55 protein-coding genes and 1 pseudogene (1 of these 56 only partly in view) are annotated in these 56,927 nt (G+C 67.4%); 30 read left to right on the top strand and 26 right to left on the bottom strand.

Annotated elements, in window-relative coordinates; translation table 11 throughout:
- Positions 1-90 precede the first annotated feature (90 nt).
- The 4 genes and pseudogenes from M1L58_RS04555 to M1L58_RS04570 form a co-directional block, all read left to right on the top strand.
- A complete protein-coding gene (locus M1L58_RS04555; protein ID WP_006867286.1) occupies positions 91-609 on the top strand; it encodes a DUF6764 family protein in 519 nt (172 codons plus the stop codon).
- Between the two features lie 103 nt (positions 610-712).
- Positions 713-1,663 (top strand): polyphosphate kinase 2, encoded by a 951-nt coding sequence (gene ppk2 / locus M1L58_RS04560; RefSeq protein ID WP_248657985.1) that lies wholly within the window; start codon positions 713-715, stop codon positions 1,661-1,663.
- 65 nt (positions 1,664-1,728) lie between these two features.
- Positions 1,729-2,523: a hypothetical protein gene (locus M1L58_RS04565; protein WP_248657986.1), complete on the top strand. Its 795-nt coding sequence runs from the start codon at positions 1,729-1,731 to the stop codon at positions 2,521-2,523.
- A 22-nt stretch (positions 2,524-2,545) separates the two neighbouring features.
- Positions 2,546-3,037: pseudogene (locus tag M1L58_RS04570) on the top strand (LLM class flavin-dependent oxidoreductase); the annotation flags it as partial.
- Between the two features lie 11 nt (positions 3,038-3,048).
- Here M1L58_RS04570 and M1L58_RS04575 read toward each other — a convergent pair.
- The 4 genes from M1L58_RS04575 to M1L58_RS04590 form a co-directional block, all read right to left on the bottom strand.
- A complete protein-coding gene (locus tag M1L58_RS04575) occupies positions 3,049-4,725 on the bottom strand; it encodes a thiamine pyrophosphate-binding protein (RefSeq protein WP_248657987.1) in 1,677 nt (558 codons plus the stop codon).
- Positions 4,726-4,730: 5 nt separating this feature from the next.
- The gene (locus M1L58_RS04580) at positions 4,731-5,510 is read right to left on the bottom strand and encodes a cyclase family protein (protein WP_248657988.1); all 780 of its coding nucleotides are present in this window, start codon (positions 5,508-5,510) and stop codon (positions 4,731-4,733) included.
- Positions 5,511-5,574: 64 nt separating this feature from the next.
- Positions 5,575-6,258 (bottom strand): TerD family protein, encoded by a 684-nt coding sequence (locus M1L58_RS04585; RefSeq protein ID WP_248657989.1) that lies wholly within the window; start codon positions 6,256-6,258, stop codon positions 5,575-5,577.
- A 79-nt stretch (positions 6,259-6,337) separates the two neighbouring features.
- Positions 6,338-8,395, bottom strand: a complete 2,058-nt coding sequence (locus tag M1L58_RS04590) for a prolyl oligopeptidase family serine peptidase (protein ID WP_248657990.1) — start codon at positions 8,393-8,395, stop codon at positions 6,338-6,340.
- 163 nt (positions 8,396-8,558) lie between these two features.
- On the opposite strand from M1L58_RS04590, the gene M1L58_RS04595 reads away from it, so the two are divergent.
- Positions 8,559-10,241 carry a serine hydrolase gene (locus tag M1L58_RS04595; protein ID WP_282578322.1) on the top strand — a complete coding sequence of 561 codons (1,683 nt, stop codon included), beginning with the start codon at positions 8,559-8,561 and terminating at the stop codon, positions 10,239-10,241.
- Positions 10,242-10,299: 58 nt separating this feature from the next.
- Here the strand turns inward: M1L58_RS04595 and M1L58_RS04600 are convergent, their stop codons facing one another.
- Together M1L58_RS04600 and M1L58_RS04605 are read right to left on the bottom strand one after the other, a co-directional pair.
- The gene (locus tag M1L58_RS04600) at positions 10,300-11,580 is read right to left on the bottom strand and encodes an NADH:flavin oxidoreductase (protein WP_308221790.1); all 1,281 of its coding nucleotides are present in this window, start codon (positions 11,578-11,580) and stop codon (positions 10,300-10,302) included.
- Positions 11,581-11,591: 11 nt separating this feature from the next.
- Positions 11,592-12,212, bottom strand: coding sequence for a TetR/AcrR family transcriptional regulator (locus M1L58_RS04605; protein WP_248657992.1), 621 nt, complete (start codon positions 12,210-12,212; stop codon positions 11,592-11,594).
- A 120-nt stretch (positions 12,213-12,332) separates the two neighbouring features.
- On the opposite strand from M1L58_RS04605, the gene lpdA reads away from it, so the two are divergent.
- The 3 genes from lpdA (at position 12,333) to M1L58_RS04620 (ending at position 16,226) form a co-directional block, all read left to right on the top strand.
- Positions 12,333-13,718, top strand: coding sequence for a dihydrolipoyl dehydrogenase (lpdA, locus tag M1L58_RS04610; RefSeq protein WP_248657993.1), 1,386 nt, complete (start codon positions 12,333-12,335; stop codon positions 13,716-13,718).
- 189 nt (positions 13,719-13,907) lie between these two features.
- Positions 13,908-15,146: a metal-dependent hydrolase family protein gene (locus tag M1L58_RS04615; RefSeq protein WP_154884568.1), complete on the top strand. Its 1,239-nt coding sequence runs from the start codon at positions 13,908-13,910 to the stop codon at positions 15,144-15,146.
- A gap of 195 nt (positions 15,147-15,341) precedes the next feature.
- Positions 15,342-16,226, top strand: coding sequence for a DNA-3-methyladenine glycosylase family protein (locus M1L58_RS04620; RefSeq protein WP_248657994.1), 885 nt, complete (start codon positions 15,342-15,344; stop codon positions 16,224-16,226).
- Here M1L58_RS04620 and M1L58_RS04625 read toward each other — a convergent pair.
- The 8 genes from M1L58_RS04625 to M1L58_RS04660 form a co-directional block, all read right to left on the bottom strand.
- Positions 16,147-17,022 (bottom strand): ABC transporter permease, encoded by an 876-nt coding sequence (locus tag M1L58_RS04625; protein ID WP_248657995.1) that lies wholly within the window; start codon positions 17,020-17,022, stop codon positions 16,147-16,149. The two genes, M1L58_RS04620 and M1L58_RS04625, sit on opposite strands and share 80 nt — an antisense overlap.
- Positions 17,019-17,738, bottom strand: a complete 720-nt coding sequence (locus M1L58_RS04630; RefSeq protein ID WP_005200322.1) for an ABC transporter ATP-binding protein — start codon at positions 17,736-17,738, stop codon at positions 17,019-17,021. Before M1L58_RS04630 ends, M1L58_RS04625 begins: the two co-directional genes overlap by 4 nt.
- 5 nt (positions 17,739-17,743) lie before the next feature.
- Complete coding sequence (locus tag M1L58_RS04635) at positions 17,744-18,223, bottom strand: hypothetical protein (RefSeq protein ID WP_248657996.1); 480 nt, start codon at positions 18,221-18,223, stop codon at positions 17,744-17,746.
- A gap of 83 nt (positions 18,224-18,306) precedes the next feature.
- Positions 18,307-18,972, bottom strand: coding sequence for a helix-turn-helix transcriptional regulator (locus tag M1L58_RS04640; RefSeq protein ID WP_248657997.1), 666 nt, complete (start codon positions 18,970-18,972; stop codon positions 18,307-18,309).
- A gap of 36 nt (positions 18,973-19,008) precedes the next feature.
- Positions 19,009-19,353 carry a cupin domain-containing protein gene (locus tag M1L58_RS04645; protein ID WP_005200315.1) on the bottom strand — a complete coding sequence of 115 codons (345 nt, stop codon included), beginning with the start codon at positions 19,351-19,353 and terminating at the stop codon, positions 19,009-19,011.
- Positions 19,350-20,168, bottom strand: a complete 819-nt coding sequence (locus M1L58_RS04650; RefSeq protein WP_248657998.1) for a class I SAM-dependent methyltransferase — start codon at positions 20,166-20,168, stop codon at positions 19,350-19,352. The genes M1L58_RS04645 and M1L58_RS04650 overlap by 4 nt, the downstream gene beginning before the upstream one ends.
- Before the next feature lie 28 nt (positions 20,169-20,196).
- Entirely contained in the window at positions 20,197-20,865 is a 669-nt protein-coding gene (locus tag M1L58_RS04655; RefSeq protein ID WP_248657999.1) for a class I SAM-dependent methyltransferase, read from the bottom strand.
- A gap of 13 nt (positions 20,866-20,878) precedes the next feature.
- On the bottom strand, positions 20,879-21,415 hold the full coding sequence (locus M1L58_RS04660) for a carboxymuconolactone decarboxylase family protein (protein WP_005200308.1): 537 nt from the start codon (positions 21,413-21,415) through the stop codon (positions 20,879-20,881).
- A 25-nt stretch (positions 21,416-21,440) separates the two neighbouring features.
- Between M1L58_RS04660 and M1L58_RS04665 the strand changes: the two genes are divergently transcribed.
- On the top strand, positions 21,441-21,905 hold the full coding sequence (locus M1L58_RS04665) for a MaoC family dehydratase (protein ID WP_005200306.1): 465 nt from the start codon (positions 21,441-21,443) through the stop codon (positions 21,903-21,905).
- 31 nt (positions 21,906-21,936) lie between these two features.
- Here the strand turns inward: M1L58_RS04665 and M1L58_RS04670 are convergent, their stop codons facing one another.
- On the bottom strand, positions 21,937-23,226 hold the full coding sequence (locus M1L58_RS04670; protein ID WP_374112659.1) for a lipase family protein: 1,290 nt from the start codon (positions 23,224-23,226) through the stop codon (positions 21,937-21,939).
- A 410-nt stretch (positions 23,227-23,636) separates the two neighbouring features.
- On the opposite strand from M1L58_RS04670, the gene M1L58_RS04675 reads away from it, so the two are divergent.
- Positions 23,637-25,049, top strand: a complete 1,413-nt coding sequence (locus M1L58_RS04675) for a lipase family protein (protein ID WP_248658055.1) — start codon at positions 23,637-23,639, stop codon at positions 25,047-25,049.
- Between the two features lie 3 nt (positions 25,050-25,052).
- Here M1L58_RS04675 and ramB read toward each other — a convergent pair whose 3' ends face one another.
- Positions 25,053-26,483: an acetate metabolism transcriptional regulator RamB gene (gene ramB, locus M1L58_RS04680; RefSeq protein ID WP_248658001.1), complete on the bottom strand. Its 1,431-nt coding sequence runs from the start codon at positions 26,481-26,483 to the stop codon at positions 25,053-25,055.
- A gap of 93 nt (positions 26,484-26,576) precedes the next feature.
- Between ramB and M1L58_RS04685 the strand changes: the two genes are divergently transcribed.
- From M1L58_RS04685 to M1L58_RS04700, 4 genes are all read left to right on the top strand, one after another.
- On the top strand, positions 26,577-27,320 hold the full coding sequence (locus M1L58_RS04685) for a hypothetical protein (RefSeq protein WP_248658056.1): 744 nt from the start codon (positions 26,577-26,579) through the stop codon (positions 27,318-27,320).
- 472 nt (positions 27,321-27,792) lie between these two features.
- The gene (aceA, locus tag M1L58_RS04690) at positions 27,793-29,088 is read left to right on the top strand and encodes an isocitrate lyase (protein WP_006867263.1); all 1,296 of its coding nucleotides are present in this window, start codon (positions 27,793-27,795) and stop codon (positions 29,086-29,088) included.
- A gap of 140 nt (positions 29,089-29,228) precedes the next feature.
- Positions 29,229-30,146 carry a 3-hydroxybutyryl-CoA dehydrogenase gene (locus M1L58_RS04695; protein ID WP_248658002.1) on the top strand — a complete coding sequence of 306 codons (918 nt, stop codon included), beginning with the start codon at positions 29,229-29,231 and terminating at the stop codon, positions 30,144-30,146.
- A gap of 245 nt (positions 30,147-30,391) precedes the next feature.
- Positions 30,392-31,153 (top strand): hypothetical protein, encoded by a 762-nt coding sequence (locus tag M1L58_RS04700; RefSeq protein ID WP_006867261.1) that lies wholly within the window; start codon positions 30,392-30,394, stop codon positions 31,151-31,153.
- 149 nt (positions 31,154-31,302) lie between these two features.
- Here M1L58_RS04700 and M1L58_RS04705 read toward each other — a convergent pair whose 3' ends face one another.
- Entirely contained in the window at positions 31,303-32,256 is a 954-nt protein-coding gene (locus M1L58_RS04705) for a hypothetical protein (RefSeq protein ID WP_248658003.1), read from the bottom strand.
- 149 nt (positions 32,257-32,405) lie between these two features.
- On the bottom strand, positions 32,406-32,936 hold the full coding sequence (locus M1L58_RS04710) for a helix-turn-helix domain-containing protein (protein WP_248658057.1): 531 nt from the start codon (positions 32,934-32,936) through the stop codon (positions 32,406-32,408).
- Positions 32,937-33,000: 64 nt separating this feature from the next.
- Between M1L58_RS04710 and M1L58_RS04715 the strand changes: the two genes are divergently transcribed.
- Positions 33,001-34,200, top strand: coding sequence for a benzoate/H(+) symporter BenE family transporter (locus M1L58_RS04715; RefSeq protein ID WP_248658004.1), 1,200 nt, complete (start codon positions 33,001-33,003; stop codon positions 34,198-34,200).
- Positions 34,201-34,363: 163 nt separating this feature from the next.
- Here the strand turns inward: M1L58_RS04715 and M1L58_RS04720 are convergent, their stop codons facing one another.
- The 3 genes from M1L58_RS04720 to M1L58_RS04730 are packed head-to-tail and all read right to left on the bottom strand — an operon-like array spanning position 34,364 to position 36,836.
- A complete protein-coding gene (locus tag M1L58_RS04720) occupies positions 34,364-35,215 on the bottom strand; it encodes a polyphosphate kinase 2 family protein (RefSeq protein ID WP_248658005.1) in 852 nt (283 codons plus the stop codon).
- Positions 35,212-36,039: an SDR family NAD(P)-dependent oxidoreductase gene (locus M1L58_RS04725; protein ID WP_248658006.1), complete on the bottom strand. Its 828-nt coding sequence runs from the start codon at positions 36,037-36,039 to the stop codon at positions 35,212-35,214. Before M1L58_RS04725 ends, M1L58_RS04720 begins: the two co-directional genes overlap by 4 nt.
- The gene (locus M1L58_RS04730; protein WP_248658058.1) at positions 36,036-36,836 is read right to left on the bottom strand and encodes a TetR/AcrR family transcriptional regulator; all 801 of its coding nucleotides are present in this window, start codon (positions 36,834-36,836) and stop codon (positions 36,036-36,038) included. Before M1L58_RS04730 ends, M1L58_RS04725 begins: the two co-directional genes overlap by 4 nt.
- A 41-nt stretch (positions 36,837-36,877) precedes the next feature.
- Between M1L58_RS04730 and M1L58_RS04735 the strand changes: the two genes are divergently transcribed.
- From M1L58_RS04735 to M1L58_RS04760, 6 genes are all read left to right on the top strand, one after another.
- Positions 36,878-38,218: a DUF445 domain-containing protein gene (locus M1L58_RS04735; protein WP_040536399.1), complete on the top strand. Its 1,341-nt coding sequence runs from the start codon at positions 36,878-36,880 to the stop codon at positions 38,216-38,218.
- Between the two features lie 115 nt (positions 38,219-38,333).
- The gene (locus M1L58_RS04740; protein ID WP_282578323.1) at positions 38,334-38,867 is read left to right on the top strand and encodes a helix-turn-helix domain-containing protein; all 534 of its coding nucleotides are present in this window, start codon (positions 38,334-38,336) and stop codon (positions 38,865-38,867) included.
- A gap of 14 nt (positions 38,868-38,881) precedes the next feature.
- A complete protein-coding gene (locus tag M1L58_RS04745) occupies positions 38,882-40,027 on the top strand; it encodes a heparin-binding hemagglutinin (RefSeq protein ID WP_248658007.1) in 1,146 nt (381 codons plus the stop codon).
- 71 nt (positions 40,028-40,098) lie between these two features.
- Positions 40,099-40,422, top strand: coding sequence for a DUF2516 family protein (locus M1L58_RS04750; RefSeq protein WP_005200278.1), 324 nt, complete (start codon positions 40,099-40,101; stop codon positions 40,420-40,422).
- 6 nt (positions 40,423-40,428) lie between these two features.
- The gene (locus M1L58_RS04755) at positions 40,429-41,256 is read left to right on the top strand and encodes a MerR family transcriptional regulator (protein ID WP_248658008.1); all 828 of its coding nucleotides are present in this window, start codon (positions 40,429-40,431) and stop codon (positions 41,254-41,256) included.
- Positions 41,257-41,314: 58 nt separating this feature from the next.
- On the top strand, positions 41,315-42,406 hold the full coding sequence (locus M1L58_RS04760; protein WP_248658009.1) for an alpha/beta fold hydrolase: 1,092 nt from the start codon (positions 41,315-41,317) through the stop codon (positions 42,404-42,406).
- 21 nt (positions 42,407-42,427) lie between these two features.
- Here the strand turns inward: M1L58_RS04760 and M1L58_RS04765 are convergent, their stop codons facing one another.
- On the bottom strand, positions 42,428-43,540 hold the full coding sequence (locus M1L58_RS04765; RefSeq protein WP_248658010.1) for a UDP-N-acetylmuramate dehydrogenase: 1,113 nt from the start codon (positions 43,538-43,540) through the stop codon (positions 42,428-42,430).
- 38 nt (positions 43,541-43,578) lie between these two features.
- Here M1L58_RS04765 and M1L58_RS04770 point away from each other — a divergent pair, with 38 nt between their 5' ends.
- From M1L58_RS04770 to M1L58_RS04790, 5 genes are all read left to right on the top strand, one after another.
- Positions 43,579-44,085, top strand: a complete 507-nt coding sequence (locus tag M1L58_RS04770; protein WP_006867248.1) for a DUF2505 domain-containing protein — start codon at positions 43,579-43,581, stop codon at positions 44,083-44,085.
- A 10-nt stretch (positions 44,086-44,095) separates the two neighbouring features.
- Positions 44,096-44,605 carry a DUF2505 domain-containing protein gene (locus M1L58_RS04775; RefSeq protein ID WP_006867247.1) on the top strand — a complete coding sequence of 170 codons (510 nt, stop codon included), beginning with the start codon at positions 44,096-44,098 and terminating at the stop codon, positions 44,603-44,605.
- Positions 44,606-44,712: 107 nt separating this feature from the next.
- Positions 44,713-45,411 (top strand): class I SAM-dependent methyltransferase, encoded by a 699-nt coding sequence (locus tag M1L58_RS04780; RefSeq protein ID WP_248658011.1) that lies wholly within the window; start codon positions 44,713-44,715, stop codon positions 45,409-45,411.
- A 51-nt stretch (positions 45,412-45,462) separates the two neighbouring features.
- A complete protein-coding gene (locus M1L58_RS04785; protein WP_248658012.1) occupies positions 45,463-46,338 on the top strand; it encodes a carbon-nitrogen hydrolase family protein in 876 nt (291 codons plus the stop codon).
- Positions 46,335-47,525 carry a hypothetical protein gene (locus M1L58_RS04790; protein ID WP_248658013.1) on the top strand — a complete coding sequence of 397 codons (1,191 nt, stop codon included), beginning with the start codon at positions 46,335-46,337 and terminating at the stop codon, positions 47,523-47,525. Before M1L58_RS04785 ends, M1L58_RS04790 begins: the two co-directional genes overlap by 4 nt.
- Before the next feature lie 15 nt (positions 47,526-47,540).
- On the opposite strand, the gene M1L58_RS04795 is transcribed toward M1L58_RS04790, so the two are convergent.
- The gene (locus M1L58_RS04795) at positions 47,541-48,173 is read right to left on the bottom strand and encodes a hypothetical protein (protein ID WP_248658014.1); all 633 of its coding nucleotides are present in this window, start codon (positions 48,171-48,173) and stop codon (positions 47,541-47,543) included.
- 195 nt (positions 48,174-48,368) lie between these two features.
- Here M1L58_RS04795 and M1L58_RS04800 point away from each other — a divergent pair, with 195 nt between their 5' ends.
- The 3 genes from M1L58_RS04800 to M1L58_RS04810 all read left to right on the top strand — a co-directional run bounded on the left by M1L58_RS04800 (position 48,369) and on the right by M1L58_RS04810 (position 53,658).
- Positions 48,369-50,132, top strand: coding sequence for an ABC transporter ATP-binding protein (locus M1L58_RS04800; protein ID WP_248658015.1), 1,764 nt, complete (start codon positions 48,369-48,371; stop codon positions 50,130-50,132).
- On the top strand, positions 50,125-51,897 hold the full coding sequence (locus tag M1L58_RS04805) for an ABC transporter ATP-binding protein (protein ID WP_248658016.1): 1,773 nt from the start codon (positions 50,125-50,127) through the stop codon (positions 51,895-51,897). The genes M1L58_RS04800 and M1L58_RS04805 overlap by 8 nt, the downstream gene beginning before the upstream one ends.
- 768 nt (positions 51,898-52,665) lie before the next feature.
- The gene (locus tag M1L58_RS04810; protein WP_006867240.1) at positions 52,666-53,658 is read left to right on the top strand and encodes an alpha/beta hydrolase; all 993 of its coding nucleotides are present in this window, start codon (positions 52,666-52,668) and stop codon (positions 53,656-53,658) included.
- Here M1L58_RS04810 and purU read toward each other — a convergent pair.
- The gene (gene purU / locus M1L58_RS04815; protein ID WP_248658017.1) at positions 53,655-54,548 is read right to left on the bottom strand and encodes a formyltetrahydrofolate deformylase; all 894 of its coding nucleotides are present in this window, start codon (positions 54,546-54,548) and stop codon (positions 53,655-53,657) included. The genes M1L58_RS04810 and purU overlap by 4 nt on opposite strands.
- Positions 54,549-54,575: 27 nt before the next feature.
- On the opposite strand from purU, the gene deoC reads away from it, so the two are divergent.
- Entirely contained in the window at positions 54,576-55,253 is a 678-nt protein-coding gene (gene deoC / locus M1L58_RS04820) for a deoxyribose-phosphate aldolase (RefSeq protein ID WP_248658018.1), read from the top strand.
- 1 nt (position 55,254) lies between these two features.
- Here deoC and M1L58_RS04825 read toward each other — a convergent pair whose 3' ends face one another.
- Both M1L58_RS04825 and M1L58_RS04830 read right to left on the bottom strand, forming a co-directional pair.
- Positions 55,255-56,238, bottom strand: coding sequence for an NAD(P)/FAD-dependent oxidoreductase (locus tag M1L58_RS04825; protein WP_248658019.1), 984 nt, complete (start codon positions 56,236-56,238; stop codon positions 55,255-55,257).
- Positions 56,235-56,927: the 3' portion of a class I SAM-dependent methyltransferase gene (locus M1L58_RS04830; protein ID WP_248658020.1), read on the bottom strand. The gene runs 192 nt beyond the window's last position; 693 of the gene's 885 nt are visible here — the last part of the coding sequence; the start codon falls outside the window, past its right edge; its stop codon occupies positions 56,235-56,237. The genes M1L58_RS04825 and M1L58_RS04830 overlap by 4 nt, the downstream gene beginning before the upstream one ends.

The raw sequence follows: 56,927 nt of genomic DNA on the forward strand, positions 1-56,927 counted from the left end.
GACCCGCCGATCCCGCGGGTGGCCCGCGCAGGCCGCGGGTACCCTGGGATCGTCATCAGCCGAGCCGTTGCATCATGGAGGCCAAATCCCTTGAAAATGAACAAATTTGCCGTCCGGGCGTTGGTCTTCCTGGCGGGCGGCGCCGGTTGTGTCGCATTCGCCGGGTTGTCCGGTGAAGGGGTTGCGTCGGCTGTTCAGTGCACGGTGTCGAACGGGCACCAGATCGAACGGGTCGTGGGTGCGAGCGGTTGTGGCGCCAAGGCCGGACCGGGTAGCCGGGCGACCGCTGAGGACCGCAGTGGCAACGGCACCGCGATCTCCGTGTCGGACAATGGCGGCAACGCCTCGTCGTACAACCTCCAGCCGGGATCGTCGGCCCTGGCGGGAGCCAACTCGCGCGGCGTGGCGTACTCGGTGACCACCGGTCCCAAGGCGCTGTCGATCGCGCAGGCACGGCGTGGCGGTACCACCGTCGCGATCGGCGGCTGGGGAGGTCAGGCCTACGCCGGACCCGACGGCGCGGTGTGCAGCGGCGGCTTCGCGGCGGCCGTCGATTCGACCACCGGAAAAGCCTGCCTGCACTCGGGTTCCATCGATCTGCGCAACTGACCGGTCGGTTCGTCCGCCGATCTGAGACCGATCCCGCCCGACGCGGCGCGTCGTTCACCGGCGCGTCGGGCGTGGTCCACCCGGCTGTCCTATCGTGGGGATCGTGACCGACCTCCACGACGCAGACTCCCACGTCGGCCCGGACTTCAGTGTCCTGAACGGACGAGAGGCGCTCCAGCAACTCGTCGACCTGCACGACGTCACGCAGTTCACCGTGAACGACGACGATGACGACGACCCGGTCCTGCTGACGCTGCCGCATCGCAACGTGGTCGACACGTGGCGTCAGGACTATCCGTACGAAGAGCGCATGAGCCGGCGCGAGTACGAGGTCACCAAACGTCGCCTTCAGATCGAGTTGCTCAAGCTCCAGAAGTGGTCCAAGCAGACCGGGCAACGGCATCTGCTGGTCTTCGAGGGTCGCGACGCCGCCGGCAAGGGCGGCACGATCAAACGCTTCAACGAACACCTCAACCCGCGCGGAGCACGCGTGGTCGCCCTGGAGAAGCCGAGCGAGCGCGAGGCGACCGAGTGGTACTTTCAGCGCTACGTCCAGCACCTCCCGGCCGGCGGCGAGATGGTCTTCTTCGACCGCTCCTGGTACAACCGGGCCGGCGTCGAACGCGTCATGGGTTTCTGCAATCCGCAGCAGTACACGCAGTTCATGTCGCAGGTCCCGGCCTTCGAGAAGATGCTCGTCGACGACGGCATCAACCTGGTCAAGTTCTGGTTCTCGGTGACCCCGCTCGAACAGCGCACCCGGTTCGCCATCCGCCAGATCGATCCCGTCCGGCAGTGGAAGCTCTCGCCGATGGACCTCGCCTCGCTCGACAAGTGGGACTCCTACACCGAGGCCAAGGAGGCGATGTTCGCCGCCACCGACACCGACCACGCGCCGTGGACGGTGGTGAAGTCCAACGACAAGAAGCGCGCCCGCATCAACGCGATGCGACACGTGCTCAGCCTCTTCGAGTACGACGGCAAGAACCACGACTTCGTCGGCCGGCCGGACCCGCTGCTCGTCGGACGTGCCGCCGACGTCGTCGGGGAGTAGCGGGCAGGAAGCAGCGGTCGGGGGCTCGGTAGCCTCGTGGGGTGCGAAGCTTTCTCAGTGCTCTGATGACGCTCGTTGCGATGGCGGCGACCGTGCTCGCGGTCCCGGCCCTGTGGCTGGACCTGCGCATCGTCGACCAGGACGGATTCGTCTCGACCGTCGCGCCGATGGCCGAGAACCAGAAGGTGAAGGACTACCTCGCCGACGAGATCGCCGCCCAGGCCACCGCTCGCACCGATCTCCCGATCGCGGGTGCGCTGGTGCGTCCGCTGGCCGCGCAGTACACCGACAGCGAGCAGTTCCGCCTCGACTTCGCCGACGTCGTCGGACAGCAGCACGCCTGGCTGTTCACCGAACCCGCACCGGGCGAGGACACGTCGGTCATGCAACTCGACATCACCGCGATGATCAACCGGGCCCTCAACCTGACCGACACCCCGAACGCGATCTCGGGCCCGGTCGTCGTCGAATTGACCAACGGCGCTTCGGGTCTGGAGGCCGGTAGATACGCCGAGGTCGGCAACCAGATCACCGTGCTCGCCCGGGGTTCGGCAGCGGTCGCGGTCATCGCGGGACTCCTCGCCCTCCTGCTCGCCCACCGCCGTGGCACGGTCTTCGCCTGGCTCGGGTTGGGTGCCGTCGCGGCCGCGGTGGCGAGCTGGGCCATCGGCCTGTTCTTCGCCGACCGCGCCAAGCAGGAGGTCGCCGGCGCCGAATCCTCCGGTCGGCAGGTGGCCGAACTGATCATCGACGGGGCCTACTCCGATCTCACCCAGGTCGCGCTGATCGTCGGCGGGGTGGGCGTCGCGATGATCGTCGTGGGGTTCATCGGCCGGATGATCTTCGCGGGTCGGCGATAGACGCCGATCGCGCGCAACTCCTCGAACAACGGCCCGCAACGCGGACCTGGTCTTCACCATCGTCGGTAGTCCGGAAGAGGGCGCCGACGTCGTCAAGGCGATCCGCGCGGACTCCGCGGCACTCGGCCGCACCGCCGGCGTCGTCTCACCCACCCATGTGGTGTGCCGCCCGACTCGCGCGGAGGCGCAGGAATTCTTGCACTACTACGCCGAGGAGAACGCCGACTGGGAGGCCGCCGACAACCTGATGACCTTGCAGGGCATGCACGCCCAGTCGTTCACCAAGCAGATGCTCGCGACCTTCCGCAGTCGCTTCGCCCCGGGCCACGGCACCTGCCCCATGATCGGCACACCCGACGACGTCGCCGACGAGATCGCCAAGTTCGCCGCCGCCGGCTTCGACGGCATCACCATGTCTTTCGTCGACTACGCAGGTGAACTGGAGTACTTCGCCGCCGAGGTGATGCCGCGACTCGAGAGCCGCGGCATCCGGGTGAACACACCCGCTCCCTGAGCCCCGAGGGGTCAGTGCCCCGCGAACGCCTCGGCGAGCCACCAGGATCCGCCGTCGTTGGTGATCTTGGCGTCGATGACGAGCGGGCGGGACGGTTCGGGGGAGTCCAGTGAGGCGACCCAGCGTCGGACCTCGTCGAGGTCGTCGAACCCGGCGACGGTCACCCCGGTCGCGCCGTGGCCACGGGCGATGGCGGCGATGTCGACCTCCGGGAAGGTCACGGTCGTCATGTCGGCATCGCCGAAGTGGTGCACCTCGGCGCCGTACGCGGAGTCGTTGTAGACGATGACGACGAGCGGGAGTGCCAGGCGGACAGCGGTTTCCAGTTCGGAGATCGCCATGAGGAAACCGCCGTCGCCGGTACCGAGGACGGGTAACCGGGTGGGTTGGGCGATCGCCGCGCCGATTGCCGTGCCCAGTCCGAGGCCGACCGACTGGAAGGCCTGCGTGAAGCAGAAGCCGAACTCGTCGGGCACCGACAGATGCGTCGACGGATAACCCATGAAGTTGCCCGAATCGATCGACAGAACGCGGTCAGCGGGCAGGATCTCGTCGAGGGCGATGCTCAACGCTCGCGGGTCGATCCGGCCGTCGACGGGGTCGTCGGTGACCGGGACGTCCTGCCACCGCGCCGACCGGGCGATCCGGTCGGCCACCTCGGCGGTGCGGTATCCGTTGTGCGGCAGTGGGTTTGACGAGAGGGCAGTGAGGGCATCGGCGGCGGTGGCCGCACAGTCACCGACCACGCCGACGTCGGCCGGGCGATGCGCGCCGATCGCCTCGACCTCGACATCGACCTGGGCCACCACGGTCTGATCGCCGATGAGCCGGCCGTGCCGCATGGTCCACATGTTGAGTGCGCAACCCCAGCCGACGATGAGATCCGCATCGCCGATGAGCTCGGCGACCGTCGGCGACGAGAAACCGCCGGAGATGCCCAGCGAGAAGGGCTTTCCTTCGAACAGTCCGTTGGCCACGGCCGACGTGGCGAGGAGTGCACCGCTCGCTTCGGCCAGCTCCGCGATCTGCCGACCCGCATCGCGGCCACCTCGCCCCGCGACGAACACCGGTCGGCGGGCCGCGCGGATGGCGTCGACGAGCGCCGCCACCGACGCGGCGTCCGGCCGGACACGCGGCGCCGCAGTCGAAGCGACGATCGGACCGATGATCTCGGCGGGCGCTGCGGCCACGTCGATCGCGACGTTGAGGACGACGGTCCGGCGCCGGGTCACCGCGGTCCGGTAGGCCCGGGTCACATCCGCGACGACGGTGGTCGGACCGTAGACGCGGTCGCTGACCGCGCCGACGCTGGTCGCCAGCGCTTCCTGGTTGATCCGGAAGTTCGACTGCAGTGCGGAAGCCGGGGCGTCGGCGCTCAGCACGATCATCGGAGTACGACTCTTCGCCGCCTCGCCGATACCGGTGACCGCGTTGGTCAGCCCGCAGCCCTGATGCACGGTGAGGACGCCGACCCGTCCCGACATGCGGGAGTAGGCGTCCGCCATGGATGCCGCGCCACCCTCGTGACGTGCTGCGGTGAACCCGACCCCGCCGGCACGCAGCGCGTTGGTCATCACGAAGTTGCCGCTTCCGACAACCCCGAAGGCATGGCCGACCCCCAGGTCGGCGAGAACACGGCCCACGACGTCGGCGACCGTGGGGCCGTACGTGGTCGCTGTGTTCGTCACGCCGGTCAGCTCTCGACGATGGCGAGGACCCGCGACGGGCTGCCGGTGCCGCCGACGATCGGGAGCGGGCTGACGACGACCACGGCGCCGGTGGCGGGCAGCGAACCGAGGTTTCGCAGCGAGGTCAGGCCGTACTTGTCGTTGCCGAGGAAGTGGTAGTGGACGGGGAAGGCAGGGTCGAAACCGCCTGCGAGACCGGCGTCGACGCCGACGGTCTCGACACCGAGTCCGGTGATCTGCCGCTGCGTGGCCAGCCACTCGGCGCATTCGACCGAGACGCCGGGGGTGTGGGAGCCGGTCTCGTCGGTGTTGAGGAACTCGGCCTCGGAACCGCCGCGTGACTCCCAACCGGTGCGCAGCAGGAGCCAGGCTCCCGGCAGCAGATCATCGTGCTCGGCCTCCCACGCTTCGACGTCTGCGACCTCGAGCAGGTAGTCGGGATTGTCGGCGACCTTCGCGGTCAGGTCGAGGACGGCTGCCGGACCGATCAGCCGCTGCACCGGGATCTGCGAGACGTCGTCACCGTCGCGACCGCTGATCCAGTGGATCGGTGCGTCGAGGTGGGTACCGATGTGCTCACCGGTGTGGATGTTGTTGTGCCGCCAGTACGGTCCGGGTTCGTTGTAGGCGCTGACCTCTTCGAGGCTGAAGTCGATCAGATTCGCGAACGGGGCCGGCAACCGCAGGGCCGGGGTCGAGCTGGACAGCGGGGTGGTCAGGTCGATCACCCGGAGGGATCCGTCGGCGAGGCCGGTGAGGAAACCGGACAGAGCGGTGGCGGTCATGGCGGGGGTCCTTTCGCGATTGTCCTTGTCACGGACTGCGACTGATGCTACGACCGCCGTGGCGCTACTTGCGGGCACCCCGCCAGTTCATGCCCCAGCCGTAGGCCTCGTCGACCTTGTCCTGCGCACCGCGGATGTAGCGCACCTCGCGGTTGATGACGAGTTCGCCGCCGCGGTTCTCCAGCAGCGCGATGGCGCACGAGATGGCGGACTGGTCGGCCTCGTCGAGGCGGACCTCGATCTGCGGGCCGCTGACCGGCGACAATGTGACGACCCCATTGGCGCCGGCCCAGTTCGGCGTGCCCTCGTAGATGAAGGCGAAGATCAGGATTCGGCGGATCCGGTTGGTGGCGGAGAGGTCGATGTACATGTTCTCGCCGCCGGAGCCGCTACGGTCATCGCCGTCGAGGTAGATGATCGGCTGTCCGTCGCGGGGAGCCTGGAACGAATTGCCCAGCGCCTGGACGATTCCCTTGCTGCCGTCGGTGAACTCCCACAGGCAGGCGAGGTCGAGGTCGATGCCCTTGGGCTTGCGGAAGAAGCCGCCGCCGGAGGAGTTCGCGGTCCAGCTGAGGTTCACGCGCACCTGGCCGGTCGCCGCGCCCTGCTTGCTCAGCGAGATGCTCGGCGCCGACTTTGTCAGTGTGATCTTGGAGAGCGACACCGGCTGGGCCGGCGGGGTGGATGCAGGCGGGGTCGGAGGTTGCGGCGGTTGGGCTTTCGGGCGCTTGGTGTAGTCGATCCCCATCGGGTTTCCTCATCTCGTCGTGCGCGGCATCGTCGTCGGTCGCGTGATCTGCTGTCCAGGGTAGTGGAGAGCAGCGTCCTCAATCCGTCTCGGGAGCGAGCGTCCGCCACAGGAACTCGAAGGCGAGCGCGGACTTGAACGCGGCCTGCTTGTTGTCCGCGGCACCGCCGTGACCACCCTCGATGTTCTCGTAATAGAGGACGTCGTGGCCCGTTTCCTCAAGCCGCGCAACGAGTTTGCGGGCGTGGCCGGGATGGACGCGGTCGTCGCGGGTGGAGGTGGTGACCAGGATCGGCGGGTACGCGGCGTCGGGTTCGATGTTCTGGTACGGCGAGAACGGTTTCATGAACTCCCACTGTTCGGGGTCGTCGGGGTCGCCGTACTCGGCCACCCACGATGCGCCGGCGAGGAGCAGGTGATAGCGCTTCATGTCGATCAGCGGGACCTGACACACCAGCGCGCCGAACAGCTCTGGGTAGCGGGTGAGCATGACACCCATGAGGAGGCCGCCGTTCGAACCACCTTGTGCACCCAGCTGTTCCGGGGTGGTGAGGCCGGCGTCGACGAGCGCACGGGCCACGGCGGCGAAGTCCTCGTACACCTTGTGGCGTCCGGCCTTCTGCGCCTGGGTGTGCCACGACGGACCGTATTCCCCGCCGCCGCGGATGTTGGCGATGACGTAGATGCCGCCGCGTTCGATCCAGTTCTTGCCCGACAACGACAGGTAACCGGGGGTCAGTGAGTTCTCGAACCCGCCGTAGCCGTAGAGCAGGGTGGGGCCGCTGGTCACGTCCCGACGGCGGATCACGAAATAGGGAATCTGTGTCCCGTCGTCCGAGGTCGTGAAATGCTGCTCGGCGACGACCGATTCGGAGTCGAAGTACGTCGGGCTCCGCTTGATGACCTGCGGCGTGGAGCCGTTGCTGTGCAGCAGGCTCGGCGGGTCGGTGAACGAGGTGGCCATCCAGAACACCTCGTCGCTCTCGTCCGGGTCGGTGTCCAGCACCGACACGGTGGCGAGGTCGGGGAGGCCGGGAAAGTCGATGACATTCCAGCTGCCGAGGTCGCGCACCTCGACCCTGGTGTGGACGTCGTGCAGCGTCACGATGATCAGTTGCGAACGCGTGTAGGCATAGTCGACGAGGCTCGTGTGGGCGTCCGGGGTGAACAGCACGGTCGCGTCACGGCGGCCGGCACGGTAGTCGTCGTAGTCGAAGGCCAGTAGGGTGCCCGGCGCATGGGTCGTGCCGCCCACCGTCCACTCCGACCTCGTCATGACCAGCAGCCAGTTCATCCGCACACCCGCATGGGCATCGGTCGGGACGTCGACGAGTTCCGGTTCGCCGTCGCGCAATTCGTACATCAGCGAGTTGAAGAAATCCGTCGAGCGCGAGATGAAGTGCCGCTCGAACCCGGGGGTGTCGTCGTAGATCGCGTGCACCGAGACATCGCTCTTCTCACCGGCGAAGACGGTGGTCGCGGCCTCCAGCGGGGTGCCCCTCGACCAGCGTTTCACCACGCGGGGGTAACCGGAGTCGGTCAACGATCCGACACCGTCCGGTTGTTCGCCGAAATCGGTTCCGACATAGACGGTGTCGCGGTCGATCCAGCGCACGCTCGACTTGTTCTCCGGCAGCGTGAAACCGTCGGTGATCCACTGCCGTGTCGGGATGTCGAACTCGCGGATCACACTCGCGTCGGCGCCGCCCCGGGACAGCGAGACCAGCGCTCGTTCGTACTCGGGACGGAGCACCGTGGCCCCCGACCACACCCAGTTCTCGTCCTCGGTGCGCGCGAGTTCGTCGACGTCGAGGATGATCTCCCAATCGGGTGTATCGGTCACGTAGGACTCCAGCGTCGTCCGCCGCCAGAGCCCGCGGGGATTGGCCGCATCGCGCCAGAAGTTGTAGAGGAACCCGCCGCGGCGTCGGACGAACGGGATCCGGTCGTCGGTGTCGAGGATCGCCAGAGCTGATGCCTCCATGTCGCGGAAGCGGTCCGACGACAGCTTCTCGACGGTCGGTTCGTTGTGGGAGCGTACCCAGGCCAGCGCATCGTCGCCGGTGACGTCCTCGAGCCAGAGGAACGGATCGTCGGTGTCGGTGCTGGTGGAGATGCCGTCGGCCTGCTCGGTCATGGCGTCCAACTTACGCGGGACGGCTGACGGTCACCGAGGATGCAGGCCCCGCTCACGTCACGTCTGTGCCCGTCCTGGCCGAAATCGTGCCGGTGAACCACGGAACGTGCATGTCAGGGCGTCCTTCGCGGTATCTTTCTCCCGCGAGGATGAGGAGATCCGCATGCCCACTTTCGATTCGGTCCCTGTCCGACGCTCCGCCGGCTCCACCGCAGGACGACGCCCACGACACCACGGTCCGAGATGGGGGCGCGTGTCATTCGCGGCCTGCGCGGCCCTCTCGGTCGTCGCCCTCGTCGCGGCCTGCGACACCGCCTCGTCGGGTACCGGCAACCCGCCGACCGAACCGTCCGGGGCGTCGGCGCTGGTGAACCCCAATGCCGTGGATGCGGTGCCGTTGCCCGAGGGTTCGGTGGACAAGGCCGTCGGACAACTCGACGGACTCGTCGGGTCGTTGATGTCGTCGACGGGGCTGCCCGGTATGGCGGTGGCCGTGGTGTCGGGCGGAGAGACCAAGTACGCGAAGGGGTTCGGGGTCAAGGACCTGACCACCGGTCAGAAGGTCGACCCCAACACGGTGTTCCAGCTGGCGTCCGTGTCGAAGTCGGTCGGGTCCACGGTGGTCGGGGCGGCCGTGACCGACAAGACCGTCGCCTGGGACATGCCGATCGTCGAGGGGCTGCCGTGGTTCGCCCTGTCCGACCCGTACGTCACCCGCACGGTGACCGTCGCGGACATGTACTCGCACCGATCCGGTTTGCCCGATCACGCCGGCGACAAACTCGAGGACATGGGTTACTCGCGAACCGAGATCCTCCAGCGGCTCCGCTTCATGCCCCTCGATCCGTTCCGGATCAGTTACGCCTACACCAACTTCGGTGTGACCACCGGCGGTGAGGCCGTCGCCGCGAAGGCGGGCAAGGACTGGCCGACGCTGTCGCAGGACCTCATCTACGGGCCGCTGGGCATGACCAGCACCAGTTCCCGCTACGCCGACTTCGAGAAGCGCGCCGACCGGGCCGTCGGGCACATCAAGATCGACGGGAAGTGGGCCAAGACCGACATCCCCCGTGATCCCGACGCGCAGACGCCGGCCGGCGGTGTCAGTTCGACGGTCAACGACATGGCCACCTGGCTGAAGATGGTTCTGGCGCAGGGCAAGCACGAAGGCGCGGAGATCGTCGCCCCGGATGTGCTGCTGCCTGCGACCTCGCCGCAGATCGTGTCGAACCCGCCGGCGAGCCCGAACGCTCGCGCCGGTTTCTACGGTTACGGGTTCAACGTCGGCGTGACCACCGACGCGCGTACCCAGTTCAGTCACGCCGGCGCTTTCGCGTCGGGAGCCGGCACCGCCTTCTCGATCCTGCCGTCGGCGGACACCGCGATCATCGTGCTCACCAACGCCGCCCCGATCGGTGCGGCCGACGCGCTGGCGGCGGAGTTCATGGATCTGGTGCAGTACGGCGAGATCCGCAGTGACTGGCGTGAGCTCTACGGGAAGGCCTACGCCGAGATGAGCCAGCCCGACGGCGAACTCGTCGGCAAGCAAGCGCCGGCGAATGCGGCACCGCCACAGCCGCTACCGACCTTCGTGGGAACCTACGCCAATACCGTCTACGGGCCGGCCGAGATCGTCGAGCGCGACGGCAAACTCGTCCTCGAGATGGGGCCCGGCGGCGTCCGCAAACACGAACTCACGCACTGGGATGCCAACGCCTTCACGTTCCCGCTGCACAACGAGAACGCCCAGATCGGCACCGTTTCGAAGGTCACCTTCGACGGTCCGAAGATGACGATCGAGTACTACGACGACGAAGAGAGCGACGGGGTCTTCCTGCGCAGCTGAAGAAGCTGTCGCGTATCGGGGCGGTGAGCGCCACGACACGCGACAGCTACCGCGGGCGTCAGCTCGCCGAACCGCTCACCGTCGGTGAGATCGCCAGCGGATCGGGCACCTCGCCGGTGCGGATCGGGCAGCGCGTGTGCGAGTAGATCGTCGGCATGCAGAGGTTGCAGTGCACGCACTTCGACGTCGTCGTCGGGTCCGCGGCAATCCGCCGCGGCAGATCCGGCTCCCGCAGGATCGCGCGACCCATCGCCATGAACTCGAAGCCCTCGGCCATAGCGGTGTCCATGGAGGCCCGGTCGGTGATGCCGCCGAGCAGGATCATCGGCAGGTCGACGGCCTTCCGCAGTTCGCGCGCGAGCGGTAGCAGATAGCCGTCGTGGTACTGGTAGCGCTTGAGGAAGATCGGTGCGAAAGCCTTGAGTCCGTACTTCATCGGACCCGAGAAGGCGGCGGCGAACTCCTTGCGGGGGGCCTCGCCGTGGAACAGGTACATCGGGTTGAGCAGCGAGCTGCCCGCAGTGGGTTCGATGGCGTCGAGATGGCCGTCGGACTCCAGCAGCTGCGCCACCTGGCATGCCTCGTCGACGTTGAAGCTGCTCAGCTTGGCGCGGCCTTTCGCACGTGCCTCCGGCGACCGTTCGATGTCGGGCTTGCCGACGCCGTCGTAGGTGTTGAGCTTCACCCAGATCGCGGCCTCGTCGCCGACTTCCTCTCGCACGCTCTCGACGACCTCGCGTGCCATGCGGGCGCGGTTGACGAGGCTGCCGCCGTAAGCGTCGCGGCGGTGGTTGAGCAGGGGAGACAGGAAGCTGGAGATGAGATAGTTGTGGCCGCAGTGGATCTCGAGTCCGTCGAAGCCGGAGTCGACGGCGATGCGGGCGGCCTGCCGGAACTTCACCCGCAGTTCGGCGATGTCGGAGACACTCGCCTTGTGCGTCAGCGACATCCCCATCGGTGCGGGGATACGGCCCGGCCCCCAGGCCTTCGCCCGGTTCGACACCGAGTTCGCGACCGCGCCGGCGTGGCCGAGCTGCGCGGCGGCGAGTGCGCCCTCGGAGTGGATGGCGTCGGTCAGCTTGCGCAGACCGGGCATCGCCTCGGGGCGCATCCAGATCTGGTGGCGGTCGGTGCGACCCTCCGGTGAGACGGCGCAGTAGGCGACTGTGCTCATCGCGACCCCACCGGCCGCGACCTCGCGGTGGAACTCGACGAGTTCGTCGGTGACGAGTGCGTCGGGCGTCATTCCCTCGAAGGTGGCGCACTTGATCAGTCGGTTCCGCAGGGTGAGTGGGCCGAGCTTGGCCGGGCTGAACGGTCCGGCGTCGGGGCTGTCCACGTCGGTTCCTCTCATTCGTTTTCTTTCTCGGACGGGCTGGGATCTGGTGGTGCAGACAATCCCGCGGTGACGAACCCCGCGAGGGCGTCGACGGCCTGTGCGTCGAGCGGCTCGGTGCTGCCGAAGCGCAGGAGGATCAGCTGGAAGGCGAGTGCCCAGCGGCGGCGTGCCGCGCGGGCGGGGAGTCCGGGGATGGCGTCGAGCAGGATGTCGGCGAACGGGTCGAGCCCGAACCAGCGGGCGGTCCAGTTGACGTTGGGATGGCTGAGCACGAACCGCGACAGCAGGCGCAGGTGCAGGTGGCCGGTCGGATCGGTCTGGAGTTCGACGAAGGGCGCGAGCAGCACGTCCACGATGTGCCGCACGGAGTCGGTCCCGGGATCGATCGACGACATGGCGTCGGACCAGCACGGGGCCAGCCGTGACTCCAGCAGAGCGATGGTCAGATCGTCCTTGGTCCCGAAGTGATAGTGGACGGCGGCGGGGTTGGCGTCGGCGGCGGCGCAGATCGCGCGGACGGACACCTTGTCGTAGCCGTCGGCCAGGAAGAGGCGCTCGGCGACGGCGAGCAGGGCCTCTCGGGTGCCGGTCGACCCGGCCCCGGACGGCGTCGAGTCGGTGGTCTGGGTCACAGGCGGGATGAAACCACAGATCAAACAGCGTTTCAAACAGTGATTGAATCCGCCGAGAAGTTACCGGAGAGTAGTGGGACGGACTGCGGCGATCAACAGAGGAGACGTAGGGTGGCTGTCGTGGCTGAACACTTTCAAACAGTTGTATTGGGTGCAGGTCCAGGTGGGTACGTAGCCGCGATCCGGTCGGCTCAACTGGGCATGAAAACCGCCGTCATCGAGGAGAAGTACTGGGGCGGTGTGTGTCTCAACGTCGGATGTATCCCGTCCAAGGCGTTGCTGCGGAACGCGGAACTCGCGCACATCTTCAACCACCAGGCCGAGACCTTCGGCATGAGTGGTGATGTGTCCTTCGACTTCGGCGCGGCGTTCGACCGCAGCCGCAAGGTGTCGGACGGCATCGTCAAGGGCGTCCACTACCTCATGAAGAAGAACAAGATCACCGAGATCGACGGCTATGGGGTGTTCACCGACGCCAAGACCATCAAGGTCGGCGATCGCGAGATCACCTTCGACAACGTCATCATCGACACCGGCTCGACCGTGAAGCTGCTCCCGGGCGTCGAACTGTCGGAGAACGTGGTCACCTACGAGACCCAGATCCTCACCCGTGAGCTGCCCGAGTCCATCGTGATCGTCGGCGCGGGCGCCATCGGCATGGAGTTCGGCTACGTGCTCGCCAACTACGGAGTCGACGTCACCATCGTCGAGTTCCTCGACCGCGTCCTGCCCAACGAGGACGCCGACTCGTCGAAGGCCGTCGCCAAGGAATACAAGAAGCTCGGCGTCAAGCTGTTGACCTCCACCAAGGTCCAGTCGGTCACCGACAACGGCGACAGCGTCACCGTTACCTACAAGGACGCCAAGGACAAAGAAGGCGAGCTGACCGTCGACAAGGTCCTCATGTCCGTGGGCTTCGCCCCGCGCGTCGAGGGCTTCGGTCTCGAGAAGACCGGTGTCGAGCTCACCGACCGCGGCGCCATCGCGATCGACGATTACATGCGGACCAACGTCGAGGGCATCTACGCCATCGGTGACGTGACCGCCAAGCTGCAGCTCGCGCACGTCGCCGAGGCTCAGGGTGTCGTCGCCGCGGAGACCATTGCGGGTGAAGAGACCATGACGCTCGGCGATTACCGCTTCATGCCGCGCGCCACGTTCTGCCAGCCGCAGGTCGCCTCATTCGGCCTCACCGAGGCGCAGGCCAAGGACGAGGGCTACAACGTGAAGGCCACCACGTTCCCGTTCAGCGCCAACGGCAAGGCGCAGGGCCTCGGCGAGACCGCCGGCTTCGCCAAGCTGGTCACCAACGCCGACACCGACGAACTGCTCGGCGGACACCTGGTGGGTGACAACGTCTCCGAGATGCTCCCGGAGATGACCCTCGCCCACAAGTGGGACCTCACCGCCAAGGAGCTGGCCCGCAACGTGCACACCCACCCGACGATGTCGGAGGCACTGCAAGAAACGTTCCACGGCGCGATCGGGCACATGATCAACCTGTAGGCCATGTTCTCGAAGTGAGGGATTCGTACCGTATTCCGGTACGAATCCCTCATTTTCTTTGGGCCTATCCGGCGGGTGACAATTTCGTGCCAATTCCGCGGCGCAAATCTGCGCACGACCCCGCGACCTGCTATGACGTTCGCTGTCTAATGTCAGGAAAACAATAAATACACGGTATAAACAAAGACTATGACGACAACCATCCTTCACAATGCTCGCCTGATCGACGGGACGGGTGCCGATCCGATCGCCGACGCTGTCGTCGTGATCGACGACGGCAAGATCACCTACGCCGGAGCAGCCGACGGCGCCCCGCAGATCGACGAGTCGACAAAGCCCGTGAAGGTGGATGTCGGTGGCAACACCGTGACCCCCGGATTCTTCGACTGCCACGTGCACCTCTCCCTGCCCGGAACCAAGGGCTCGCCGATCATGGCCGCGATGGTGCCGCCCTCATACCGCTTCTTCGAGCTCATCGACCGGCTCAAGACCACCATCGAAGCCGGTGTCACCACCGTCCGTGACCTCATGGGCATCGACGTGGGCGTTCGCGATGCCGTCGCCCACGGTCTGGTCGCCGGCCCGCGCCTGCTGGTCGCCGACAAGATGCTGAGCCAGACCGGTGGCCACGCCGATTTCCACATCCCGTCGGGCCTCAGCGGAACCGGCCTGATCGGCGGCGAGCTGGTCGACACCGTCGACGAGGCGCGCAAGGCCGTCCGCGAGTTGCTCCGCAGCGGCGTCGACGTCATCAAGGTCGCCTCCAGCGGCGGTGTGTCCTCGCCGAGTGACGATCCGGACTGGCTGGGCGCCCGCACCGAGATAGTTGCCGCGCTGGTCGAGGAGGCCGAGAACTACGGCGGACGCAAGGTCGCCGCGCATGCGATCGGTTTCCTCGGTATCCAGGCCGCCGTCCAGGGCGGCGCGCACTCCATCGAGCATGGTTACGCGCTCACCGATGAACTTCGTACGGAGATGGTCGAACGCGGCCAGTTCCTGGTCCCCACCTTGATCGAGACCCTGAAGCCGGACACCGCGACGCCGCAGGCGGTGGCGAAGTCCGAGAAGTGGCACAAGCTGGCCCACGAGTCCATCGCGGCGTCGATCGAGGCCGGTATCAAGGTCGCCGTCGGCACCGACGCCGGTCTGGTCCCCGATCACGGCGCCACCCTCGGCGAGCTCGGCTGTCTGGTCAAGTTCGGCGGCATGACCCCGATGCAGGCGATCGTCGCCGGCACCAAGACCTCGGCCGAGCTCTGCGATGTCGCCGACAAGCTGGGCACCCTCGAGGCCGGCAAGCTCGCCGACGTCGTCGTCGTCAAGGGCGATCCGCTCGCCGACATCGATTCGCTGGCCGACCACGACAACATCCTGCTCGTCCTCAAGGAGGGCAAGACCGCCTCCAACCGTGGCGGATACGCAGTCTGATCAACCCTCGCCGGACACCTCGGCAAGAGCCGGTGACCTGTTGGTCACCGGCTCTTGCCGTATCCGATGGGGGCTCGTTCCGATTTGTTCGCCGACGATCGGAATGCTCCGGGGAATGGTTCGACGCTTTGTTCCGGTCATTCTCGGCGAATTCGACGAGAAACGAACACTGCCGGGCGGGCTACGCTCGGAACGGTGAGTGCCGTCGAGCGGGTCCGGGAATGGGAGTCGCCGTGGCAACTCGACGTCCGGGGCACGGTCGGCCATCTCCGGCGCGGCGCCGGTGACCCCACGTTCGTCTACGGCAACGACGGGTCGATCTGGCGCGCCGTGCAGACCCCCGACGGTCCCGGCACCGTGACTCTGCGCATCGACGGTTCGCGGGTGCTGGGACGCGCGTGGGGACCCGGCGGCGACTGGCTGCTCGAGCAGTTGCCGGACTTCCTCGGCGCGTCCGACGAGCCGGAGGCGATGGCGGTGCACGACGATGTGGTCGCCGGACTCGTCCGCCGGTCGGCGGGCCTGCGGATCGGCCGCACCGACCGGGTGTGGGAGGCGCTGGTACCGGCGATCCTCGAGCAGAAGGTGGTCGGGGCGGAGGCCTTCCGTGCGTGGCGGTACCTGGTGCGGCGCTTCGGCGAGCCTGCACCGGGCCCGGTACCCGGCACGATGCGTGTTCCGCCGCCGCGTGCCGCGTGGGCAGACATCCCCTCGTGGGAATGGCATCGCAGCGGCATCGAACCGGTGCGGATGCGCACGATCCGCGGGGCGACCGCTATGGACGTCGAACGTCACCACGATCGTCTCCGGCTCCTTCGGGGAGTGGGGCGGTGGACCGAGGCGGAGACGCGGGCCCGGGCCGTCGGTGACACCGATGCGGTGTCGGTCGGCGACTATCACATCCCGACGCTGGTGGGCCTGACCCTCATCGGTGAACCGGTCGACGACGCGGGCATGCTCGAACTACTGGAACCCTATGCCGGGCAACGGCGTCGGATCATCAGGATGGTCGAGCTGCACGGCGTCCGGCGAGAACGGCGCGGACCGCGGATGACGGTGCGCGACTACCGGTCCTTCTGAACCGGAACGACAGTGCGAGACCACCGAGCACGAAGATGACCAGCGCGACCGCGCCGCAGTAGAGCAGCCCGCCGGTGGGCCCCCACGGGGGCATGAAGGCGAGTTCCTGTCCGGTGCCGAAGGTTCCGTTGAGGAAGGGCATGTACTGCTGCAGCGTGTAACCGTCGGGCACCAGGCTGATCGCGTTCTCGATGACATACGTCCAACCGAGCAGTGCCACAACGGTTCCCGCCGGATGCCCGATGATCGCCGCGAGTCCGACGCCGATCCCGACCGCGAACACCGCGAAGACCGGCACCGTGACCAGGAAGCGGACACCCTCGGGCGAACCGATGTCGACGCCGCTGTACACCTTCGGGAAGAAGGTGGGCAGGCTCGCCATCACCAGCGCGACCAGGGCGGCGCTGCACAACGCGGCACCGACGCCGTAGGCGATCCACCGGGACACCAGGCCGGTCCAGCGGCGCGGGTATAGGTGGCGGGTGAGTTCCCCCAGCGCGCCGCGCTCGGCGGTCGCCTGGGCGTAGGCCGCGACGATGGCCCAGATCATCACGGTGAAGGTGATGACCCAGTAGGCCGAGTTGGTCGTGGTGACCGAGGTGACCTGGATGCTCCCCGAGATCGACGCGAACCGTTCGGCGACGGTGGCGACGCCGAGGGTGATGACGAGGGGAAGCAGGACCGCCCCCGGGATCAACCCGTAGAGCAGGATGCTGCGTGCACCGCCGACGCGGGTGAGTTCGGCGCGTGCGCCGCGTCCGATCTGTCCCGCGACGGCCGTGAGGGTGGCGGTCATGCGGTGACTCCTGCGGGGGTCTGACCACCGACTGTGGCGAGGTAGGCCTCCTCGAGATCGGCGGAATCACCGACGAATTCGGCCAGCGGCGCGTCGGCGGCGATACGGCCGGAGTTCAGCACGACGACGCGGTCGGCGGTGCGGGCCACCTCGTCGAGGTGGTGTGAGGCGATGAGCAGACGCCGGCCGTCGTCGGCAAGATCTCGGAGAAGCCCGCGTAGCCAACGGATGCCGTCGATGTCTAGGCCGTTGACCGGCTCGTCGAGGACGAGGGTGCGCGCATCGCCCAGGAGGGCGGAGGCGATTCCGAGCCGCTGACGCATGCCGAGGGAGTAGTCGACGACCCGGCGGCCGGCCACGTCGGTGAGCCCGACGAGGTCGAGGACCTCGGCGACCCGACCGGTCGGGATTCCGCCGGCACGGGCCAGCCAGGTCAGGTGGCGCCGTGCGCTGTGGCCGGGGTGGGCGGCGTCGGTGCCCAGATGCATGCCGATCACCGTGGGTGGCGCATCGAGTTCGCTGAATCGCTTGCCGTCGATCAGGATTCGGCCCGCCGCAGGAGGTATGACGCCGCAGATGGTCCGGAGCAGCGTCGTCTTGCCGGTGCCGTTGCGTCCGAGCAGATAGACCAGCTCACCGTCGTCGACGCGGGTGGTGATGTCGTCGAGAACGGCCTGCCCGCCCATTCGGACGGACAGGCCGCTGATGTCGAGCACGGCTACTAGGAGTTGCAGTAGATGTTCAGGCCGACGGTCTTGACGCCCTGGCACAGCGAGCTCGCCGCGAGCTTCCAGTTGCCGTCGAGCTTCTTGAACTCGATGGTCATGCGGATCGTGGGGCGTCCGGCCGAGCCGCTGTTGAGCGTGGCGGTGACGCTGTTGCCCTTCTGGACCAGCGGACCGGTCACCTCGTTCCAGCCGCGGGGCGCGCGGAAGAGACCGAGCGAGTACACCGTCTTGGGGACGATCACCGCGTTCATCCCACCCTCCACGTTGGCGGCCTTGGCCTGGTCCGACGCCGGGGTCTCGACCAGGAACTCGACGATGTCGTTGAGATCGGCGAGCGTCGGGCGGTCGGTGGTGACCTTGAAGTTCGGCGGGAAGGTCTTGGCGGCCGAGGCACCGCCGGTGGCCGCGACGAGCCCCACGACGGCCACGAGCGTCGCGAGCAGCGTGATGGTCATCCTGTGTATGAGATGCATGACGAGAGTCCCTCCTGTTCGGCGATGGTCGTTCGCCAACGCCTTTGGAGGAACTTAATCCTTCAAATTAATTAAGGCAAGCCTCACCTGAGTGGGGTCTCGAAGTGGTTTGCGGTGCGCCGCAACGGCGCCAGCCGCAGCACGATCTCGCAGTCGCCGCCTGCCGGGTCCGGGGCGACGGTGACGGCATATTGCGAACTGAGGGCGGGGGAGCTGGCGGCGAGTGCCTGCTCGATGACGCCGCGGGCGACTCCTCGGGCGACCTCGGGGTGCGTCCGGGCGATGTCCTGCAGCGGGCACGAGCAGAGTCGTAGTTCGTGAGAGCCGAACGCGCTCATGACGTTCGAGACCTGGAATCCCAGCGCGCCGAGAGTGTCCGAGGCGACGGTCACCGGGTCGGGCAGATCGGCGGTCGGCGCCGGGCGCGCATGCTCCTCGGCCCACAGGCGGCCGGCCTCGGCGCCGGCATGTTCACGAGCGGCCTGCGTGCTGCCCAACTGGCCCAGGAGATGGCCCAGCAGTGCGCCGGTGGGCGCCCGGCGGACGAGCTGATAGCCGACGCGGGGACGGCCGACGCCCGGCGTCGGAACGGTCGTGGTCTCGACCCGCCCCTCCTCGACCAGCTTGGCGAGGTGGAAACGGGCCGTGGTCACGTGCAGGTCGAGGCGCGTCGAGATCTCGCCGGCGACCATCGGTTCGGCCGATTCGGACAGCAGGGCCATGATCTTGTCGCGCTGCTTGGTCGCCATGGCTGGTCCTCTCGATCTCGACGCGCCCCGCGTGCTTCAGCTCCCGGAGGGTTGCTCCCCCGTGGGATTCTCCAACACCACCAGTGTGACGACCGCATCGGTCCGTGCCACGAGCGCGTGGGGGATGTTGGCGTTCACGTGGATCGCCACGCCCGTCTCGAGGCGGGTGGTGGATTCCCCGACGGTGAAGTCGATCTCGCCGGTCTGGCCGATGACCAGGATCGGGCGGCCGGCGCAATGGTCGGGCATCGTCTGACCCGCCAGGAACGACAGGCGGATGACGTTGCCGCCGTCGTTGCGGGAGAGAACGGAGATGTCGGGACGATCGCCTGTCTTGCCGGTGTTGTCGGCGAGGCCGGTGATCACGGTCGAGTCGCTCATTTCGCGGTCTCCGGCTTGGTGGCGATGACCTCGATGGCGGCCATGTGCGACTTGTACTTGGTGAACGTCGCCCGCATGGCGAGGACGCGCTTGCGTGCATCGCCGTCGCGGATCACGTTGCCGACGAACTTCAATGCCCCGACGAGTCCCTCGTCGGCGATCACGCGACGCGGCTCGAGCAGTGCCATCCTGGCGAACTTGACCGTGGTGACCTCGAAGCCGGCGTCGGTCAGCAGCTTGCGCCACTCGGCTTCGGTCAGCGGACGGGCGTTGACCTTGATCGATCGCGCCAGCGACTTGCGGATCTCGGTCTTCTCCTCGTCCGGAAGGGTGTCGGGATTGATCGCGAGCTCATGGATCGCGTACCGGCCGCCGGGGCGCAGCACACGGAATGCCTCCTCGACGATCTTGGCCTTGTTGCGGTCGGACTGCATCGTCAGCATCGCCTCGCCGACGGCGACGTCGGTACTCGAGTCATCGAGTCCGGTGGCCGACGCGTCACCTGCGACGACCCGGCCGCGCTCACCGATGACGCCCTTGGTGAGGACGACGGCGTCCGGATCGTCGTCGACGCCGACGTAGCTCTTCGGCGATCGCTCGAGGATCGCGGTGGCCGTCTTGCCCAGGCCCGGTGCGATCTCGAGGACATCGGAGCCGCTGATGCGGGCGTCGTCGAGCAGGCTCTGGGTGAGCTCGAGTCCGCCCGGACGCAGGACGCGTTTGCCGAGTCGGGCGAGGAGCCAGTGGCCCGGCATGTCCTCGGTCTTGCGCTGGCCGAACGGCAGCTGATCCCCGGACGTGGTTTCGTTAGTCATACCTAACCTCCCTATTTCGAGGAGGACTTTACTGCAAATCCCCGGCAGTGCTCACCGGCCCCGGTTTCACACCCAGGACGTACTGTCCGTGACCGGTGATCGTCTGCTCGACGTTGGCCGCGCCCGCGGCGCGCAGGCGGTCGGTGATGGCGTGCTCGTCGAAGATACGAAAGCCGGTCAGTCCGACGACCCGCTGGACGCCGGGCAGTGATGTCACCTCGGTCGTGACGGAGGTGAAGATGACGATCTCGCCGCCCGGCCTGGTGACCCGCACCAGCTCGTCGACGACGGGGAGTGGATCGGGGATGAGGTACAGAGCTGCCAGGCAGGTCACGACGTCGAAGGTGTTGTCGTCGAACGGGATCGCGTGGGCGTCGGCGCGGAGAAAGGCGGCGCGCTCGACGACGTTGGTGCGGGCCGCACGGGCCAGCATCGGGGCGGAGAAGTCGATCCCGATGCAGCGTCCGTCGCCGGTCAGTCCGTCGGCGATGAGACGCGTGTAATTGCCTGGGCCACAGGCAACGTCGAGGACGAGTCGGTCACCGGGGCGGGACAGGTAGGCGCGGAGTGCGCGGTCGTAGTCCTCGGTGGCACGCCCACCGAGACTGAACAACCTCGTGAACGTCGGCCGCCAGAGGTTCTCGTAGATCTCGGCGAACGCGGCGTTGCGCATCAGGCGCTGGCTGATCGACTCCATCACTCATCCGTCGTCAGGTGTGGTGGTCGCGCTGGATGCGCAGCGTGTGGATCGTCGTGGCCAGGCTGTCGTATTGGCCGACGAGCAAGGTGAACTCGATCAGCCGGCGATCGTCGAGGTGCCGTGACAGTGCGGCCCAGGCGATGTCGGAGACGTCCTTGCTCTCGACCAGTTCGTCGACCGCGCGGAGGATGGCCCGCTCACGGTCGCCCCATCCGGCGTCGGGACCTTCGAGGATGCGCTCGAACTCGGCGTCACCGATGCCCGCCCGGCGCCCCAGTCGTCGGTGATGATCGAGCTCGTACTCGCAACCGCGGAGATGTGCTACCCGGATGATGATCATCTCGGAGTCCTTGCGCGGCAACGTCCCGAAGGGCATCAGCCGGCCGCTGTAGTGCAGCCAGCCGCGGAACAGTCCCTTCGTCCGGCCGAGCGTGGAGAAGATGTGTGCGTCGTCGACGCCGATGACGCGCGCGGCTCCACGCGCGAAGGCGAAATTGAAGGGTCCGAGATCTCGGAGACCACCCGGTGAGACTCGCGGTGCGCTCATGGGGCCACGGTAGACTACGGCCACTATGACTAACAGCACACGGACGTTCACAAGTGTCGAGGAGCTCAAGGCGGCGATCGGCGAAGACCTCGGATCGGGCGAGTGGCTGGAGATCACGCAGGAGCGGATCGATGCATTCGCCGACGCCACCGGTGACCACCAGTGGATCCACACCGATCCCGAACGCGCGAAGTCGGGTCCGTTCGGTACCACGATCGCGCATGGCTACCTCACCGTGTCGCTGCTACCGATGCTCGCCGGCCAGATCTTCACCATCGAGGGCCCCAAGCTCTTCCTCAATTACGGCATGAACAAGCTGCGCTTCCCGAACCCGGTGAAGGTGGGTGCGCGTATCCGCTCCAACGCGGTGATCACCTCGATCGAGGAGACCCCCAAGGGCGTCAACATGGTCGTGACCAACACGGTCGAGATCGAGGGCGAGTCCAAGCCCGCATGCGTCGCCGAGAACCTGCGCGTCCTCGTCTACTGATCCACCCCTGACCGTCTCGCGGCGCTCGGCCTCAACCGGCCGGGCGCCGCGTGCAATCGTTCGGGGCCGGGCGGCCGGCCAGTCGGTTGTTCAGCCAGTCGAGCGCGACCGGGAAACCGAGGAGGGCGCCGGTCAGGTGTTCACCGAAGATCTCCCGGTAGGCGGCGGTGGCGCCGTAGCCGCACTGCTGGCGGTAGAGCGCGCGTGCGCCCGCCGCGGGAATCCACCACTCGTGGGTGCCGTGGTAGATCAGCAAGGGCACCACCGACTTCCGGTCCGCCATCGCGGTGAGCCGATAGATGCGTTCGGCGACGGGCGAGTGGAACGGGTCCGGGTCGCTCGACATCAGCTGCATTGGCATGAAGGTCCCGCCGCCCAGTGCCTCGGGGATGACGCAGACGTTCTTCAGCGGTGAGGTGGCCAGCCATCGCGCGGGGCGGTTGGCCAGCGCGAGGATCTCGGTGCGTTCGCGGGCGATGCCGAAGGTCGCCGCGTGGAACAGCCCGGTGGCCAGGTTCGCGTTCATGCTCCCGACGAGCATGCGGAAGTCCGCGGGAACCCCGCCGAGTGCGGCGCCGACGATCCGGTCGGACAGTTCGGGGGCGTAGTCGCCGACCAGCTTCGACGCCCCGTGCGTCGCGATTGCACCTCCCGAGTAGCCCGCCAGGGCGATGCGACTGTGCCGCAACGTTTCCGGGCGTACGGTCAGGCCGGCGCGGATGGCGTCGAGGATGACATGCCCGGCCAGCACGGGTTCGGCGTACGCCATCCGCGGCCCCTGATGGTCGGGGACGAGGACTGCATGGCCGTCGTTCAGGGCGATCTGGGTGGCGGGCGGGATCAGGTCGGTGGGGTTCGTCGCGATCGAGAAGCCATGCGCCAGCGTGTATCCGGGGGTGCAGGCGGCGCCGAGCGAGTCGATGGGGAGATTGTTGACCAGCAGGGGTCGGGGTCCGCGGGCGGGACGGTTCGGGATCAGCAGTGTCGCGGTGCCGAAGATCGGGGCGCCGGTCGCATCGGTGGTGGCGAACTTGATCAGGGTGGCCGACCGGAGGGGGACGGTGACGACCGGACCCGCGGTGGCCCTGACGTCGCGGACCGCGATGACCCGACCCGGTCGCATCGTCGACAGGTCCGCAGGCCAACGGTCGAACAACGGATCACCGGTGGGCGAGGGCAGCAGCGCCTCCCGCAACTCCAGTGTGCGGTGGTCGAATCCGGCGGCCCGTGCCCGCGGCGGGATGTCTCGCAGGCGCGGGACCGGCGGCGGTGGCACGGCCGCGTCGACGGCCTCGGCGACCGGCGGCGGGACGGGCATCATGTTCGGCGGTTCACCGGGAGCGGACCCCGGCGCCACCGCGCACCAGACAACCACGAGTCCGGTGGCGATCCCCGAGATCAGCGTCCGGCGACCGGTCCGGTGTCGTCGACCGTTCGCGGTTGTCGCCATCGGGTGCCTCCGCAGCGTGTGAGTGCCTCGTCGCCTCACTGCGGTCGACACTAGGACAAGCGACCAGGTGTCGATGTCCGGCGCCCCGATGGTCGTTTCTTCGAGATCGAACCGTGATCCGAATTGAGCCGGACGATGGATTCTCCGGCGATGATCGGGGTGTGTCCTGCCGATGCCCGTGAGGCCGTTTAGCATGACGGAATCCGGACCGGAGGAGCGAGTCGGGCTGACCACTGGGGGTGAGCTCACCCGGAATCGCCCGCATGACAGGAGTGTTGGCGATGCATTCGATGGGCAGGTGGCGACCCCTGACGCTGCGCGCGACGGTGGTCGTCGGCTTCGTCGCGGCCGTGCTGGTCTCCGGTCTCGGGGGGATCGGGTCGAACCCCGTGGCAAGTGCCGAGCCCCCGAACCTGACCGCCATCCCGCCGAACATCCCGGGCGAGATCGACGCGGTCGTGCCGCCGCCCCCGGTCAAGAAGCTCGAGCGCATCCCGCAGAGGTCGAGGATCGAGGGTGGTTCTCGCGAGCTCCAGGAACTGCGTGAGGCCGTCATGCCGTCGCCGGTGGGTGACCGGTTCTTCGATCACTGGCCCGCCGACCTCGCCGGACGCAAGCCCGGCGACCTAATCGCGACCCGGGACGTGACGCCGGTGGCCGGCTTCCTCGTCACGGTGCCCCTGCGTTCGGCTCGGCAGGTCAAGTTCCGCACCACCGATGCCACCGGCGGACCGCTGTTCGGCACCGCGACCCTGTTCGTCCCGCGCAAGCAGTGGACGGGTCCGGGACCGCGGCCGGTCGTCATCAACAACACACCGATCGTCGCACTGGGAACCACCTGCACGCCGGGCTACACGTTCTCCCACGGCTACAACGACGACACCAACAGCACCGACCTGTTCCCGCCGTTGACACAGCTGGCGCTCGACCGCGGATACGCGGTGATCGTGCCCGACCACACCGGCGCCCGAATGGCCTACGCCGAACCGTATGTGGGCGCCCATGTCGTCCTCGATTCCGTCCGGGCGGCCGCGAAACTGGACCCGAAGGAGTTCGGCCGGGGACCGATCGTCATGAACGGATACTCCGGTGGCGCCATCGCGACCAACGCGGCGTCGAGACTCGCCTCGTCGTATGCACCCGATCAGGCCGGGCGGTTCGTCGGCGCGGCCATCGGTGGAGTGCCGGCGGACTACCGGGCCCTGGCCGGCGCGATGAACGCCAACCTGGCCTCCGGGGTCTACCACTCCGCGATGCTGGGTGTGGCCCGGGAGCGTCCCGAGATCCTGGAGATGTCCAACCATGCCGCCCGTTGGCTGGCGACGTCGCCCCTGCGCGATCTGTGCACGGGTGACATGGGCATACTCGGCGTCTCCCACGTGCCCACGCAATTGCTCTCTGCTGACCCGGACCCGTTCCATTCGCCGGTCGCCGAACACATCTTCGACGTCACCTCGATGTCGGGGATGAAGGCGACGATGCCGCTGCTGATCTACCACGGGACCTACGAATGGTGGATTCCCGCGTCCCAGGCGCGGGCACTGTTCGCCGAACAGTGCAAACTCGGTGCGACCGCGATCTACCGGGAGTACCCGGCCGAGCACATCACCGCGGTGTTCACCTCGTTCGGTGACGTGGCGACCTGGCTCGACCGTCGACTCCAGGGAATCCCTGCCCCGAACGAGTGTCGCTGAGCATCAACGATTCTCGGTGATCGCCATGTACGGCGACACCGTGGAGGAGTGCTCGTTGACGCGCAGGGTGGCGCCCAGTGCCGGAAACGCACGCTGTGCGCAGTTGGTGCGTTCGCAGACCCGGCAACCCGCACCGATCGGGGTCACGTGCGCCTGCGGGCCGATCTCGAGGCCGTCGGAGTAGATCACCCGGCCGGCATGGCGGAGTTCGCATCCCATGCCGATGGCGAAGGTCTTGCCGGGTTGCCCGTAGCGCGCCGCACGTCGTTCGACGGTCCGCGCGACCCAGAAGTAGTTGCGGCCGTCGGGCATCTCGGCGATCTGGGTGAGGATCTTGCCCGGCGAGGCGAACGTCTCGTAGACGTTCCACAGCGGGCAGGTGCCGCCGCTGGAGGAGAAGTGGAAACCGGTGGCGGACTGGCGTTTCGACATGTTCCCGGCGCGGTCGACGCGAACGAACGACCAGGGGATGCCCCGCAGGTTGGGGCGCTGCAGTGTCGAGAGCCGGTGGCAGATCGTCTCGTAGGACACCGCGTAGAACGCAGACAGTCGCTCGATGTCGTAGCGGAAATCCTCAGCGGCGCCGTGGAACTGGCTGTACGGGAGGACGACCGCCGCCGCAAAGTAGTTCGCCAGTCCGAGCAGCGCCAGCGACCGGGCGTCTTCGCTGGTGAAGTTGCCCTGGTCGACGAGCTCGTCGAGCAGGTCGTGGTACTCGAGGTAGCAGAGCTCGCTGGCGAGCTTGAAGGTCCGCTGTCCGGCGGAGAGCGCGGCGGAGAACTCGAGCCTGCGCTCCTCGGCATTCAGGCGGTGCAGGGTGTAGTCGCCGAGGTCGACGCGACGCACGATGCTGATGCCGTGCACGTTCTCGATGCGGTTCATGATCTCGCGGCGGATGTCCGCCGAGTGCATACGCATCCGGTTCGTCATCTCCTCGGCGGCGATGTCGAGCTCATGGATGTAGTTGCGGCGCTGGTAGAAGTAGTCGCGCACTTCTTCGTGCGGCGCGCTGATCGTGCCGCGCATGCTGCGGTCGCCGCGTTCGTCGGTGGCCGCGGCGAGCTGATCGGTCGCGATCCGGTAGCGCCGGTGCAGGTTGACCATCGCCTGCGCGATCTCCGGATGTGCCGCGACCATCGTGCTGATCTGCGAGGCGTCGTGCGCGCCCGGCGCGGCCTCGATGTCGTCGTCGAGCAATACCTCACGCAGTTCGGCGACGAGTCGGAGATCGTCCTGGGAATCGAAGAACCCGGCGTCGACGCCGAACGCCTCGGTGATCTTGCGCAACACCGAGGGTGTCAGCGGTCGGGCGTCGTGCTCGATCTGGTTGAGGTACGACGCGGAGATCGACAGCGTCTGTGCAAGGGTCACCTGCGACAGTCCGCGCTCGGAGCGCAACTGGCGCAGCCGGGACCCGACGTAGGTCCTGCTCACTTGCCACCTCCAGAACAGGTGATGCCAGATCGATGATCCTCTACAGGGTACGGTGACCGCGTGCGCTCACCCGACGGCCGACTCCGCACCCCGATGCGGGTGACGGTCGGGGCGTTCGCGCTGGTGACCGGGATGATCGCGGTCACCGGGTGCTCGACCGGGTCCGCCGAGGCGCCTGCCCCGCGCACCCCGGCCGACCTGTTGCTCCCGGCAACCGAGCTGCCTCCGGGATTCACCGCCGAGACGCTCTCCATCGACGACCTGGTCGCGGGGAACCGCGCCGGCATCGACGCCGCGCGCACCACCCGCGTCGCCCCCGGGTACTGCGCCCCCACGGCCGACGCGGACCTCAACGGGGAGCTGACCGCGGACAACTCGGCGGTGCTCGCCGCTCGAGGTGGCAGCGGGGTGCTCGTCGAACTGGTCACCAAGGCGCGACGCGACATCGACGCCGACCGACTCGCCACCAGTGGGCGCTGTGCGCGCACCACCACCGAGATCACCACCGGCAACCTCGCCGGCAGTCGTGTGGTCACCGAGTACACCGAGATCCCTCCACCGGAGGTCGACGGCGGCCCCGGGGCCGGCGAGCAGATGCTGCTGACGCGGTCCGAGGTCACCACGACGCTGCCCGACGGTGGTGTGCGACGCCAGATCGGCTTCGCCGGATACGCCGCCCTGGACCGTCCGTCGTCCGGTCCGGTCACCGTCCAGTTGACGGTGTCGGGAGCTGCGACCCCGGCCGCTGATCCACCTCCCGAACCGACCGAACCGGTCGACTCCGCGGCCTTCGCGGAACTCTTCGACGCGGCCGTCGGTCGGGTCACCGCTCCCTGATCCGGTACTCGAGCGGACCCGACCGACCGTCTACGCGGTGTGAGTGTCGTCACTATGTGCTCCGTCGCCGCCAGGCGAGGTACCCCGGAAATTCGCGCGCCGCTGCGCAGAAGTGTGCTGTACTCGGCAGTAGGAAATCCCAGTACGCGCGTACTTTTTACGATGAACGACCCCAGTCTTCACACGTGAAGATTTGCAAACTTTGCAAAGCGTCGTCAAAAAATAGCCCGGATTTACAGTCGTCGAGGGTTGGACCTGCAGGTTTGTCCTGTGGCACTCTTGCTTCAGGCACCACAGACGAAAGCCCAAGGGTTCGCAAAGTTCGGCCGACACCGATGCCGGACACGCGAGTACGACGCTCTCGGGAACGAGTCGGATGTCTGTCAGCACTCCAGGCCTCGGCGGCGCGCCGGGCCGGTCGTCCCGATCCGACCCGGTCGAGACGAGCAGGACAACGAAAGCGAAGCAGCCAATGAGCAACGTCGGAAAGCCCCGCACCGCCGCGGAAATCCAGCAGGACTGGGACACCAACCCCCGCTGGAAGGGCATCAAGCGCGACTACACCGCCGAGCAGGTCGCTCAGCTCCAGGGTTCGGTCGTCGAGGAGCACACTCTCGCCCGCCGTGGCGCCGAGATCCTGTGGGAGGGCGTGACCAAGGGTGACGGCTCCTACATCAACGCTCTGGGCGCCCTCACCGGTAACCAGGCCGTGCAGCAGGTCCGCGCCGGCCTGAAGGCCGTGTACCTGTCGGGTTGGCAGGTCGCCGGTGACGCCAACCTGTCCGGCCACACCTACCCCGACCAGTCGCTGTACCCGGCGAACTCGGTTCCGAACGTCGTTCGTCGTATCAACAACGCGCTGCTCCGCGCCGACGAGATCGCCCGCGTCGAGGGTGACGACTCGGTCGACAACTGGCTCGTCCCGATCGTCGCCGACGGTGAGGCCGGCTTCGGTGGCGCCCTCAACGTCTACGAGCTGCAGAAGGCCATGATCGCCGCTGGTGCCGCCGGTACCCACTGGGAGGATCAGCTCGCCTCGGAGAAGAAGTGTGGCCACCTCGGTGGCAAGGTGCTGATCCCGACCCAGCAGCACATCCGCACCCTGAACTCGGCTCGCCTGGCCGCCGACGTCGCCGGTGTCCCCACCGTCGTCATCGCGCGTACCGACGCCGAGGCCGCGACCCTCATCACCTCCGATGTGGACGACCGCGACAAGCAGTTCATCACCGGTGAGCGCACCGCAGAGGGCTACTACCACGTGAAGAACGGCATCGAGCCGTGCATCGAGCGTGCGAAGTCCTACGCTCCCTACGCCGACATGATCTGGATGGAGACCGGTACCCCGGATCTCGAGCTGGCTCGCAAGTTCGCCGAGTCGGTCAAGGCCGAGTTCCCGGACCAGCTGCTGTCCTACAACTGCAGCCCGTCGTTCAACTGGAGCAAGCACCTCGACGACAGCACCATCGCCAAGTTCCAGAACGAGCTGGGCGCCATGGGCTTCACCTTCCAGTTCATCACCCTGGCCGGCTTCCACTCGCTCAACTACGGCATGTTCGACCTTGCCTACGGTTACGCCCGCGAGCAGATGACCGCCTTCGTCGACCTGCAGAACCGCGAGTTCAAGGCAGCCGACGAGCGTGGCTTCACCGCCGTCAAGCACCAGCGTGAGGTCGGCGCCGGCTACTTCGACAGCATCGCCACCACCGTCGACCCGAACACCTCGACCGCAGCTCTCAAGGGCTCGACCGAAGAGGGCCAGTTCCACTAGGAACCGACATCGGTCGCACCACGGTGTGACTTCGATCGGTGGCTGACAGATGACCCGGGGTGAGCAGGTCTCCCGACCCGCTCACCCCGGGCTCGTCATACCCACACCTTTCCGGTGCCGCGCGTTTTCAGGAGCCGACCATGCCAACGAGCCGAACCCCGGAGGTCCATCGGACCGCCGAGAAGACCTGCCGAGTCGGCGTCGTGGGAGCCGGACAGATGGGTGCCGGGATCGCCGAGGTGTGCGCCCGGGCCCAGGCCGACGTCCTGGTCTACGAATCCACCAGGGATCTTCTGTCGGCGGGACGCGCCCGCATCCTCAGTTCACTCGACCGCGGGGTGTCGAGCGGCAAACTCACCGAGCGCGAACGCGATCAGGCGGCCGACCGCCTCTCGTTCACCTCGGATCTCAACGATTTCGCCGACCGGCAGCTCGTCTGTGAGGCCGTCGTCGAGGACGAGGCCGTCAAGACCGCGATCTTCGCCGACCTCGACAAAATCGTCGACGATCCGCACGCCGTCCTCGCGTCGAACACCTCCTCCATCGCGATCATGAAGCTGGCCGTGGCGACTCAGAACGCCGGCCGTGTGATCGGCCTCCACTTCTTCAATCCCGTACCCGTGCTCCCTCTGGTCGAGCTCGTCACCACCCCGGTGACCGCTCCCGAGGTGACCGCTCGGGCAGAGACGTTCGCGCATGACGTTCTGGGCAAACAGGTGATCCGTTCCGCCGACCGCTCGGGTTTCGTCGTCAACGCCCTGCTCGTCCCCTATCTGCTCTCCGCGATCCGCATGGTGGAGAGCGGTTTCTCGACGGTCGAGGACATCGACAAGGCCATGATGCTCGGTTGCGCCCATCCGATGGGGCCGCTGAAGCTCGCCGACCTGGTGGGACTGGACACCGTCAAGGCCATCGCCGACAAGATGGTCGAGGAGTTCGACGAGCCGCTCTATGCGCCGCCCCCGTTGCTGGTGCAGATGGTCACGTCGGGTCGCCTCGGCAAGAAGGCCGGGCACGGCTTCTACGAGTACGAGCGAGTTCTCGCCGGCAAGAGGTGAGCTGGGCCACAGGTGTTAGCAGAATGCTTGCATTTGCTAGCACGGCGTGGATACTGGACTACGGAAACACCAATACCGATGGCGCCGCGGTTCCCTAATCTCGCGCGGTGACGAGCCGGAAGATCATGGCGGCTTGCGACATCGCGTCGAACCGACGACAAACCGACATGCGCCCGGCGATGATGCCGAGATCAGCGAGACCGCATGTGCTGCAGCGCGATTGGTGCCAACAGAAGGAGTCACCAGTGACCACCACCCGTAACTACGCCCCGCTCTACGCCGCAGTCGGCGCCGGCGACTACGCCTTCGCGCAGGTCACCGAGAAGCTCACCGAGCTCCGTGAGCGCACCGAGGCCGCCGCCGAGACCGCTCAGACGCGTCTCGAGGCTCGCTACACCGAGACCAAGGCTCTCATCACCGAGCTGCCCGAGACGGCCAAGACCCGCATCGAGACGCTCTCCGAGGAAGTTCCGTCCGAGATCGACGAACTCCGCGGCAAGCTCACCGCCGACGAGCTCAAGAAGCTCGCCGACCCGTACGTCGAGAAGGCCACCGATTTCTACAACACGCTCGCCGAGCGTGGCGAGGCCACCCTCGAGCGCCTGCGCAAGAAGCCGGTCGTCCAGGAGAACCTGACCCGGGTGGAGAAGGTCTACAACGACGCTGTCGACCTGACCGAAGACGCACTCGGTGTCGTGTCCTCGCAGACCCGCCTCGTCGGTGAGCGCGCCGCCAAGCTGGCCGGTCGCGTGAGCGAAGAGGTCGAGGACGTCGCCGTTGCCATCGAGGAGATCGGCGGCGACATCAAGGAGCAGGCCGACGACGCGGCCAAGGAGATCGACGGCGCCGCAGGCACTGTCGAGGCCAAGACCCGCACCGCCGAGGCATCGCCGGCCAAGAAGGTCGCCGAGGCCAAGGACGAGCCGGTTCCCGCCGTGAAGAAGGCTCCGGCCAAGAAGTCGCCCGCCAAGAAGGCTCCGGCCAAGAAGGCGACCACCGCGAAGTAAGCACTCGCGCAAGTCGATACGACGCCCCCGCTACCCGGCGGGGGCGTCGTCGTGTTCGCGCTCAGGTGTTTCCTTCGCGCTTATCCGATTCCCTCCCGCGGGTGCCAGCCGATAAGCGCGAGGGAATCGGTCCCGCCGCAGGGAAACAGTCACGCGGGAATGGGCCTCGACGGCACCAGATCCAGCTTCTCGAGCCAGGGTCGCAACAGCCCCACGACGGCGCCCTTCTCGAGATCCGTCCACGTCCATCTGACGACGATGGCGCCGAGAGCGCGCAGGTCATCCTCACGACGCTTCTCCTGCATAACACTGTCTTCGATGGTGGTCCCCGGTTTGCGCAGACGCCCGTACTTGACCATTCCGTCGAACTCGCCGATGAGCCGCTCGTCCCAGTCGAAGTCGGAATAGTAGGTGCCGCGGCGTCCGCGGAACTCGTGCTGGAGTCGCGGTATCGGCAGACCCGCTTCGATCATCTGAGCGCGACTCCAGGATTCGGCCACGGTCTCGGACAGGGGATCGGCGAGTTTCAATGCCCGTCGCGCAACGCGCACACCGCGGCGTCGACGACCCGCCCCAATCTGTGCGATCTTCTCGGGGCTCGCATCGGATCGTAGTGCCTGATCGAACGCGGCCAGTGCCTGTGCGAAGGTACCGCTCGTCGCGACGTCGACCGCAGTGCGTTCGAGGGTCGTCACCAGAATGCCGTCGACCTCGACGATGTCGTCCTCGCCGGCCGGAGCGGCGTGGACGTGGCGATGCCCTTGTATCGAGCCACCCGACTTCTTCCCGCTCACCACATGCACGTACTCGATGTCCGGTTTGAGGAGCGGCAGACCGTGGACGGCGGCAGCCGACGCATGACTCAGCGGCATCGCCTGCGTATCGGCATCGCCGACGGTCGCGACCGCGATCGCTTTGAGCCGGTGCAGCCGTTGGGCACCCTCATGCCCGTCGAACTGCGCCGACGCCGGTACGAACACGCCCGGGACGAGACGTACGAGCTCGCGGCGGCGGACAGCGGCCGCGAGCTCGTTGTCGGAGATCGCCGCGTCGAGCGCGGCGGCTCTTCTGAGGAGACCGTACTGATCGAGTGGATAGACCATCACCCTTCTTTGACGCACTGGAGCGCCTTTGGGCTCCCGTCGATTTCATCGCCTTCCCGCGTGAGCCTTTCCGTCCCGCGGGACGCCTTCTCTCCCGCTTATCGGCTAGCGCCCGCGGGAGCGAATTCATCAGGCGGGAGGGAAAGAGCTCAGCGGGAGGGGGAGCGGATCGTCAGGACCGCGAGGGCGCCGTCGTCGGAGCGGTAGGTGTGGGAGACGTCGGAGATCCACTCGATGGACTCGCCGGGGCCGGCAGAGTGCTCCTCGCCGACGCGTCCGGCGGCGAGATGTCCACTGGCGACGAGGATGTGCTCGACGACGCCGGGGCCGTGGGCGGGGGATTCGCGGACGCCACCGGGTGTGACGTGCAGCCAGAACACCTCGGTGGTGGTGCCGTCGGCGTGATGCTCGACGTGGAGGAGTTGGGCGGCGAGGTGTGGGCTCGTACCCTCGACCCCGGTCTCCTCGCCGAGTAGCGCGGTGAGCGGCACGCCGAGCGGTCCGGCTACCGCGTAGAGGGTGTCGAGTGTCGGATTGCGCTGTCCGGCTTCGAGTTCCGACAGCGATCCCTTGCCGATGCCGGCTTCGCGGGCCAGCGCGGACAGGCTCATGCCGCGCTGCTCGCGCAACGTCGAGATCCGGGTGCCGACCATGCGTCGACGCTCGTCGCCTGCCGTCATCCCCGGTCGGCCTTCCATGGTCGGTGGTGTTCTGTTTACGGAACGATACCGCTATGCTCGCCCCATGACCAGTACCGCGCCGTCGACTCGTACCGAGCCGGTCATCGCCGGTGTCGTGACCTCGCTGGTCGGATTCACCTCGTCGTTCGTCGTGGTGGTCACCGGCCTGCGTGCTGTCGGCGCGACGCCGGTGCAGGCGGCCTCCGGTCTGCTCGTGCTGACCGTGATGTTCGCGGCCGGGACGATCCTGCTGTCCTGGCGGACCCGACGGCCGGTCACCCTCGCATGGTCGACGCCGGGCGCGGCGCTTCTCGCCTCGATGGCCGGTTCGTACGAGGGCACCTGGTCGTCGGCGGTGGGTGCGTTCCTGATCGTCGGTCTACTGGTCCTGGCAACGGGATTGGTGCCGGCGCTCGGCGATCTGATCGGGCGGATCCCGACGCCGCTCGCCCAGGCGATGCTCGCCGGTGTACTCCTCACGCTGTGTCTCGCGCCCATGCAGTCGCTCGGGGATCAACCCTGGTCGACGATCCCGATCCTCGTGGTGTGGTTGCTCGCGATGCGCTGGCTGCCGCGGTGGGCGCTCCCGCTGGCATTGGTGACCGCATTGATCGTGATCGGCGTGAACCTCGCTGTCGACGGCTACGACGGGTGGGCAGCCGAGACGTGGTGGCCGCGGTTGGCCTGGACCACCCCGACCTTCGACGCCGCCGCCGTCATCGGCATCGCGATCCCGCTCTACATCGTCACGATGGCCTCGCAGAACGTGCCCGGCGTAGCCGTGCTCAAGTCCTTCGGTTACGAAACACCGTGGCGTTCCGCGATGTTCGTGACCGGAACCGGGACGGTGATCGGTGCACCGTTCGGCGGGCACGCGATCAACCTGGCCGCCTTGTCGGCCGCGCTCGCCGCCGGACCCGAAGCGGGTGCCGATCGCTCACGGCGCTGGATCGCCGGCGTCGCAACCGGGTCGACGAGCCTCGTCCTCGCAGCGCTGTCCGGCGCGCTGGTGGTCATCACCGCCATCTCGCCGGAGGGATTGCTGGAAGCCGTTGCCGGACTGGCACTTCTCGCGACCTTCGTGGCAGCGATCATGGGGGCGTTCGAGCAGGTCGAGTTCCGGATACCGGCTGCGCTCACGTTCGTCACCGCCGCTTCCGGCGTGACCTTCGCCGGGATCGGCGGTGCGTTCTGGGCGCTCGTCGTGGGCCTGGTGTCGTGGGGAGTGCTGCGGCGGGGTGGTTTCGATACGGCTCGTCGCTAACGCTCCTCACCTACTCAACCACCAGTTCCGGCTCGTCGCCGGCGCTCCTCACCTACTCAACTGGCAGTTCCGGCTCGTCGCCGGCGCTCCTCACCTACTCAACCACCAGTTTCGATGGCCGAGTAGCGCCGACCGAGCGTAGCGAGGGCGCCGCGTATCGAGGTCAGTCGCTCGCGGCGAGCCGCTTCTTCTCGGCCTCGACATCGAAATCGGCTTTCGGCCAATCGAGTTCGAGGCCGGAGAGGGTAGCGGTGAGCAATTCGCATACGGCGAGCCGGGCAAACCATTTCCGGTTGGCGGGGATCACGAACCAGGGAGCCGAATCCTTGTCGGTCAGCTCGAAGATGTCCTGGTACGCCTCGAGGTAGGCGTCCCAGTGGGCGCGCTCGTCGATGTCGCCCGGGTTGTACTTCCAGTACTTGTCCGGACGGTCGAGACGTTCGGCGAGACGCGCCTTCTGCTCGTCCTTCGACACCACCAGGCAGCATTTGATGATCGTGGTGCCACCGGCGACCAGTTCGGACTCGAACTGATTGATGAGATCGTAGCGCTTCTCCCACTCCGCCTTCGGGACGAGGTTGTGCACCCGGACGGGCAGGACATCTTCGTAGTGCGACCGGTCGAAGATCCCGATCCGTCCCGCGGGTGGGAGGGCCTTGTGGATGCGCCACAGAAAGTCGTGTTGCAGTTCCTCAGGGGTCGGTTTGCCGAAGCCCTTGATGCTCAACCCCTGTGGGTCGACGAGACCACCCACGTGCCGGACGATGCCGCCCTTGCCGGCCGTGTCCATGCCCTGCAGAACCAGCAGAACCGAGCGGTGGTCACCGGAGCGACCGTTGGCGTACAACAGCTCCTGGAGGTCGGCAAGATCCTGTCCGCGAGAGGCGAGGAGCTCGGAACCGGACTCCTTGTCGCCGTCGAATCCCGGCGTCGACTCGGGGTCGAAGGATGCGATCGGTCCGACCGCGCTCGCGCGCAGGGCCTCGGCGGCAGGAGTGAACCAGCCTTTGCTCATGACACGTCCTCTCGTGATTTAACCGGTGCGTCTGTCTCGGTCGCCGGTGGGAACAGCGGCCCGCCGCCGAATGCGCTGCGATGCGAATCCGGTGGTGTGCCATCGTTGTTGACGATCCCGTAGCGGGCGCCCAGTTCGGCGGTGACGAGGGTGTGGCCGTTGTGCGCGGCGAGGTCGGGGTCCTGCGCGAGGCGGGAGATCACGCGACCCACGAATTCCGGATCCTCGGCTCGCTGCAGCGAGAAACCGGCGAACTCGTCGATCCCCAGCGACAGCAGCAGCTCGGTGCGGATCAGGCCCAGCCACAACGAGATCGCGCTGACGCCGGTGCCCTGCAGCTCGACGGCCATGTCCGCGGCCATCTTGTCCAGCGCGGCCTTGCTCATCCCGTACAGCACCGAATGCAGGTGGCCGCGGGAACCGAACGACGAGATGTTCGTGATCAGCCCCCGTCCGGCCTCGGTCATCATTCGGGCCGCGTATACCGACGCGACGTAGTGCGCGCGCAGACCCACGCCGATCAGGGTGTCCCAGTCGTCGACCGGACGCTTCCAGAACGGGTCCGAGAACCCGCCGAAGCCCTTCGGCGCCGCCCACGCGTTGTTGACGAGGAGGTCGAGTTGCCCACCGGAGGAGGCGATCTCGTCGAACACCGCGGCCACCGCGGCATCGTCGGTGTGGTCACACGCGAGGGCGATGGCCCCGTCGGGTCCGGTGCCGTGGCGTGAGGTGACGTAAGTGGTCCAGCCGTCCTCGATGAGCGCGCGGGCGACCCCCTGGCCGACGCCCCGGCTGCCCCCGGTCACCAGCGCGACCCGACTCATGAGCCGCCTGCCGCGTCGGACGGTGCCTCACGCACGGGTTCGGTCAGTGGCGGGGGAGAGGCGAGGAAGGCCTCACGCGAGCCGTCGACGGCGGCGACGCCCACGACCGCGCTCCACACCATCATGGTCAGGTAGTCGACGACCTGGTCGGCGTCGAGCGTGCGGCTGGTCATCCACCAGTCGACGACGTGCTGGATGCCGCCGACGAGGGCGTGCGACCACAGTTCGGCGCCGGTGGTGTCCGCACCGCGCTCGGTCATGCGCATCACAATGCTGCTCATGACCAGTTGCGCGACCAGACGGACCGAGTCAGCGGGAGCAGGCGACGACGTGGGCGAGCTGGCGAGTGCGAAGCGGTACAGGTTGGGTTCGTCGTCGACCGCATGGACGTACACCCCGATGATCGTGTGGGTCAGCGTGTACTCGTCGACGTCGTCGGAGATGGCCTCCGTCAGCCGCGGCCAGATCGTGTTCTCGAAGAAGCGCACCGTGGTCGCGACGCCGAGGTCGCTCTTGTCGGTGAAGTACCGGTAGAGAACGGTCTTGGACACCCCGATGTGGGCGGCGATCTCGTCCATGCCGACATCGGCGCCGAGCTCGCGGACCGCGGCGATGACACCGTCGGTCAGTTCGGTGCGGCGGGCGAGTTTGTGCTTCTCCCAGCGCTGCTTGCGACCGTCCGGTTTGGCGCCGGTCTCGGTGACGGTGGTCAGGACCTGTTCGAGTCCGCGCGTCACGTTGGCCGCAGCCGCCATCGCTGCACGCGCCGCAGCTGCGGGATTGGGGCGGTTGGCCATCACGACGCCAGCGTAGTCGCTTGATGGGTGACACTGGTGCCATGGCATCGACAGTCATCGAAGGAGTCGCCGGGCAGCCCGAGGGCAAGCCCTCGGCGCCGTCTGCCCCCGGATTCGGTGCGGACAGCGCCGGGGACGCCGGCCGGCGCAGGGATCTCCGCAGGATGAAGGCGGTCGCGACCGGCTTCCTGATCTTCGCGGCGGTCGTCTACCTCTTCACTCGTTATCTCGAGCACCGCGACGGCGAAGACGTCGCCGCGTGGGTCGGCTTCGTGCAGGCCGCGTCCGAGGCCGGCATGGTCGGCGCGTTGGCCGACTGGTTCGCGGTGACCGCGCTCTTCCGGCATCCGCTCGGCATCCCGATCCCGCACACCGCGCTGATCCGCAAGAAGAAAGACGACATCGGCGACCAACTCGGCGGCTTCATCGAAGAGAACTTCATGACGCCCGAGGTCGTCGTCTACCGTGCGCAGCAGATCGATCTGCCGCGGCGGTTGTCGACGTGGGTCGCCGACCCGCGCAACGCCCCGCGGATCTCCGGCGAAGCGGCCCGGGCGATCCAACTCGCGTCGGAGATGCTGCGCGACGAGGACGTCGAGCAGCTCATCCAGGCTGCACTGAAGTGGGTCGCCGAGCCGCAGTGGGCGCCGCCGACCGGCCGCATCCTGGAACAGCTCATCGCCGAGGACCGTCTCGAACCGGTCTTCCAGATGCTCTGCGATCGCGCACACGAATGGGCGATCGGCAGCCAGGACCTCATCGACCGCGTGCTCGACCGGGACGGCCCGCAGTGGACGCCGAAGTTCGTCAACACTCTCGTCGGCGACAAGATCCACCGCGAACTCGTCGAGTTCACCTACAAGGTGCGCTCCGACCCCGACCACGAAATGCGCCGGGCGATGCACGAATTCGTGGAGAAGTTCGCGAACGACCTGCAGAACGATCCCGAGATGATCGCCAAGTTCGAGGCCATCAAGTTGGAACTGGTGGGTCGCGACGAGGTCACCGGCGCGGCGTCGACCGCCTGGAAGACCGGCAAGGCCGTCATCGAGCAGATGCTCGACGACCCGAACAGCACACTGCGCAACACGTTGTCGGACTCGATCATCCAGCTCGCGACGAGGATTCGCGACGATCGTCCGCTGCAGGAGAAGATGAACGGCTGGGTCGCGCGGGTCGCGCACCACATCGCCGCGAACTACTCGCAGGAGATCATCTCCGTCATCACCGAGACCGTGCGCGGTTGGGACGCCGACGACACGAGTCGCAAGATCGAACTCCAGGTGGGACGCGACCTCCAGTTCATCCGGATCAACGGCACCGTGGTGGGTGCGCTCGCCGGTCTGGCCATCCACACGACGTCGGTGCTGATCTTCCATTGACGCCGAATCCCGGTGATCCGTCTGTGATCCGACATCCTGTATTAGCTGTGTGCTTGCACGTGCTAGCAGTGAAGCCGATACTTGGGAAAGACGATCGACCCTGGAACGGAGCGTGATGAAGCGCGACAAGGACGAGGCTGCCCTCGACGCCGTCGTGGACGGTGAGGCCGAGTCCGACGACTCCGCGGATCAGGTGTCCGACGACGGTGACGGCACGACGACGATGGCGGTCGAGGCCGTGGAGGCCGTCGCGACGGCTGCGCAGGACGCGGTGGCGAATGCGGCGCAGGACATCGGCGCCTTCATCCGGTCCCAGCGGGTGGCCGCCAAGGTGTCGCTCCGGCAGCTCGCCGAACGTGCCGGGGTCAGCAATCCGTACCTCAGTCAGATCGAGCGAGGACTCCGGAAACCCTCTGCGGACGTCCTCGCCCAGATCGCCAAGGGTCTGCGGGTGTCCGCGGAAGTGTTGTACGTGCGCGCAGGAATTCTCGAAGAACGCCCCGCGAGCCCGGTCCGTGATGCTCTCATCGCAGATGACTCGATCAACGAGCGTCAGAAACAGATGTTGCTGGAGATCTACGAGTCCTTTCGCAAGGAGAACGCGATCTCCTCGACTGGTTCCGAGAAAGACGAGTTCCGAGAAAACTGAGGCAGGAGACCTGAATGAGCGAGAACCCGTTGACGACAGCCGTGGGACAGGTGGCCGCCTTGCTGGCCGAGGTCCGGGAGCGCGGGGAGGCGGCGAGCGAACAGGCCCAGTCCAAGCTCGCGGAGACTGTCGAGAACACCCAGTCGAAGCTCGCGGAGACTGTCGAGAACACCCAGTCGAAGTTGGTCGAGACGGTCGGCTCGACGCAGGCGAGGATCTCGGGTTCCCGGGACGACGCGCAGGCGAGGATCGACGAGGCGCTCGCGACCGCGCTGGCGCTCTTCGAGGAGGCCAAGTCGAAGCTGTCGACGCTGCCCGTCGAATTGCCCACCGAGATCGAGGAATTGCGCACCCGGTTCTCGCCGGACGAACTCCGTAAGGTCGCCGAGGCATATCTCGCCGTCGCGGCCGGGCTGCTGACGTCGCTGTCGGAGCGGCGCGACGAGGCCGTCGGAAAGCTGTTGTCGCAGCCGGTCGTCGGGGAGAATCTGCCGAAGCTGGAAAAGGTCTACAGCGACGCCGTCGGTCTCACCGAAGAGGCGCTGGGGACGATTTCCGAGCAGACGCGCGCGGTGGGTGAGCGTGCGCTCCGGCTGGCCGGGCTGGCCGACGGCAGCGCTCCCGACGGGACGGTCCGCGATGCCAGCGCCGACGCACCGGTGCGAGCCGTTGCGTCGCCGGCTCCGGCCCCGGCGACCAAGGCCCCCGCCAAGGCGACCCCGGCCACCAAGGCTCCTGCGGACAAGGCCCCGGCGAACAAGGCTCCCGCGAAGAAGGCGCCTGCGAAGAAGGCCCCGGCCGCGAAGGCCCCCGCCGAGAAGGCACCGACCAAGCAGGCGGCGGCGAAGAAGGCCCCAGCCAAGACGACCCCGGCCAAGACGACCCCGGCCAAGAAGGCCCCTGCGAAGACGGCACCGGCGAAGAAGGCTGCTGCGGTGAAGGGTGCCGCGGAACGGGCTGCGGCCAAGAAGGCCCCGGCCCGTAAGGCCGCCCCCGCCAAGGCGACGAAGGCCACGCCGACCAAGGCGGCCGCCAAGAAGACTCCGGCCGCGAAGAAGGCCGCCGCGGCGAACAAGGCGACCGCAGCCAAGAAGACGACTGCGAAGAAGGCCCCCGCCAAGAAAACGCCCGCCAAGAAGGCCACTCCGCGCGCCGACTGATCGCTGCGCGCACGTTCCGCACGTGCGTGGCGTCGTGGGCTGCTGCGGCAATCGGGGCGCACGGGACTAGAGTGTTCGGCGTGGACGTCTTCAGCGTGTTGGCCTATGGGCAGAGTCTGATCATGTTGGTCCTGACTGTGGTCGCAGGGATCGCGGCGGTCGTCGCGCTGATCCACGCGGCCATTCAGCGGCCCGATGCGTTCCCGGCGGTCGACCGGCAGAGCAAGGTGATCTGGGTGGCGATCCTGGCCGCCGCATCGCTGTTCATCTGGTTCTTCGGTGCGGTGAGCTTCCTGGGCATCATCGGCGTGGTCGCGATGCTCGTGTACCTGGTCGACGTGCGCAAACGTGTGGACGACATCCAGGGCAAATCCTGGTTCAGCAAAAAGGCCTGATGCATCGTGGCGGAGTATCGGATCAACGACCTCGCCGAGGCGTCGGGGGTCAGCGTTCGCAACATCCGGGTCTATCAGGACCGCGGACTGCTTCCGCCACCCACCATCCGCGGCCGTGCGGGCTGGTACTCCGACCAGCACCTGGTGCGGCTGAACCTCATCTCCCGCATGCTCGAACGCGGGTACACCTTCGCGACGATCAGCGAGCTGCTGCATGCCGCCCACCACGGCATGCGCGTCGAACAGATCCTGCGCGGGTCGCCGAAGGGCGGCCGGTTCCGCAACTTCAAGCGTGCCGCGACGATCACCATCGCCGAGCTGAAGAAGACGCTCAATGCCTCGGATCGGTCCATCGCGCTCAGCCAGAAACTGGGTCTGCTGGCCAAGGACGGCACGCATTACGCGATCCGCAACCCCGAGCTGCTCGAGGGGGCCGAGGTCCTGGTGAAGGCCGGTGTCGACCTGGAGTTCCTGCTCGACCGCTGGGTTCGGGTCCAGGACGACCTCGAGGACGTCGCGAAGAGCTTCGTCTCGATCATCACCGACACCTACTTCGACGAGAACCTGCCCGACCTCGGTGAGCAGGGTGTCAGCAAGATGGCGGACCTCATCCAGACCGTTCGGCCGATGGCCCACGAGATCGTCGAGACGACGTTCCGCCGGGCTCTCGACGAGCAGATCTCCCAGGCGATCGGGCGGGCGGCGACCTACTTCGATGCCGCCACCGGAGACGAAGAACCGGGCTCCACGACGCCGGATTCGGCCGGTGACCAGCGGGGCGCCGGCTATGAGACAACGGATATTGGTACATTGAACACTGAGACGGGGCGCTGAACGAGGCGCCCCCGCACGGAGCCCCGATCTGAGGGGTTCCACGTAGCGAGGAGTGCCGGTGAAGCGGAAGTCATTGGTGAGTGTCGGCGGGGTCGCGACCGCCGTGGGTGCGGGCGTGATCGGCCTCGGGGTCGGTACGGTGCTCGCGGGGATCACCCGGGATGCGCTGCGGACCTCGACCGCGGTCGACGACAGCCCTGACGATCTGCTCTGCGAGCCCGAGATCGCCCCGCTGCGGCAGACTGTCCGGACGGCCGACGGCACGGCGCTGAACGTCGAGGTCTACGGTGCCGACGACGACGATCCCGCGGGCGACGTCATCGTGATGGTCCACGGCTGGACCTGCAACACCGCCTACTGGTACCCGCAGATCAACCACCTCATCACGCCCGACGCCGGTGACCGTCGCGTCGTCGTCTACGACCAGCGCGGGCACGGACGCTCTGAACGGGGGCGTGCCCGGCCGACGGTGGCGATGCTCGGACACGATCTCGACGCGGTGCTCGAGGCCGCCGTCCCGAGTGGTCGTCGGGCAATCCTGGTGGGGCACAGCATGGGTGGCATGACCATCATGTCGTGGGCCGCTCAGTTCCCGGAGAAAGTGGGCGCCAAGGTGTCCGCCGCGGTGCTCGTGTCGACGGCGGCCAACGCCGTGATGGAGAACCACGGACTCGTACCCGTTGATCTGCCCGCGTACGCGCGGCCGTTCACCCCGGTCGTCACCAAGGCGATCACCTCGGTACCGGTTCCGATCCCGAAAACCCAGTACGGCGTGAAGTTCTCGCACTACATCGCCCTCGGCCCCAACGCGCGCAAGTCGCATGTCGACTTCGTCGACGAGATGGTCGGTTCATGTCCGCCGCGTGCGCGGGCCGGATGGGGTTCGGCGATGGGCAAACTGGATGTGACCGCAGGACTCGAGGCGCTGACGGTGCCCACGGTGGTGGTCGTCGGCACCGAGGACCGGCTCACCCCGCCACGGCACGCCGAGCAGATGGCAGAGGTGCTGCGCCGCAACGGTTCTCTGCGCGATCTGGTCGTCTACGAGGGTGTCGGGCACATGTCGAGCATCGAAGCGGCGGAACGCTTCAACGAGATGCTCGACGAGCTGGTCGCCGACGTGTCACGGACCGCGCAGCGGGCCAGCTGAATCACGGCGCCCGACCGGTCATCAGAGCGCGCAGTTGACGAAGACCGGCTCGGGTCGCAGTGTGACGCCGAAGGCGTCGAGAACGCCGTCACGGACCTCGCGCGCCAGTGTGAGCAGCTGCTCGGTGGTGGCCGAACCCCGATTGGTCAGCGCCAGAGTGTGTTTCGTCGACAGGCGGACCGGGGCGTCGGCCGATGGGTAGCCGCGACCGAAGCCGGCCCGTTCGATCAGCCAGCCCGCCGACAGTTTGACCGCGGTGGGGGCGTCGGCGTCCGAGGGGTTCGGTTGCGGGCCGGCGGGGTAGGACGGGATCGCCACATCGGCGCCGACCCTCGCCGCGATCCGTTCGAGAACCGCGGGGGCGTCCCCACCGTCGACGATCGGGTTGGTGAAGAACGAACCGGCACTCCAGGTGTCGAAGTCGTCGGCGTCGAGGACCATGCCCTTGCCGCGACGCAGGCCGAGGACCGCCTCGCGGGCGGCGGCGGCGTCGACGCGATCGCCGGGTTCGACGCCGACCGTCGTGGCCAGCTCGCGGTACCGGATCGGCTGGCTCGCGCGATCCTCGTTGAGCCAGAAGGACACCGCGACCACCACGAAGTCGTTGCGGTGCTTGAGGTTACTGGTGCGGTAGCCGAGTCCCAGCTCGGTGGGGGAGACCCAGCGCAGGTTGCCCGACCGGCGGTCGAGGACCTGGACCGACCGCAAGATGTCGGCGACCTCGACCCCGTAGGCCCCGACGTTCTGCACCGGCGTAGCTCCGGCCGCGCCGGGAATCCCCGACAGGCACTCCAGCCCGCCGAAGCCGGCCTCGACGGTCGCGGCGACCAGGTCGTCCCAACCCACGCCGGCGTCGGCGACCACGTGGGAACGGCCTGACTCGCGGCCCGAGCCGAACTCGATGCGGCTGCTCGCCAACACCACGGCGGTGCCGTCGAAGCCGGCATCGCCGATGACGAGGTTGGACCCGCCGCCGATCACCAGCACGGGTTCGGACCGTTCGTCGAGCTCCTGGATGGTCTCGACGATGCTGCGCGTGTCCGGGCAACGCACGATCTCGCGGGCGGGGCCGCCCAGACGCAGGGTGGTCAGCTCGGCGAGGGGTGCGCTCAGCGGCGTCTGCGTGTCGGTCACGCGTTAAACGTTAACCGGCGACCGGTAGCGTTCTCTTCATGGCGAGCAAGCTGCAGCACTCGGTGTCCTATCCGTTCTCCACCGAACGGCTCTGGGCGCTCTACACCACCGAGCAGTACTGGCACGATCTGGTGGAGCGGATGAACTCCGGGCACGGCCACGTCGAGAAGGTGGACATCGCGGGCGACACCGTGACCGTCGAGATGAATCAGGGCATCCCCGCGGAGAAGCTCCCGTCGGCGGTCACCAAGATCATGCCTGGCGATCTGCGGATTCCGCGGAAGAACACATATCGGCTGGTCGGGGGCCGGATCGAGGGCGAGATCCACGCCACGGTCGAGGGTGCCCCGGTGCCGGTGAACGTGAACGGGACCATCACCACCGCCGGTGATCCGGCCGCGAGCGACTGCTCCGCCGAGGTGTCGGTGAACCTGCCGATGTTCGGCGGGAAGATCGAGAAGGCCGTGGTCAGCGAGCTGGCCGGCCTGCTCGATCACGAGCGTGGGCACACCGTCGATTGGGAGTCGGAAAATCCGCTGACGTAGCCTGGTCGTCATGGCACGACGGCTCAGCTACTCCGCTCGCTACACCCACCCCGCGGAGAAGCTCTACCAAGCGCAGAGCATCAAGCAGTACTGGGACGACATGATGGCGGGATTCCAGATGATCTCGCCACACTGCGAGGTCGCCTCCTTCACCTCTGACGAGACCGGGATCAAGGTCGTTCTCAAGCAGACGATCGGTCGCGACCAGCTGCCTCCGCTCGCGCAGACGGTGATGATGAAGGACATGGTCATCACGCGTGAGGAGACCCTCGGTCCGTTCGACCCGGACAACACCAAGGGCACCTACAACGCGTCGATCCCCGCGGGTCCGGGCAGCCTCAACGGCTGGCAGGAACTGTTTCCCACCGACGACGGCTGCACGATCCGCCGGACCAGTGAGGCGAAGGTCTTCGTCCCGTTCGTCAACGGCAAGCTCGAGCAGATGATCCTCATCAACCTGGTCGATCTGTTCCGAGCCGAGGCCGAGTACGCCAAGGACTGGATCGACAAGAACTTGTGAGTCGAAGCCCCGGGCAGCAGTCCGGGCGACGACTGTCGAACAGCCCGATCGGCCGGGTGACGCGCGGGACGACCAACATCAACCGCTTGCGCCGGGTGGATCGATGGATGGCGCATGAACCGGCTGTGATCGCCGCGCTCGACGTCGCGCACCCGCTGGTTGTCGACCTCGGTTACGGCGCACGCCCCGATACCACCGTCGAGATGGCCGGCCGGCTCCGCCGCGTCGCCCCCGACCTGGAGATGGTCGGACTCGAGATCGACCCGGCACGCGTCGTCGACCCGCGCGACGGTGTCCGGTTCGCGGTCGGCGGCTTCGAGATGGCGGGTCTGCGTCCCCGGGTGGTGCGCGCCTTCAACGTCCTACGCCAGTACGACGAGACCGAGGTCGACGCCGCATGGTCGCGGCTGCGTGCGGCCCTGTCGCCGGGCGGGGTGATCGTCGAGGGCACCTGCGACGAGATCGGGCGGCGCTGTACGTGGGTGCTGCTCGACGATGCGGGGCCGGTCAGCCTGACGCTCTGCTGGGCGCCGGAGCATTCCGAACGTCCCTCCGATCTCGCCGAGCGTCTGCCCAAGGCGCTCATCCACCGCAACGTGCCCGGTGAGAAGATCCACGACCTGCTCGTCCTCGCAGACCAGTGCTGGGACATCGCCGCCCCGCTGGCGCCGTACGGGCCGCGTGTCCGCTGGCGTCGTGCACTGGACCTGCTGCGCGAGCGTGGCGTCGACTGCGTCGTCACCCGCCGTCGGACGTCGGACAACGTGCTGACCGTCCCGTGGGAGGCCGTCGCCCCGTCGGAGTAACCGCGGAGGAAGTCGGCGGTATCGCCGGTGTCGGGCACTACTGTGGCGGCTATGCGTGTGGCGATGGCTCAGATCAGCTCGACCGACGATCCGGGCGAGAACCTGGAGACCCTACGTGCGGCGACGCAGGACGCCGCGTCGCGCGGGGCACGCCTGGTCGTGTTCCCGGAGGCGACCATGTGCCGCTTCGGCGTTCCGCTGAAGCCGGTGGCGGAGGATCTCGACGGGCCGTGGGCGAGTGCTGTGTCGGAGGTCGCGGCGTCGGCGGGTGTGACCGTCGTGGCCGGGATGTTCACCCCGTCGGACGACGGGCGCGTATTCAACACGGTGCTCGTCGCTCACCCTGACGGGTCGCGGCAGGGTTACGACAAGCTGCACCTGTACGACGCCTTCGGGTTCCGGGAGTCCAAGACCGTCGCGGCCGGTTCCGAACCGTTGACCTTCGAGGTCGACGGCGTCACCGTGGGGGTGGCCACCTGCTACGACATCAGGTTTCCTGCCCTGTTCACGAATCTGGCACGACGCGGTGCGCAGATCGTCGTCGTGCCGACGTCCTGGGGCGCCGGCCCCGGCAAGATCCATCAGTGGCAGGTGCTGGCGACGGCCAGGGCCCTGGATTCGACGACGTTCGTCGTCGCCGTGGGGCAGGCACTTCCTCCGGACGAGGCGGTCGCCGCCTCGGGTGCGCCCACCGGGATCGGACACAGCCAAATCACAGACCCCTTCGGTACCGTGGTCGCCGCGTACCCGGAGACGGTCGGTGTCGATGTCCACGACCTCGACCTGGACCTGGTCGAGAAGGCTCGTAAACAACTGGCGGTCCTCGCCAACGAGCGAGAGCTGCCTGCCGGCGGTGCGGTGCCCAGCAAGGTCGCACCCACCGGCGAACGGCTTCGAGAGTCCGACGACCGAGGACGGAATCCATGAGCGACAACAAGACTCCCGGTGATGACCCCCGCGACCAGGGCGAGTCGCACGATCCCACCGGAACCGCAGGACCCCCAGAGTCCACCGACAACACCGGAGCCACCGAACCGGCCGGCGACGACTGGCGCCCGGTTGAGGACGCCGACCCCGCCGGGGTGGGTACAGGTGTGCCGGAGACGGGCGTTCCCGAGTCGGGGGAGACCGAACAGTTCCCGACGACCCCGATCGCGCCCGGGGCACAGGCGTATTCGAGCGTGCCGCCCTCGGAGGCCGACACCACTGACCTGAGCGGTGGGCTCGGGCAGCCGGGCACCGCGCAGTTCGCGCCGGGGGAGACGCCCTACGGCGACGACTCGAGCGAACCCCTTCAGACGCCGGGCAGCGGTCCGGTGCTGACGTCGCCGCGAAAGCGACGCAGCACCAAGAAGATCGTGGCGCTCAGCACCATCGCCGTGCTCCTACTGGTGGTCATCGGTGCGGTCGGCAGCGAGCTCTACCTCCGCAACAAGGTGACGAACTGCCTCGAGGAGTCGTTCAGCGGTCTCACCGGCGTACCCACCTCGGTGTCGCTGAGCCGCAAACCGATCATCCTGCAGGGCAGTGGCGACGTCCCGTACGTCCAGGTCGACACCAAGGACGGCTCCGATCCGCAGGGAGTGCGACTCCACATGCGCGCCGACGGCATCTCCGGTGACAGCAGCACCACTGACATCCGCAGCCTCAGGGGCGACGGCTTCATCCCCTTCGAGCGGATCGTCGAACTCAGCAAGGAGGGCGCTCCCACCGGGGCCGGCGGCCAGAGCACCGGCAACGGCGCGAGCCCGGTCGGTTCGGTCGAGGAGATCACCGGCAACGCGGCCGACGGCACCTTCGAGGTCCAGGCCGGTTTCCCGGTCATGTTCTTCTCTGTCCCGGTCTCGGCGACGATCAAGCCCGTTCTCAAGGGCGGCCGGGTCGAGTTCGAGGTCGTCAAGGCCAGCGCGCTGGTGTTCGGCATCCCGCCGGACTTCGCACAGCAGATCGTCGACCAGGTCACCATGTCGGCACTCGGACCGTTCTTCGACGAGGTCCAGGTCGATCAGCTCCGGGTCACCGACACGGGTCTGGAGTTCGCGATCAGCGGCTCGGATGTCCAGCTGACCAACGAGATGACCGGCAACGACCAGCAATCGGGCTGCTCGGTCTGATCGGCGTCCGTTCGACTATCGGCGTTCTCCCGGCGGGGCGATGCGGTGAATCCAGACCGTCGGCCCGCCGGTGAGTGTGAATTCGCCGCGAATCGGTGCGTCCCACCTGCGGACGTAGACCTTCGACATGGTGGCGTCGGCGGTCCCGGCGACCACCGGTAGATCGTCCCGGCGCCCCATCTCGACGACCTCGTCGATGAGGCAGGCCAGGGTGCCGCCGCGTCGGTGATCGGGATGCACGAGCGCGAAGAGGATCTCGACCGCGCGATTGTCGGTCACGGCGTCTTTCTGAGTCCGGCGCAATTCGGTGAATCGCTCGGCGAACCCGTCGAGTGCTCTGACGAAATGACGAATTCGTGCCATGAGTTCGTCGTCGACACCTCCGGCCGGGCGGGTCGGATAGGCGAGAGCGATCAGGGCGATCAGAGTGCCGGTCTCGTCGAATACACCTCGGAGTCCGTGGAAGTTCTCGGCGACGAGGACTTCGCCGTACCACCGATAGGCCTCGGTCGGTGCGTCGTCACCGAGTAACCATTGATACATCGGGGTTTCGCGCAGACCTTTCTCGAGCAGGTCGAGTGCACTTTCCCGATCGGACTCCGTCAGCGGGCGAGAGCCGTTCCGGGATGCCTGGATGCCTTGCGTCACCGCTACATATCAGCACACCGGCGAAACCGGTGCGGTGTTCTTCCGCCGCGTTCGGTCGGTGGGCGAGACGACGATATGTAGACTTCACAACCGCCTGGCGAACCTTTCCGGTATGTGAGGCAGCAATGGATCGGCGACCATATCCGACGCCGATTTCTTCCTGTTCCCGTCGAAGTCCGGAGTTGGTCTCGCCCGATGCCCGTCGCACCGTCGTTGAAAAGGGGTCAGGTGCGAGCGCTCGTCGGTCTCGTCGGCACCGCGCTGAAGGCGTCACCGTGGGTGGTCGCGGGATTCGTCGTCTTCCAACTCGCCAGCGTGTTCACGTCGTTGGCCCAGCCGGCGCTGAACGCTGCGATCATCGACGACGGAACCCTGCGCGGGGACGTGGGGACCATCAAAGTCGTGGGTGTGTTGATGGTCGCGGTGGCCGTGGTCAACCTCGCGGTCTCGCTCGGTGCCACCTACCTTGCCTCCCACCTGTCGGCGAGGTCTGCACGAGATCTGCGCTGCCGGGTCAACCGCCGGATCGGCTCGTTTTCCGACCATCAGGTCGCGCGGTTGGGCTTGTCCAGCCTCTTGACCAGATCCACCGGCGACGTGGGACAGATCCAGGGCTTCCTGTTCATCTTCCTCACGATCGTCGTGACCGCGCCGCTCATGCTCTTCGGTGCGTTGGTGCTCTCCCTGTCGCAGGCGTGGCAGATGGCCCCGGTGATCTTGGTGGCCGGGCTGATCCTCGTCGCGCTGGTCGGGGTGCTTGTGCGCCGCATCGTCCCGTGGGCGGCACGCCTGCAGCGTCGAGTCGACGTCATCAACCGCGTGCTGCGCGAACAGCTGGGCGGGATAGCGGTGATCAGGACGTTCCGGCAGGAGACCCGCGAGCGCGCGCGATTCTCGGTGGAGAACGACGAACTCACTGACGTCGCATTGAGGCTGGGACGAACTCAGGTACTGCTGCTCCCGACCGTCACGGTGGTGTCCAATCTCGCCGGGGTCGCGGTGGCCGCACTGGGCGCGATCTTCGTCGACCGCGGCCAGATGCAGATCGGCCAGATCGCGGCCGCGGTCGGATACCTCAGCCAGATTCTGCTCGCCGTGTCGTTGCTGACCGTGATCGCCGGCGTCATCCCGCGCGCGGTCACCAGCGCGGGCCGCATCGTCGAGGTCCTCGACACCGAGGTCCTCGAACCAGGTGAGGCCGAGGCCGGGGTGGTGTCGACTGCACCTGCGGTGGTCTTCGACTCCGTCTCCGTCGGCTTTCCCGGCGCTGATGCCCCCGCTGTCGACGCCGTCTCGCTGACGTGTGCCCCCGGAACGGTCACCGGGTTCCTCGGCGGAACCGGCAGCGGGAAATCGACGTTGCTGTCCTTGCCGCTGCGGTTCGCCGACCCCGACTCGGGCGTCGTCCGGTGGGATGGCGCGGACGTGACCGGGCTGTCACCGGCGTGGGTACGCGCGCGGACCGCGTTCGTCGGGCAGGGTGCTGCCCTGGTAACCGGAACGATCGCCGACAACCTGCGGATCGGTCGACCCGACGCCACCGACGGTCAACTGTGGGAAGCGCTGGAGGTGGCCGTGGCACGGGAATTCGTCGAGGCGCGGCCCGACGGCCTCGGGGCGCGCGTCGCGCAAGAGGGACGGAACTTCTCCGGGGGCCAACGACAGCGTCTGGCACTGGCGCGCGCAATCCTCCGACGCCCCGCCCTGTACGTGCTCGACGATCCCTTCAGCGCTCTCGACGTCGACACCGAGCAGCAGGTCATCGCTAACCTGCGGCGCGCACACCCGGAGGCGACGGTGCTGATCGCGGCCCAGCGGGTCTCGGCGGTCCGGCACGCCGACACCATCGGCGTGCTCGAGGACGGCCGTCTCGTTGCCGTCGGCACCGACGAGACCCTCCGTGTCGAGAGCGAGATCTACCGCGAGATCGCCTACGCACAGGCGGTGACCAATGTCTGACGTCCGGCGAGACGGCTCGCTTCGGTGGCTGCTGCGTCAGCTCCACCTGGGTCGGGGACGCGCCGTGACGATCTCGCTGTGCGCGATCGTGGCGTCCCTGGGCGCGGTCGTCGGACCGATCCTGTTCGGTGTGGTCACGAACGTGATCGTCGACGGGACCACCGGCGCCGACGGCATGGACTGGCGACGACTCTGGACGGTGCTCGGCGTGCAGGCGGCCATCTATGTGGTCGTCGCCGGCCTCACGTTCGCGCAAGGTCAGATGCTGACCATCGCGGTGCAGCGATCCGTGGCCGGACTGCGTGCACGCATCGAGGACAAGATCCATCGGCTCCCGCTGCGCTACTTCGAATCGAACAACCGCGGTGTGCTCGTCAGCAAGCTCACCGCGCACACCGACAACGCCGCCACGGTGATCGCTCCCGTGCTGGTCACCGTCCCGACCAATGTGCTGACCCTTCTCGTGGTCACCGTCGTGCTGTTCGTCGTCTCGCCGCTGCTGGCGGTCATCGCGCTCGTCGCGGCGCCGGTGTCGGCCGCGGTGTCGATCGTCATCGCGCGTCGGGCACGACCATTCCTGGAGACCAGGTGGACCACCACGGCGGCGCTCACCGGCCACATCGAGGAGGAGTTGAGCACGCGGCGCATGCTGCAGGCGTACAACGCTGAACCTTTGGCCCGCCGCCGCTTCGATGCCCTCAATGAGAAGCTGTTCGGGTCGACACGCTCTGCTCAGTGGGCCGCCGGCACCCTCGGACCGACCCTGACCGCGATCAACGCCGTGGTGTTCCTGATCCTGGCGGTCCTCGGCGGGATCATGGTCGTCGACGGCACCCTGAGTCTCGGCGCCGCGCAGGTGGCGGTGATTTTCGCGCAGCAGTTGTCGTCGGCCGTGCGTGAACTGACCGGATTCGTCACCAAGGTGCAGTCGGGCACGGTCTCGGCGGAGAAGGTGCGCGAGGTGCTCGACGAGCCGGAGGACGGTGCGTCGGAGACCGGCGACGTGGAACCGGACCGGGCCGGGCGTCACCGTCGACCGCCGGAGATCGTCTTCGACGACGTCTCCTTCGCCTACGACGAAAGCACGCCGGTGCTCGGCTCGGTGAGTTTTCGGATGGAACCGGGGACGACGACGGCGATCGTCGGCTCGACCGGGGCGGGCAAGACGACCATCACCAGCCTGCTGCAGGGCTTCTACCGTCCGACCGGCGGTTCGATCACCATCGACGGTGACGACACGCTCGACCTCGGACCGCACCGGGTGCGCGAGGGCATGGCGGTCGTGACCCAGGAGCCGTGGCTGTTCACCGGGACCGTGCGCGAGAACATCGCCTACGGGATGTCCGACGACGACGCGGTGGACCGTGCGGTCCACGACGGTCACCTCTACCAGATCGTCGCGACGCTGCCACAGGGCCTCAACACCGTCATCGGGCAGGGATCGGAGAACCTCAGCGCTGGCGAGAAGCAGCTCGTCACCGTCGCCCGGGCCATCGCGGCCTCGCCCCGCATCCTCATCCTCGATGAGGCGACCAGCGCCGCAGATCCCCGCACCGAGTTGCTCGTGCAGCGGGCGCTGCAACGTCTGCGTGCCGATACGACGACCCTGCTGATCACCCACCGGATGGCGACGGCCGCGCTCGCGGACCAGATCGTCGTCCTCGAGGAGGGGACGATCGTCGAATCGGGAACGCACCATGACCTGATCGGTGCGGGCGGGGTCTATGCGCGGCGCTGCGGCGTCGATTCGGCATCGCGTGCCTGAACAATCACCACAGGTCAGGGACCTTTTGCGTGCGTAATGATCGCTTTTCTGAAACGAATTGCCGAATTCGTCTCGTTTGAACAAACGCTTGACCTACTCGTCGGAATGGGTGGAATCGGAACTTACCGAGCGGAAAGTTACGGTAACGGAGGTTGGGGCACATTTTGGTCGATACGCCACCGAAACGTTGCATCGACGTTGCTAATGCTGATTCTGTTCCGGGATTTAATGGACGATCGTCCCACTAGATTCCATTGTTCGTATTAACGCAGGCGTTTGAGCTGGACTTTTGTGACATCGGCTGATGGCAGAAAGGAATATTCGTGACAAGTCCTCGGAAATAATGGAGACATTGTCGAGACGGATATGTAATCTCTGTCGCGAGTCGCCGCACTGGTGGGAGCAGGCGCTCGAATCGACACTTTCCCCCATGAACGAAGGAGTTCCCCCATGAGCTTTGGAATTGGCGATGCAATCGAAGGTGCCGTCACCGACGCGATCACCGAGGCGATCCTCGGCGTGTTCACCGGCTCGATCGAGGGTTCCTCCGAGTCGTAGTTCGACGGTCTTCTCGAATCGCCTCACGGCCCCGGCTGTGAGGCGATTCGCGTTGACGGGGCGGTGGCGCCGGCAGGATCGGCGCCGTTCGGGAGTCCGGGCAGGTGAATGATCCGCCGTGCGGGTCCGCCCGTTGGCTCGACACGATACGGTCCATCTGACAGAACCACGCCCGCCCGGGGCCAAGCGGGACTCGACGAGGAGGAATGTATGAACCAGCGTCTGCGCAGGTGCGGCGCCGCGATCGCGGTCGCTCTGGGCATCGGGCTCACGATGTCGGCCACCGGTACGACAGGCGTTGCAGCGGCGGCACCGAGTCTCGTGAGTGCGGGTTCGCCCACCGAGCGGGTCACCGACATCGTCGTGCACTCGGATGCGATGAAAAGAGACATCCCGCTGACGGTGATCAAGCCGGCCGACGAGTCCAAGCCGCGCGGTGTCCTCTATCTCCTCAACGGTGCGGGTGGCGGTGAGGACGGCGCGAACTGGCTCGCTAAGACCGACATCGTCGAGTTCACCAAGAACAAGAACCTCTACGTGGTCATCCCGAACCAGGGCCGGTTCAGCTACTACACCGACTGGGAGAAGCCCGATCCCGAGCTCGGTCTCTTCAAGTGGTCGACCTTCCTCGGCAAGGAATTGCCGCCGGTCTTCGACGCCAACTTCAACACCTCCGGGCGCAACGCGATCGGTGGTATCTCCTCGTCGGGAACCTCGGTGCTCAACCTCGCGATCGAACATCCCGGCCTGTACAAGGCCGTCGGTGCCTACAGCGGGTGCCCGACGACCGCCGACCCGTTCGGGCAGAACAACATCCGGCTGGTGGTCGAGGCGCGCGGCGGCGGCGACGCCAGGAACATGTGGGGGCCGTACAACGGGCCCGGATGGCGCAAGCACGATCCGGTGATCAACGCCCACAAGCTCCGTGGCACCAAGCTGTACATCTCCAACGCAACCGGTCTGCCCGGGGAGTACGACAACCCCGCGTACGTCAAGAAGGTCGACAAGCTCGCCGATCAGATCGTGGTCGGCGGCATCATCGAGGGCAGCACCATGACCTGCACCCTCCAGCTGGTGAACCGGCTGCGGCAGTTGAACATCCCGGCGACGGTCGATCTGCCGGCCACCGGCACCCATTCCTGGGGTTACTGGGAAGACCAGCTGCACCGCTCGTGGTCGTTCTACGAGCGCGCGCTGAACTAGTTGAAGATCACGGTCTTCCGGCCGTGCACGAGGACGCGGTCCTCGAGGTGCCAGCGCAGTCCGCGCGACAGGACCAGCGTCTCGATGTCGCGCCCCTGACGCACCATGTCGGTCACCGAGTCGCTGTGATCGACCCGGATCACGTCCTGTTCGATGATCGGTCCGGCGTCGAGATCGGCGGTGACGTAGTGGCACGTCGCGCCGATCAGCTTGACGCCCCGGGCGAAGGCCTGGTGGTACGGGCGGGCACCGATGAAGCTCGGCAGGAAGCTGTGGTGGATGTTGATCGCGCGGCCGGCCCAGGCTTCGCACAGTTTCGGCGGCAGGATCTGCATGAACCGTGCGAGGACCACGGCATCGGGCTGGTAGCCGTCGACGATCCGGGCGAGTTCGGCGAAGGCCTCGGCCTTGCGCTCACCGAACGGGATGTGGTGGAACGGGATCTCGAAACGTGTTGCCAGCTCTTCGAGTTGGGGGTGGTTGCCGACGACGGCCCGGATCGTCGCCGGTAGCTCGCCACGGTGCGCACGACCCAGAAGGTCGATGAGGCAGTGGGTTTCCTTGCTCACCAGCAGCACCACGGACTTGGTGTCACGGGTGTCGGTGAGGCGCCACTCGGTCTCGGGGCCGAGTTCGTCGGCGACCTCGGCGGCGAACCGCGCGCGGAGTTCGTCGGCGGTGAACGAGACCTCGTCGGCGCGGATGGCCTGCCGGGTGAAGAACCAGCCGGTGTCGTCGTCGGAGTGGTACGCGGCCTCGGTGATCCAGCCCCCGACATCGGTCAGGAAGGTCGAGATGCGGGCGACGATGCCCGTGCGGTCGGGGCAGCCGAGCGTCAGCACGTAACGATGCCCGGTCTGGTCGGTGGGGGTCAGCTGTCCGCTTGTCACGACCCTCAGTGTGCCAAGCTCGTCGATGTGACGAACACGGACCTGCGGCGTAGCGACGTCGCCGCCATCATCGACCACACACTGCTCAAGCCCGAGGCCACCCGCGCCGACGCGGAGGCCGCGGTCGCCGAGGCCGCCCGGCTCGGCGTTTTCGCGGTGTGCCTGTCGCCGTCGATGCTCCCGATCGACACCGGTGAGCAGCGGACCTGCGTGGTCGCCGGCTTCCCATCGGGTAAGCACCACTCCCTGGTCAAGGCCGCCGAAGCCCGGCTTGCGGTGGACTCCGGGGCGAATGAGGTCGACATGGTGATCGACGTCGGCGCCGCGGTCGACGGTCGGTTCGACGAGGTGTTCGCCGACGTCCTGACCGTGCGTGAGGCCGTCGGGGATTCGACGCTGCTCAAGGTGATCATCGAGTCCGCGGCGCTCGTACAGCTCGCCGGTCCCGACACGGTCACCGAGGTGTGCCGCCGTGCCGAGCAGGCCGGCGCGGGAATGGTGAAGACCTCCACCGGTTTCCATCCCGCCGGCGGCGCGAGTGTCGAGGCGGTGCGGCTGATGCGCGCCGCCGTCGGCGCCCGCGTCGGGGTCAAGGCGAGCGGTGGTATCCGGACGGCCGAGTTCGCCGCCGAGCTCATCGCGGCCGGCGCGACCCGTCTGGGGCTGTCGTCGTCGGCGGCCGTGCTGGACGGTTTCCCCGAGTAGGTCAGCCGACCGGTGCCGGTTTCTGTTCGAGATCGGCCATCACCAGGCTTGCGTTCGCCGCGGCGCCGGCGGAGACGCCCTCGCCCATCGCGACCGTCACCATCGCGTGGATGGTGGTGGTGTTACCCACCGCCCACACACCCGGAACCTCGGTCTCACCCATGGGCCCCGTCTCCACGAGCCCGCCCGCGGGCCCGTCGGTGAGGGTCCCGCCGAGACGCTCGAACAGCTCGCCGCGCACCACGAACCGGGGAGACACCACGACCGCATCGACATCGAGCACGGTGCCCTCCGACAGCAGCACGCCGCCGAGGCGTTCGGGGTCTGCATCCTCGCGGACCAGAACCCGTTCGACGGTGTGGTCGATGATGTCGATGTCGGACGCGACCAGCTGCGACCGATCGTCCTCCGACAGTGCGTCGGGAGCATGGGCGATGACCGTGACCTGATCGCTGAGCTGCCCGAACATGAGGGCCTGATGGGCCGACATGGGCGCGGTGGCGATCACGGCGATGCGCTTGCCGCGAACCTCGTAGCCGTGGCAGTACGGGCAGTGGAGGACATCGCGCCCCCAGAGCTCGGCTACCCCGTCGATGGCGGGCAGCTCGTCGACGAGGCCGGTCGCGAGGATCACGCGGCGCGCGGTCACCGTGTCTCCCGAGTCGACGTCCAGGGTGAACCGGTCGCCGTCGGGGTCGCGCCGCGCGTCGACGACGGTGCCCGAGCGGATTTCGGCGCCGTATCCGATGGCTTCGGCACGCCCGCGAGCCAGCAATTCGAGTGGTGAGATCCCGTCCTGACCGAGAACGTTGTGGGCGCCCCCGGCCGGGGCGTTGCGGGGCACTCCGGCGTCGATGACGACGACCTTGCGCAGTGAACGTGCCAGGATCGTGGCAGCGCTGAGGCCGCCGGCGCCACCCCCGACGATCGCGACGTCGTATTCGGTGGCCGCGGAGTCATTTCGATCGGTGCGGGGGTCTGTCATGACAGCTCACTCTCGAGGGGTCGGGTGTCGGACGGGGCGTCCATGAGGCCGGCGGAGCGCGGCCGGGTGATCCAGAGGTGACGGCCGGCCGTGAAGGTCAGGTCGGTACGTCGGTGGACTGAGCGGGGACTGCGCTCATCGATCAGTTCGTCGAGGACGGAGAGGTCGGCGGGGTCGAGAACGTCTGCCAGACGGTGCCGGAACTGACCGAACCAGTGCCGGGCATAGCGCGCGACCGCCTGACTCGGGCCGCCGGGCCCGACGCGGATGGTCCGACGTTCGAGTACGTCGTGACCGGCTCGGTTGAGCGCGTCGGTCCAGTCTACGAGCGCTTCCCATCCGGCGGTGGCCGCCGCGGCGTGGCAGCGGTCCTCGACCCCGCGCAATTCCGAGTTCTCGGACGTGAAGCGCGGGAGGCCGTCCAACTCGATGATCGCCACGACGCCGCCCGGGGCCAGCACGGAGGCCGCCGCGCGCAACAGTGCCGTGGGGTCGGCGAGGTGATGCAGCGACATCGAGGCCCAGAGAACGTCCGGGGAGTGCAACGGTGGCAGGCCGTCGTCGAGGTCGGCGACCACCGTGGCCACCCGTGCGGCGAAACCGCCCGCGGCCGCCCGTCGCTCGACGAGCGCGGCCATCTCGGCGGAACTGTCCACCGCGACGAGTTGCGCGTCGGCGAAGTTGCGTGC

It is taken from the genome of Gordonia sp. C13 (assembly GCF_023218005.1).
Lineage (GTDB): Bacteria > Actinomycetota > Actinomycetes > Mycobacteriales > Mycobacteriaceae > Gordonia > Gordonia namibiensis.

Coding starts and splice junctions, on each gene's coding strand:
- M1L58_RS04565 (WP_248657986.1), top strand. CDS start 1,729: ATGACGCTCGTTGCGATGGCGGCGACCGTGCTCGCGGTCCCGGCCCTG.
- M1L58_RS04580 (WP_248657988.1), bottom strand. CDS start 5,510: ATGACCGCCACCGCTCTGTCCGGTTTCCTCACCGGCCTCGCCGACGGA.
- M1L58_RS04585 (WP_248657989.1), bottom strand. CDS start 6,258: ATGGGGATCGACTACACCAAGCGCCCGAAAGCCCAACCGCCGCAACCT.
- M1L58_RS04590 (WP_248657990.1), bottom strand. CDS start 8,395: ATGACCGAGCAGGCCGACGGCATCTCCACCAGCACCGACACCGACGAT.
- M1L58_RS04595 (WP_282578322.1), top strand. CDS start 8,559: ATGCCCACTTTCGATTCGGTCCCTGTCCGACGCTCCGCCGGCTCCACC.
- M1L58_RS04615 (WP_154884568.1), top strand. CDS start 13,908: ATGACGACAACCATCCTTCACAATGCTCGCCTGATCGACGGGACGGGT.
- M1L58_RS04625 (WP_248657995.1), bottom strand. CDS start 17,022: ATGACCGCCACCCTCACGGCCGTCGCGGGACAGATCGGACGCGGCGCA.
- M1L58_RS04635 (WP_248657996.1), bottom strand. CDS start 18,223: ATGCATCTCATACACAGGATGACCATCACGCTGCTCGCGACGCTCGTG.
- M1L58_RS04640 (WP_248657997.1), bottom strand. CDS start 18,972: ATGGCGACCAAGCAGCGCGACAAGATCATGGCCCTGCTGTCCGAATCG.
- M1L58_RS04645 (WP_005200315.1), bottom strand. CDS start 19,353: ATGAGCGACTCGACCGTGATCACCGGCCTCGCCGACAACACCGGCAAG.
- M1L58_RS04650 (WP_248657998.1), bottom strand. CDS start 20,168: ATGACTAACGAAACCACGTCCGGGGATCAGCTGCCGTTCGGCCAGCGC.
- M1L58_RS04655 (WP_248657999.1), bottom strand. CDS start 20,865: ATGGAGTCGATCAGCCAGCGCCTGATGCGCAACGCCGCGTTCGCCGAG.
- M1L58_RS04660 (WP_005200308.1), bottom strand. CDS start 21,415: ATGAGCGCACCGCGAGTCTCACCGGGTGGTCTCCGAGATCTCGGACCC.
- M1L58_RS04665 (WP_005200306.1), top strand. CDS start 21,441: ATGACTAACAGCACACGGACGTTCACAAGTGTCGAGGAGCTCAAGGCG.
- M1L58_RS04670 (WP_374112659.1), bottom strand. CDS start 23,226: ATGATGCCCGTCCCGCCGCCGGTCGCCGAGGCCGTCGACGCGGCCGTG.
- M1L58_RS04675 (WP_248658055.1), top strand. CDS start 23,637: ATGCATTCGATGGGCAGGTGGCGACCCCTGACGCTGCGCGCGACGGTG.
- M1L58_RS04685 (WP_248658056.1), top strand. CDS start 26,577: ATGCGGGTGACGGTCGGGGCGTTCGCGCTGGTGACCGGGATGATCGCG.
- aceA (WP_006867263.1), top strand. CDS start 27,793: ATGAGCAACGTCGGAAAGCCCCGCACCGCCGCGGAAATCCAGCAGGAC.
- M1L58_RS04695 (WP_248658002.1), top strand. CDS start 29,229: ATGCCAACGAGCCGAACCCCGGAGGTCCATCGGACCGCCGAGAAGACC.
- M1L58_RS04705 (WP_248658003.1), bottom strand. CDS start 32,256: ATGGTCTATCCACTCGATCAGTACGGTCTCCTCAGAAGAGCCGCCGCG.
- M1L58_RS04710 (WP_248658057.1), bottom strand. CDS start 32,936: ATGACGGCAGGCGACGAGCGTCGACGCATGGTCGGCACCCGGATCTCG.
- M1L58_RS04715 (WP_248658004.1), top strand. CDS start 33,001: ATGACCAGTACCGCGCCGTCGACTCGTACCGAGCCGGTCATCGCCGGT.
- M1L58_RS04720 (WP_248658005.1), bottom strand. CDS start 35,215: ATGAGCAAAGGCTGGTTCACTCCTGCCGCCGAGGCCCTGCGCGCGAGC.
- M1L58_RS04725 (WP_248658006.1), bottom strand. CDS start 36,039: ATGAGTCGGGTCGCGCTGGTGACCGGGGGCAGCCGGGGCGTCGGCCAG.
- M1L58_RS04730 (WP_248658058.1), bottom strand. CDS start 36,836: ATGGCCAACCGCCCCAATCCCGCAGCTGCGGCGCGTGCAGCGATGGCG.
- M1L58_RS04735 (WP_040536399.1), top strand. CDS start 36,878: ATGGCATCGACAGTCATCGAAGGAGTCGCCGGGCAGCCCGAGGGCAAG.
- M1L58_RS04740 (WP_282578323.1), top strand. CDS start 38,334: ATGAAGCGCGACAAGGACGAGGCTGCCCTCGACGCCGTCGTGGACGGT.
- M1L58_RS04745 (WP_248658007.1), top strand. CDS start 38,882: ATGAGCGAGAACCCGTTGACGACAGCCGTGGGACAGGTGGCCGCCTTG.
- M1L58_RS04770 (WP_006867248.1), top strand. CDS start 43,579: ATGGCGAGCAAGCTGCAGCACTCGGTGTCCTATCCGTTCTCCACCGAA.
- M1L58_RS04775 (WP_006867247.1), top strand. CDS start 44,096: ATGGCACGACGGCTCAGCTACTCCGCTCGCTACACCCACCCCGCGGAG.
- M1L58_RS04780 (WP_248658011.1), top strand. CDS start 44,713: ATGGCGCATGAACCGGCTGTGATCGCCGCGCTCGACGTCGCGCACCCG.
- M1L58_RS04785 (WP_248658012.1), top strand. CDS start 45,463: ATGCGTGTGGCGATGGCTCAGATCAGCTCGACCGACGATCCGGGCGAG.
- M1L58_RS04790 (WP_248658013.1), top strand. CDS start 46,335: ATGAGCGACAACAAGACTCCCGGTGATGACCCCCGCGACCAGGGCGAG.
- M1L58_RS04800 (WP_248658015.1), top strand. CDS start 48,369: ATGCCCGTCGCACCGTCGTTGAAAAGGGGTCAGGTGCGAGCGCTCGTC.
- M1L58_RS04805 (WP_248658016.1), top strand. CDS start 50,125: ATGTCTGACGTCCGGCGAGACGGCTCGCTTCGGTGGCTGCTGCGTCAG.
- M1L58_RS04810 (WP_006867240.1), top strand. CDS start 52,666: ATGAACCAGCGTCTGCGCAGGTGCGGCGCCGCGATCGCGGTCGCTCTG.
- M1L58_RS04825 (WP_248658019.1), bottom strand. CDS start 56,238: ATGACAGACCCCCGCACCGATCGAAATGACTCCGCGGCCACCGAATAC.